Origin of the sequence: Streptomyces aurantiacus, assembly GCF_027107535.1 — a bacterium.
Taxonomy (GTDB): Bacteria; Actinomycetota; Actinomycetes; order Streptomycetales; family Streptomycetaceae; genus Streptomyces.
In genome coordinates this window covers 853,193-910,863 of sequence record NZ_CP114283.1, presented here as the reverse complement: position 1 = coordinate 910,863, position 57,671 = coordinate 853,193, and the positions used below count along the sequence as shown (strand labels likewise).

Below are 57,671 nucleotides of genomic sequence, written 5' to 3'. Positions count from 1 at the left end.
GATGAACGACACTCCGGGCTGGGCATCGCCCGGATCTGCCCCCTCCGACGGGCAGAACGGACAGGAACCGGCGACCCCGGGCCCTGCCGAGCCCTCGGATCGGCCCGCTCCTCCCCAGCCCACCGGCGAGCCCGGCCCCGCTCCGTCCGGCCCCGGCTCGAAGTGGTCCAAGGAGCAGCCTCCGCCGACCCAGTGGCCCGCGCCCAGCGGCCCGCAGGGCGCCCCGCCCCCGCCAGGCCCCGGCTGGGGCGGTCAACCGCCCTCCGGCCCCGGCGGATACGGAGGCCCTGGCGGCTACGGGGGTTACGGCGGTCCGGGCGGATACGGCTACGGCCAGGGCCCCGGCGGCCACCCCGGCTGGGGAGGCCCACCGCCCGCGGCCAAGCCCGGCGTGATCCCGCTCCGCCCGCTCGGCGTCGGCGAGATCCTCGACGGCGCGGTGTCGACCATGCGCACGCACTGGCGCACGGTCCTCGGCATCTCGCTGACGGTCGCCGTGTTCACGCAGATCGCCGTGATCCTGCTCCAGGGCTTCGTCCTGGACGACAGCGCCAGCGCGGACACCCTCAACGACCCCAGCGCCACCGCCGGGGAGCTGACCCGGGCCCTGGGCGACACCCTCCTGAACTCCGGTGTCGTCCTGCTGATCACCCTGCTCGGCACCATCGTCGCGACGGCCCTGCTCACGACCGTGACCAGCCGCGCCGTCCTCGGCAAGTCGGTGACCACCGCCGAGGCCTGGCAGGACGCCCGGCCCCAGCTGCTCAAGCTCATCGGCCTGACCTTCCTGCTCCCGCTCATCGCTGTCACGACCGCAGCCGTCGGCACCCTGCCCGGCGTCCTCGTCGGCCTCGCCGACGGAGGTGACGGCGCCGTGGCACTCGCCGTGTTCGGCGGCCTGGCAGCGTCCCTCGTCGCGCTCTGGCTGATGATCCGCTTCTCCCTGGCCTCGCCGGCCCTGATGCTGGAGAAGCAGAGCGTCCTGAAGTCGCTGAGCCGCTCCGCGAAGCTGGTCCGCGGCTCCTGGTGGCGGGTCTTCGGCATCCAGCTCCTCGCCACGATCATCGCGAACATCGTCGCGTCGATCATCGTGATCCCGTTCGCCCTCATCGCCTCCGCGCTCAGCGGCGACGGCGTCGGCGGCTTCCTCAACAGCGGCACCGGCGACCTCGGCTGGACGTTCCTCATCGTCAGCGGCGTCGGCTCGGTGATCGGAGCCATGCTCACCTTCCCGATCACCGCCGGTGTCACCGTGCTCCTCTACATCGACCAGCGCATCCGCCGCGAAGCCCTCGACCTCGACCTGGCCCGCGCGGCCGGTGTCCAGGACTACGGCTCCGGCGCGCACGGTTCCACTCCGGGGAGCTGACGGAGTGAGCCTGGCGGGGGGAGTTCTCACAGCGGTACTGGCGCTGCCACACGCCGACGGCGAACCACCGGTGACCGTCCCGCGCGACCCCGCGCGGGAGGCCGCCCGGCGCGAGCTGTCCAAGCGGATGTACCACGAGGACGACCCCAGCCTGCTCCAACGCGCCCTGAACGCCTTCTGGGAGTGGGTCGACAAACTGTTCGGCGCCGCCTCCACAGCGACCCCGGGAGGCGGACTCGGCCTGCTGGTCATCGCCCTGGCGGCCGTGGCACTCGTCGGCGCCCTCTGGTGGCGCCTCGGCTCCCCCCGCCGCGGCCCCACGTCAGCGGTCCCCCTCTTCGACGACCGGCCGCGCAGCGCGGCCGAGCACCGTGCGGCCGCCGAGGCACACGCGGCCCAGGGCCACTGGAACCAGGCCGTCCAGGAGCGCATGCGCGCCGTCGTCCGCGCCCTGGAGGAACGCGCACTCCTCGACCCCCGCCCCGGGCGCACCGCCGACGAGGCCGCAGCCGAGGCGGGCCGCACACTCCCCGCCCACACGGACCGACTGCGCGCCGCGGCACGGGACTTCGACGACGTGACGTACGGCGGACGAACGGCCACCTCGGAGACGTACCACCGCCTCGCGCAACTCGACAGCGACCTGGAACGCACCAAACCGGTCCTCGCGAGCAGCACCCACAGCACGGCCCACAGCGCCCGCCAGGGGGCCTCCAGGTGACCACCGAGGCACCCGGGGCCACCCTGCCGTCCACCTCGGCCTCGCCCACCGCCCGCCATGTGTGGACCCGCTCGCGCGGCATCCTGCTCGCACTCGTGATCCTCCTGGCGGCCGCAGTCGCCATCGCCGTCGTACGCTCCGACGCCCGGCACGGCAGCCTCGACCCGCGCTCCGCCGATCCCTCGGGCAGCCGCGCAGTCGCCGAACTGCTCGCCGATCAGGGCGTGTCCACCCGCGTGGTCACCACCCTGGGCGAGGCAAGCACCGCGACCGGCCCCGACACGACGCTCCTGGTCGCCCGCCCCGACCTGCTGACCGGCCGTCAGCAGGACCGTCTCCACTCGGCGTTCACGAACTCCGGCGGCCGCACGGTCCTCGTCGCTCCCGGCGCCCCGTCCGTCGGCACGCTCGTCCCCGGAGTCGACGCCGACCTCGCGCCGAGTTTCGACTCCACGCTCCCGCCCGGCTGCAGCCTGCCCGCTGCCCGACGAGCGGGAACCGCCGACATGGGCGGCATCCGCTACACGGCGGACGCGCCCGACGCCGACGCCTGCTACCCCAGCGACGGCCTGCCCACTCTGCTGCGCATCCCGGCGGCCGAGAGGGACGGCGACACCGTCGTGCTCGGTGCCCCCGACATCCTCCGCAACGACCGTCTCGACGAGCGCGGCAACGCCTCCCTCGCCCTCCAACTGCTCGGCTCCCGCCCCCATGTGGTCTGGTACCTCCCCTCGCTCTCCGACGACTCGGCCACCGACGCCGGTGACCGCAGCTTCATCGACCTGATCCCCTCCGGCTGGCTCTGGGGCACGCTGCAGCTCTTCGTCGCCGCAGTCCTGGCTGCCCTCTGGCGCGCCCGCCGCCTCGGCCCGCTCGTCCCGGAACGGCTCCCCGTCGCGATCCGCGCCTCCGAAACCGTCGAAGGCCGGGCCCGTCTCTACCGCAAGTCGAACGCACGCGACCGGGCCGCCTCGGCCCTGCGCTCCACCACCCGCACCCGCCTGGCCCCCCTCGTCGGTGTGTCCCCCGCCCAGGCGCATGCGCCCGAGGCACTCCTCCCCGCTCTGTCCGCCCAGCTCCGCCGGGAGGGACAGTCCTTGCACGTCCTCCTCTTCGGGCCGCCGCCCCGCGACGACACGGCCCTCATCACTCTCGCCAACGAACTCGACGCCCTCGAAAGTGAGGTACGCCGTCCATGATGGCCCCGACCACTGACAACGCCGGGTACGCCGGGGATCCGGGCGCTGCCCGCTCCTCCCTGGAAGCCCTGCGCGCCGAGATCGCCAAAGCCGTGGTCGGCCAGGACCCCGCCGTGACCGGTCTCGTCGTCGCCCTCCTCTGCCGCGGACACGTGCTACTAGAAGGAGTCCCTGGAGTAGCGAAAACGTTGCTCGTCCGGGCCCTCGCATCCGCGCTGGACCTCGACACCAAACGCGTCCAGTTCACTCCCGACCTGATGCCGAGCGACATCACGGGCTCTCTCGTCTACGACGCCCGCACCTCGGAGTTCTCCTTCCAGCCCGGCCCGGTCTTCACCAATCTCCTCCTCGCCGACGAGATCAACCGCACCCCGCCCAAGACGCAGTCCTCGCTCCTCGAAGCGATGGAGGAGCGCCAGGTCACGGTCGACGGCACCCCGCGCCCGCTCCCCGAGCCGTTCCTGGTCGCCGCGACCCAGAACCCGGTCGAGTACGAGGGCACGTACCCCCTCCCGGAAGCACAGCTGGACCGTTTCCTCCTCAAGCTGACCATCCCCCTGCCGTCCCGCCAGGACGAGATCGACGTCCTCACCCGTCACGCCGAGGGCTTCAATCCACGCGACCTGCGCGCCGCCGGCGTACGCCCCGTAGCCGGTCCGGCAGAGCTCGAAGCGGCCCGCGCGGCCGTCGCCAAAACAGCGGTCTCCCCCGAAATCACCGGCTACGTGGTGGACATCTGCCGCACGACCCGTGAATCGCCGTCCCTCACCCTCGGTGTCTCCCCCCGAGGCGCGACGGCCCTCCTGGCCACGGCCCGCGCCTGGGCCTGGCTGACCGGCCGCGACTACGTCATCCCCGACGACGTGAAGGCCCTGGCTCTCCCGACCCTGCGCCACCGCGTCCAGCTTCGCCCGGAGGCCGAGATGGAGGGCGTGACGGCCGACTCGGTCATCACCGCGATCCTCTCCCACGTCCCCGTCCCCCGCTGATGCCTCTCACCGGACGCGCCGCCCTCCTGGCGGCCCTCGGCACCCTCCCCGTAGGCATCCTGGAGCCCAGTTGGACGGGCATCCTCGCTGTCAACGCTCCCTTGGCACTCGCCTGCGCCTGCGACTTCGCTCTGGCCGCACCGGTACGCCGCCTGGGCCTGACCCGCTCGGGCGACACCTCCGTACGCCTCGGCGAGGCTGCCGACGTCACTCTCACCGTCACCAATCCGTCCGGCCGCCTCCTGCGCGCCCGCGCCCGTGACGCCTGGCCTCCGAGCAGCTGGCAGTCCGGCACGGAAGTCGCCGCGTCCCGCCACCGGCTGACGGTCCCCGCGGGCGAACGACGCCGCGTGACGACCCGCCTGCGCCCCACCCGTCGCGGCGACCGCCGGGCGGACCGCGTGACCATCCGCTCGTACGGTCCTCTAGGCCTGTTCGCCCGCCAGGGCAGCCACAAGACCCCCTGGGCGGTACGCGTCCTGCCCCCGTTCACCAGCCGCAAGCACCTCCCCTCGAAGCTGGCCCGTCTGCGCGAACTCGACGGCCGCACCAGTGTTCTGACCCGCGGCGAGGGAACCGAGTTCGACAGCCTCCGCGACTACGTCCCCGGCGACGACACACGCTCCATCGACTGGCGCGCCACCGCCCGCCAGGCAAGGGTCGCCGTACGCACCTGGCGCCCCGAGCGCGACCGGCACATCCTTCTGATCCTCGACACCGGCCGCACAGCCGCCGGCCGCGTCGGAGACGCCCCCCGACTCGACGCCTCGATGGACGCGGCTCTCCTCCTGGCAGCCCTCGCTTCTCGCGCCGGCGACCGAGTGGACCTCCTCGCGTACGACCGCCGGGTACGCGCCCTGGTACAGGGCCGAGCCGCGGGCGATGTCCTTCCTTCCCTGGTCAACGCCATGGCGCACCTCGAACCGGAGCTCGTCGAGACCGATGCCCGTGGCCTCGCCTCCACCGCACTCCGCACGGCCCCGCGCCGCTCACTGATCGTGCTCCTCACGACCCTCGACGCGGCCCCCATCGAGGAGGGCCTTCTTCCCGTACTCTCTCGCCTCACCCAGCGCCACACAGTTCTCGTCGCTTCGGTCTCCGACCCCCACATAGAGCGCATGGCCGCGGCACGGGGCAACACCGAGTCGGTGTACGAGGCCGCCGCCGCGGCGCAGGCCCAGGCGGATCGGCATCGCACCGCCGAGCAACTCACCCGGCACGGTGTGACTGTCGTCGACGCAACGCCCGACAACCTGCCGCCGGCCTTGGCCGATGCGTATCTGGCGCTGAAGGCCGCAGGCCGCCTTTGAACTTCGCTCAATTCCGGGGGCGTAGAAACGCCCCCGGAATTGAGCGAACTGAAACGCACCGTAAACGCAAAATAGCCCCCGCACCGGAGTGCGGGGGCTATCAGCAATATACGTTCGGCGGCGTCCTACTCTCCCACAGGGTCCCCCCTGCAGTACCATCGGCGCTGTAAGGCTTAGCTTCCGGGTTCGGAATGTAACCGGGCGTTTCCCTCACGCTATGACCACCGAAACACTATGAAACACTCAAACTGCGGCACCATACCCCGTGGCCAAACAAGGGTATGGGATTGTTCGTGGTTTCAGAACCAACACAGTGGACGCGAGCAACTGAGGACAAGCCCTCGGCCTATTAGTACCAGTCAGCTTCACCCCTTACAGGGCTTCCACATCTGGCCTATCAACCCAGTCGTCTACTGGGAGCCTTAACCAATCTAGTTGGTGGGAATACTCATCTCGAAGCAGGCTTCCCGCTTAGATGCTTTCAGCGGTTATCCCTCCCGAACGTAGCCAACCAGCCATGCCCTTGGCAGGACAACTGGCACACCAGAGGTTCGTCCGTCCCGGTCCTCTCGTACTAGGGACAGCCCTTCTCAATATTCCTACGCGCACAGCGGATAGGGACCGAACTGTCTCACGACGTTCTAAACCCAGCTCGCGTACCGCTTTAATGGGCGAACAGCCCAACCCTTGGGACCGACTCCAGCCCCAGGATGCGACGAGCCGACATCGAGGTGCCAAACCATCCCGTCGATATGGACTCTTGGGGAAGATCAGCCTGTTATCCCCGGGGTACCTTTTATCCGTTGAGCGACGGCGCTTCCACAAGCCACCGCCGGATCACTAGTCCCGACTTTCGTCCCTGCTCGACCCGTCGGTCTCACAGTCAAGCTCCCTTGTGCACTTACACTCAACACCTGATTGCCAACCAGGCTGAGGGAACCTTTGGGCGCCTCCGTTACTCTTTAGGAGGCAACCGCCCCAGTTAAACTACCCATCAGACACTGTCCCTGATCCGGATCACGGACCCAGGTTAGACATCCAGCACGACCAGACTGGTATTTCAACGACGACTCCACCATGGCTGGCGCCATGACTTCAAAGTCTCCCAGCTATCCTACACAAGCCGAACCGAACACCAATATCAAACTGTAGTAAAGGTCCCGGGGTCTTTCCGTCCTGCTGCGCGAAACGAGCATCTTTACTCGTAGTGCAATTTCACCGGGCCTATGGTTGAGACAGTCGAGAAGTCGTTACGCCATTCGTGCAGGTCGGAACTTACCCGACAAGGAATTTCGCTACCTTAGGATGGTTATAGTTACCACCGCCGTTTACTGGCGCTTAAGTTCTCAGCTTCGCCAAACCGAAGTTTGACTAACCGGTCCCCTTAACGTTCCAGCACCGGGCAGGCGTCAGTCCGTATACATCGCCTTACGGCTTCGCACGGACCTGTGTTTTTAGTAAACAGTCGCTTCTCGCTGGTCTCTGCGGCCACCCCCAGCTCAAGCAGCAAGTGCTATCACCAGTGATGGCCCCCCTTCTCCCGAAGTTACGGGGGCATTTTGCCGAGTTCCTTAACCATAGTTCACCCGAACGCCTCGGTATTCTCTACCTGACCACCTGAGTCGGTTTAGGGTACGGGCCGCCATGAAACTCGCTAGAGGCTTTTCTCGACAGCATAGGATCATCCACTTCACCACAATCGGCTCGGCATCAGGTCTCACCCTTGATGTGCGACGGATTTACCTATCACACGGGCTACACCCTTACCCCGGGACAACCACCGCCCGGGATGGACTACCTTCCTGCGTCACCCCATCACTCACCTACTGCAGGTCTGGTCCGTCGGCTCCACCACTTTCCTTTCCCCGAAGGGTCCGGAACGGCTTCACGGACTTAGCATCGCCTGGTTCAATGTTTGACGCTTCACAGCGGGTACCGGAATATCAACCGGTTATCCATCGACTACGCCTGTCGGCCTCGCCTTAGGTCCCGACTTACCCTGGGCAGATCAGCTTGACCCAGGAACCCTTAGTCAATCGGCGCACACGTTTCTCACGTGTGTATCGCTACTCATGCCTGCATTCTCACTCGTGAACCGTCCACCACTGCCTTCCGGCGCGGCTTCACCCGGCACACGACGCTCCCCTACCCATCCCAGCGGGCGTTGGCCCTATATGCTGAAATGACATGACTTCGGCGGTACGCTTGAGCCCCGCTACATTGTCGGCGCGGAATCACTAGACCAGTGAGCTATTACGCACTCTTTCAAGGGTGGCTGCTTCTAAGCCAACCTCCTGGTTGTCTGTGCGACTCCACATCCTTTCCCACTTAGCGTACGCTTAGGGGCCTTAGTCGATGCTCTGGGCTGTTTCCCTCTCGACCATGGAGCTTATCCCCCACAGTCTCACTGCCGCGCTCTCACTTACCGGCATTCGGAGTTTGGCTAAGGTCAGTAACCCGGTAGGGCCCATCGCCTATCCAGTGCTCTACCTCCGGCAAGAAACACACGACGCTGCACCTAAATGCATTTCGGGGAGAACCAGCTATCACGGAGTTTGATTGGCCTTTCACCCCTAACCACAGGTCATCCCCCAGGTTTTCAACCCTGGTGGGTTCGGTCCTCCACGACCTCTTACAGCCGCTTCAACCTGCCCATGGCTAGATCACTCCGCTTCGGGTCTTGAGCGCGCTACTGAATCGCCCTATTCGGACTCGCTTTCGCTACGGCTTCCCCACACGGGTTAACCTCGCAACACACCGCAAACTCGCAGGCTCATTCTTCAAAAGGCACGCAGTCACGACCCACAGAGTAAACTCTGTGAGCGACGCTCCCACGGCTTGTAGGCACACGGTTTCAGGTACTATTTCACTCCGCTCCCGCGGTACTTTTCACCATTCCCTCACGGTACTATCCGCTATCGGTCACCAGGGAATATTTAGGCTTAGCGGGTGGTCCCGCCAGATTCACACGGGATTTCTCGGGCCCCGTGCTACTTGGGTGTCTCTCAAACGAGCCGTTGATGTTTCGACTACGGGGGTCTTACCCTCTACGCCGGACCTTTCGCATGTCCTTCGCCTACACCAACGGTTTCTGACTCGTCTCACAGCCGGCAGACTGTGAAAGAGAGATCCCACAACCCCGCATGCGCAACCCCTGCCGGGTCTCACACACATACGGTTTGGCCTCATCCGGTTTCGCTCGCCACTACTCCCGGAATCACGGTTGTTTTCTCTTCCTGCGGGTACTGAGATGTTTCACTTCCCCGCGTTCCCTCCACACACCCTATGTGTTCAGATGTGGGTGACAGCCCATGACGACTGCCGGGTTTCCCCATTCGGAAACCCCCGGATCAAAGCCTGGTTGACGGCTCCCCGGGGACTATCGTGGCCTCCCACGTCCTTCATCGGTTCCTGGTACCAAGGCATCCACCGTGTGCCCTTAAAAACTTGGCCACAGATGCTCGCGTCCACTGTGCAGTTCTCAAACAACGACCAACCACCCATCACCCCGCCTTCACAGGCGAGTGCACTGGGGCCGGCACTGAAGGCAGCCATACGGCCATACCCTCAGACACCCAACAGCGTGCCCGGCACCCTCGCCGCTTCCCTCATTCTTTCCACGCCCCGAAGGACAGTACTGGAAGGAGAAGACGACCAAGAGTGCCGAATAATCAACGTTCCACCCATGAGCAACCAGCATCGAACGTGCGCCGATGTACTGGCCTCTGGACCGGCAGGCAGAGCCTGTCAGCCAAGAAGTGCTCCTTAGAAAGGAGGTGATCCAGCCGCACCTTCCGGTACGGCTACCTTGTTACGACTTCGTCCCAATCGCCAGTCCCACCTTCGACAGCTCCCTCCCCACAAGGGGGTTGGGCCACCGGCTTCGGGTGTTACCGACTTTCGTGACGTGACGGGCGGTGTGTACAAGGCCCGGGAACGTATTCACCGCAGCAATGCTGATCTGCGATTACTAGCAACTCCGACTTCATGGGGTCGAGTTGCAGACCCCAATCCGAACTGAGACAGGCTTTTTGAGATTCGCTCCACCTTGCGGTATCGCAGCTCATTGTACCTGCCATTGTAGCACGTGTGCAGCCCAAGACATAAGGGGCATGATGACTTGACGTCGTCCCCACCTTCCTCCGAGTTGACCCCGGCAGTCTCCTGTGAGTCCCCATCACCCCGAAGGGCATGCTGGCAACACAGAACAAGGGTTGCGCTCGTTGCGGGACTTAACCCAACATCTCACGACACGAGCTGACGACAGCCATGCACCACCTGTCACCCGACCACAAGGGGGGCACCATCTCTGATGCTTTCCGGGCGATGTCAAGCCTTGGTAAGGTTCTTCGCGTTGCGTCGAATTAAGCCACATGCTCCGCTGCTTGTGCGGGCCCCCGTCAATTCCTTTGAGTTTTAGCCTTGCGGCCGTACTCCCCAGGCGGGGAACTTAATGCGTTAGCTGCGGCACCGACGACGTGGAATGTCGCCAACACCTAGTTCCCACCGTTTACGGCGTGGACTACCAGGGTATCTAATCCTGTTCGCTCCCCACGCTTTCGCTCCTCAGCGTCAGTAATGGCCCAGAGATCCGCCTTCGCCACCGGTGTTCCTCCTGATATCTGCGCATTTCACCGCTACACCAGGAATTCCGATCTCCCCTACCACACTCTAGTCTGCCCGTATCGAATGCAGACCCGGGGTTAAGCCCCGGGCTTTCACATCCGACGCGACAGACCGCCTACGAGCTCTTTACGCCCAATAATTCCGGACAACGCTTGCGCCCTACGTATTACCGCGGCTGCTGGCACGTAGTTAGCCGGCGCTTCTTCTGCAGGTACCGTCACTTTCGCTTCTTCCCTGCTGAAAGAGGTTTACAACCCGAAGGCCGTCATCCCTCACGCGGCGTCGCTGCATCAGGCTTTCGCCCATTGTGCAATATTCCCCACTGCTGCCTCCCGTAGGAGTCTGGGCCGTGTCTCAGTCCCAGTGTGGCCGGTCGCCCTCTCAGGCCGGCTACCCGTCGTCGCCTTGGTGAGCCACTACCTCACCAACAAGCTGATAGGCCGCGGGCTCATCCTTCACCGCCGGAGCTTTCAACCCCCACCCATGCGAGTGGAAGTATCATCCGGTATTAGACCCCGTTTCCAGGGCTTGTCCCAGAGTGAAGGGCAGATTGCCCACGTGTTACTCACCCGTTCGCCACTAATCCCCACCGAAGTGGTTCATCGTTCGACTTGCATGTGTTAAGCACGCCGCCAGCGTTCGTCCTGAGCCAGGATCAAACTCTCCGTGAATGTATTCCCGTAATCGGGAGAACACCACGAGAGCGGAACAGTCAACCGGAATAAGGAAGACTGTTCACAGCGTCCTCGCTGATGCGCCTACCGAACTCACGTCCGGCAGGACTTTTTCAAAGGAACCTCCACCCACCACAAAGTGATGGACGGGGTATCAACATATCTGGCGTTGATTTTTGGCACGCTGTTGAGTTCTCAAGGAACGGACGCTTCCTTCGTACTCACCCTCTCGGGCTTTCCTCCGGGCGCTTCCCTTCGTGTTTCCAACCTTACCAGATCAGTTTTCCGTTCCGTTTCCGGTCGGGATTCATTTCCGGTGGCCAGTTGGGAGGCCTTTGCCTATTTGATTGCCTGGTGGCTCTCTTTCGGCGAGTCCGACTTTATCAGAAGTTTTTGAACGGCCTAACCGGCCACTCGTTCCTGAATTATCGGGAGGTGCTTCTCCGGAATTAAATTCCAGGAAGCTGACAGATGCTAACTGCCGCCGCCGAACTTGTCCAGCTCTAGGCAACTGTTCGAATCTACCTCCCCACACGTCCCGTGTCAACGGTTTTTGTGGGGCGACGAGGAGACTAGCAGCCTTGACGGGGCGTCTGCACATCAGGCCGCGGTCGGTACGGAGGCACTGCGCTCGGCCTCCTCCACGTCGCCCGTCTCGCCGGCCCGCGCCGCGCGCCCGCCCAGGACGTAGACGTACGCGAGGAAGAGCAGTTCGGCGGCTATCCCTATGCCTATACGGGCCCAGGTCGGCAGGCCGGACGGGGTGACGAAGCCTTCGATGGCGCCGGAGACGAAGAGGACCAGAGCGAGGCCTATCGCCATGCCCAGTGCCGAGCGGCCCTCCTCCGCGAGTGCCGCCCGGCGGGTCCGGGGGCCCGGGTCGATGACGGTCCAGCCGAGGCGCAGCCCTGTGCCCGCCGCCACGAAGACGGCGGTCAGCTCCAGGAGGCCGTGCGGGAGTATCAGGCCGAGGAAGGTGTCGAGACGGCCTGCCGAGGACATCAGGCCGATCCCCACGCCTACGTTGAGCATGTTCTGGAAGAGGATCCAGATGACCGGCAGGCAGAGGAAAGCGCCCAGTACCAGGCACATCGCGGCGGCCTGGGCGTTGTTCGTCCACACCTGGGCCGCGAACGACGCCGCGGGGTGGCTCGAGTAGTACGTCTCGTACTGGCCGCCGGGGCGGGTGAGCTCGCGCAGGTCGTCGGGGGCCGCGATCGAGGACTGGACCTCGGGGTGGGTGCCGATCCACCACCCCAGGAGGACGGCTACCGCCGTCGACAGGAGCGCCGTGGGAACCCACCAGTGGCGTGACCTGTAGAGCGCGGCGGGGAAGCCCTTCGTAAGGAAACGGGTGACATCCCTCCAGGATGCGCGGCGCGTACCTGTCACCGCACTGCGCGCGCGGGCCACCAGTTGGCTGAGGCGGCCGGTGAGCTGGGGGTCCGGGGCGCTGGACTGGATCAGGGAGAGATGGGTGGCCGTGCGTTGGTAGAGGGCGACGAGTTCGTCGGCCTCCGCGCCGGTGAGGCGGCGCCGGCGGTGGAGGAGTGCGTCGAGCCGGTCCCACTCGGCGCGGTGGGCGGACACGAAGACGTCGAGGTCCATCAGGTCGGCTGCTCCTCGGCTGCTCGTCGTGTGGTCAGCTTGTCGCACTGCGGCGCGATGCGCCCTCAGCTTGGCAGACTGGCTGTTCTCAGGGCAGTTCGGGAAGGACGGCGGGCGTGAGTGAGCTTGTGACGGGTGAGGCGGTGGCGCTGGAGTTGCGCCCCGCGAAGCTGCCGAGCCGAGTACTGGCCGTGCTGCTCGACCTGGTGGTGGCGGTGGCCGCCTATGTCGCGGTGACGATCGCCCTGGTGGCGTCCACGGCCGCTCTCGACGAGGCGGCACAGATGGCGGTGTCGATCGCCGCCTTCCTTCTTCTGCTGGTCGGCGGGCCGATCGCCGTGGAGACGCTCAGTCATGGGCGCTCACTCGGGAAGCTGGCGTGCGGGCTGCGGGTGGTGCGTGACGACGGCGGACCCATCCGCTTCCGGCACGCGCTGGTGCGCGGTGCTGTCGGTGTGGTGGAGATCCTGATGACGTTCGGGGTCGTGGCGTGCATCGCGTCGCTGGTGTCGGCGCGGGGGCGGCGGCTCGGTGACGTGTTCGCGGGGACCCTGGTCGTACGGGAGCGGATTCCGGCGGGGCGTACGTCCTTTGTTCCTCCGCCGCCGCCGTGGTTGTCGGGGCGGTTCTCCGGACTCGACCTGTCCGGGGTTCCGGACGGACTGTGGCTGGCCGTCCGGCAGTACCTGACGCGGATGCAGCAGTTGGATCCGCAGGTCGGCTGGGCGATGGCGGAGCGCCTCGCGGCCGAGGTCGCAGAGCGCACCGGGGCTCCGGCCCCGCACGGTGTTCCGCCGGCGGCTTTTCTGGCCGCGGTGGTTCAGGAGCGGCAGGCTCGGGAGGCACGGCGGGCGTTCGGTGGTGCGGCTACCGGTGGAGGCCCCGTCGGGGGCGCGGGCGTGCATCCGGCCGGTGTGCCGGGTGGGGGCGGGCCGGGCATGCCGTACGGATCGGTTCAGGCCCCGGGCCCGGTCCACCCGGTGGCTCCCCACCTCTCGGCACCTGCGGCGGCCCCGGTGAACGCCCCGGCCCCGCCGCCCCTGCGGGACGCCGATGCGGAGCGCCCCGCCACCGGGTTCGCCCCGCCCGCCTGATCCCGGCTCCGGCCCGGCCCCCGCCCTTCGGCACCGTCGTCAGGCGAAGACCGACGGCGGCGATTCGAGGTCCTCGAGCTCGATGCCGGGCGCGGACAGCACCACGTCGCCGGAGAGGTGCACGGTGTGCTGCTCACCGGTGTCCAGGGCTGTGACCTGGTACTCCTCCACGGTCAGAGGGCCGTTGTCAGTGGCGTGTGTTTCTCTCGTGATCAGGGCCCAGGACTGGTCGAGGGTGCGCGGAGCGAGGACCGGGTCCGTGAAGGCGACGAGGCGTACACGCGTGGCGGAGGCATCGAGGGTGAGGCGCAGCAGACGTGCGGTGGCGATGAGGAACGCGGGGGACGAGCCGGTGAAGGCGTGGGCGCGGACATTGCCTTCGGAGGCGTGATCTCCCGTGGGGTCGGTGCGGACCCAGGTGACGCCTTCGAGGGCGGCGCCGCGGACCTGCCAGCCCGACGCGTGGAGTTCGAGGCGGATGGGGCGGCCGCGGTCGTCGAGGGCGAGGTCGACGGAACCGGCGGGTGTGCCGGCGCGGGGGGCGCCCCCGGGCGCCGTGCCGGAAGGGGTGGTCAATTGGGAGACGTAGCGCCAGCCGGAGGGGCCGGGCGCGCAGTGGAACTGTTCTTCGGCGAGGGGGGTGTGATCGTGCGGGTCATGGAGCGAATATCGGCCGCGGGGCATGGTGGCTCGGGTCCTCGTAGGGGGCAGGCCCCCGCCGATGACGGCGAGGGCCTGCTGACAACCGGCTGGTGAGCGCTGGGCTCAGTAGCGGTAGTGGTCCGACTTGTACGGGCCATCGACCTCGACACCGATGTACGAGGCCTGCTCGGGGCGGAGCGTCGTGAGCTTCACGCCGAGCGCGTCGAGGTGGAGACGGGCGACCTTCTCGTCGAGGTGCTTGGGCAGCACGTAGACCTCGGTCGGGTACTCCTCGGGCTTGGTGAACAGCTCGATCTGGGCCAGCGTCTGGTCCGCGAACGAGTTGGACATCACGAACGACGGGTGGCCGGTCGCGTTGCCCAGGTTCAGCAGGCGGCCCTCGGAGAGGACGATGAGGACCTTGCCGTCGGAGAACTTCCAGGTGTGGACCTGCGGCTTGACCTCGTCCTTGACGATGCCGGGGATCTTCGCGAGGCCGGCCATGTCGATCTCGTTGTCGAAGTGGCCGATGTTGCCCACGATCGCCTGGTGCTTCATCTTGGCCATGTCCGAGGCCATGATGATGTCCTTGTTGCCGGTCGTGGTGATGAAGATGTCGGCCTTGTCGACGACCTCGTCGAGCGTGGTGACCTGGTAGCCGTCCATCGCCGCCTGCAGTGCGCAGATCGGGTCGATCTCGGTGACGATCACGCGGGCGCCCTGACCGCGCAGGGACTCCGCGCAGCCCTTGCCCACGTCGCCGTAGCCGAGGACGACCGCGGTCTTGCCGCCGATGAGGACGTCGGTGGCGCGGTTGATGCCGTCGATCAGGGAGTGGCGGCAGCCGTACTTGTTGTCGAACTTCGACTTGGTGACGGCGTCGTTCACGTTGATCGCCGGGAACAGGAGCGAGCCCTCGCGCTGCATCTCGTACAGGCGGTGGACGCCGGTCGTGGTCTCCTCGGTCACGCCGCGGATCTCCGAGGCGAGCTGGGTCCACTTCTGCGAGCCGTTCGAGATCGTCCGGCTCAGGAGCTCCAGGACGACGCGGTGCTCGTCGGACTCCGCGGTGTCGGCGGACGGGACCTTGCCGTCCTTCTCGTACTCGACGCCCTTGTGGACGAGCATGGTGGCGTCACCACCGTCGTCCAGGATCATGTTCGGGCCGCCGGTGGGGGTGTTCGGCCAGGTCAGGGCCTGCTCCGTGCACCACCAGTACTCCTCCAGGGTCTCGCCCTTCCAGGCGAAGACCGGGATGCCCTGGGGGTTGTCGGGCGTGCCGTTCGGGCCGACCGCGATGGCCGCGGCGGCGTGGTCCTGGGTCGAGAAGATGTTGCAGGAGGCCCAACGGACCTCGGCGCCCAGGGCGGCCAGGGTCTCGATGAGCACGGCGGTCTGCACGGTCATGTGCAGCGAGCCGGTGACGCGGGCGCCTGCGAGGGGCTGCGCCTCGGCGTACTCCTCGCGGATCGACATCAGGCCGGGCATCTCGTGCTCGGCGAGAGTGATCTCCTTGCGACCGAAGTCGGCAAGGGAAAGGTCGGCGACCTTGAAGTCCTGTCGGTTGTCGACAGTGGTCATACGAGCTGCTCCTCGGGTTGGGGCGAGGTCGGGTTCGGCTGGTCTGCGCGGCGGCGGGCACGGAGCGCCCCACGGGGCACACGAATGCCCGGTGCCTTGCGCAGCGCAGTCCGTCGGAGGCCCTCTCTCCCTCGGTCGGCCCGTTGGGACCGCCCGACCGCCATCAGCAGCGACGTCTGGCTCGGTTACGAATCTACACCGATCGGCGCAGTGGGCCCCAGTCCGCCTCCGGACAGATCCAGCGGATTTCGAGGGTCGGCGGATCAGGGACAAGGAGTAACAGACCTGGACAACAAGGGACTTTTGAACCTTTGATCCCGGGCAGGGGGCTGTTGCAGGATGCCGGGGATCGGGAACATGTGCGCGACCTCGCGGTCCGTGATCCCCCACACGCGACACCGCGACAGACCGCGACAGACCGCGACGGCAGGCCGTGATCCCCCACGACAAAGGCGTTAGGAGATCGACGTGACCAGTCCGGCCGGCCTTCCCCCCACGGGCGGCGGCAGCGAGGAGCGGCGGCGGCCCAGGCTGCTCGCGGTGACCGCGTGCCCCACCGGCATAGCCCACACCTACATGGCGGCGGAGAAGCTCTCGCAGGCGGCGGAGCGGCTCGGTGTCGACATGAAGGTGGAGACCCAGGGCTCGATCGGGGCCGAAAACGTCCTCACTGACAACGATGTCAGTACTGCGGACGGCGTGATCGTCGCGGCCGACAAGGACGTGGACCTGAGCCGGTTCGCCGGAAAGCGGGTCGTGACGGCCGGTGTCGCCGAGGGGATCCACCATCCCGAGCAGCTGATCGAGCGGGTCAGGACCGCGCCCGTCCACGGTGCGGGCGCGGCGGCCGGTTCCAGGGCCGGGGCGACCGTCTCCGCGGGCCGCGGGAGCGCGGGGCGCGGCGGCAGCGAGCGCGGGGTGGCGTACAAGGCGCTGATGAACGGCGTCAGTTACATGATCCCGTTCGTCGTGGTCGGCGGGCTGCTGATCGCGATCTCGCTGTCGCTCGGCGGACACACCGATCCGTCCGGCGGTCTGGTCATCCCGAAGGACTCCTTCTGGATGGACGTCAACAACATCGGCGTCATCGGCTTCCAGTTGATGGTGCCGATCCTGTCCGGCTACATCGCGTACGCGATCGGGGACCGGCCCGCGTTGGTGCCCGGCATGATCGGCGGGTGGATCGCCAACACCGGTTCGCTGTACGACTCCGAGGCGGGCGCCGGTTTCATCGGGGCGATCGTGACCGGGTTCCTGGCCGGATATCTGGTGCTGTGGATCAAGAAGGTCGAGGTTCCGAAGTTCGTCCGGCCGATCATGCCGATCATCGTGATCCCGATCGTGGCGACGACCGCGCTCGGACTGTTCTTCGTCTACGTGATCGGCCGGCCCATCTCCTGGGTCTTCGAGCATCTGACGGACTGGCTCAGCGGGATGACCGGGACCAGTGCGGTCCTGCTCGGCGCGATTCTGGGGCTGATGATCGCGTTCGACATGGGCGGGCCGGTCAACAAGACGGCGTTCCTCTTCGGTACGGGGCTCATCGCGACCGGCAACCAGGACGTCATGGGCATGTGCGCGGCCGCGATCCCCGTGATGCCGCTCGGGCAGGGGCTCGCCACACTGATCCGCAGGCGGCTCTACACGGAGCAGGAGCGCGAGACGGGTCTTGCCGCGCTGTTCATGGGGCTGTTCGGGATTTCCGAGGGTGCCATTCCGTTCGCCGCGGCACGGCCGGCGCAGGTCATTCCCGCCAACATGCTGGGCGGTGCGGTGGCCGGAGCGGTCGCCGGACTCGCCGGGGTCGAGGACGCGGTCCCGCACGGCGGGCCGATCGTGGCGGTGCTGGGGGCCGTCAGCGGCGTACCGATGTTCTTCGTGGCCGTGATGATCGGCACCGTGGTGACGGCGGTGACCACGGTCGCGCTCGTCGGCCTCGGTGAGCGGAAGCGGGGCGGCGGGCAACGGGCGATGGTCGACGGGTTCCCGTCGCAGGCGGCGCCCGCGTTCGCCGGAGCGGGCGCGGGTGTCGGGGCGAGCGCGGGTGTCGGCGCCGTGCCGCGAGGGGGTGGTGCGCGGAGCGACGGCAGCGTGCCGACGGCGGCGACCAAACCGGCCGACGACGTCCCGACGGCTACCGGAGAGCTCGCCGAAGAGCCCCAGGAAGGGGCTGGTGAGGGGTTCGACGAAGGGCTCGCGGCAAGTCCCGTCGAGGCGACCGGCGAATCACCTGCCCCCGCCCCTGCCCGAACACCCGACGTATCGTCCGGCACAACGCCCCAAGCGGCGCCCGAAGAACCCGCCGCCGATGACGTCCTCTCCGGCTATCTCACCGAGGAGACCGTCAAGGTCCGTCTCGATTCCGTGGACAAGGAGTCCGTGATCCGGGAGATGGCCGGGCTGCTGGCCGCCACCGGAAAGGTCGCGGACGTCGAGGAGTTGGTGCGGTCTGCCCTGCGGCGTGAGGAGCAGGGCACGACCGGGCTCGGCGAGGAGATCGCGGTCCCGCATGCCAAGACGGACGCCGTGACGGCCCCGGTGGTCGGGTTCGCGCGGTCGGCGGAGGGGGTCGAGTGGGGTTCGCTCGACGGTACGAAGGCGAAGCTGGTCTTCATGATCTCCGTGCCGGAGGCCGCCGCGGGGGACGAGCATCTGCGCATCCTGGCGTTGCTGTCGCGGAAGCTGGTGGACGCGGGCTTCCGTGAGCGGCTGACGGTCGCTCCCGATGTGGCGGCGGTTCTCGACGTGCTGCGCGAGATCCGGTAACCGCGCGGACCGCAGGGGGCCGCACCTCGTCGAGGCTGCGGGCCCCTGCCGTTCACCGGCGCCCCCTACCCTCCGCACGCGCGCACGCCTCGCAAGACGCGGAAGTGGCGCAAGAAGGGGAGGGGACAGAGATGCGTGAGGGACGCAGACTGGCGCTCACAGCCTGGGTGTTGGGGCCGTTGGGGCTCGTGTTGCTGATCGGCACCGTGCTGTATGTGCGGTCTGCCTATACGAGGGTCACCGTGGTGAGTTCGAGTATGTCGCCCACATACACCGTCGGGGAGCGGCTGGTCGTGGAGTTGATGGACGGGCACCAGGTGCGCAGGGGCGATGTCGTCCTCGTCGATCTGCCCAGCCCGGACGACGGGGGGCCTGTGCTCCAGCGGGTGGTGGGCGTCGGCGGTGACCGGGTGGCGTGCTGCGAGGGCAGTGGCACGGACGAGCGGGTGACGCTCGACGGGCGGCCGCTCCAGGAGTCGTACGTACAGGACGGTGTCGCCGACGGAATCGGGCGGCCGTACGACCTGACGGTTCCGCAAGGGCGGTTGTTCCTGCTCGGCGACCACCGGGTGGACTCACTGGACTCCCGGTTCTACGGGACCGGTGACTCGGCGGCCGCGGTGTCGGCCTGGGCGGTGCGGGGGCGGGTGGTGGACGGCCCGGGCGGCGCCGTGTTCGCGGTGTCGGCCGCGGTGCTCGGGGTGGTGCTCGCGCTCGTCGGGCTCGGCTGCGGGATCTCGGCCCGGGTCGTACGGCGGCGGCCGGTGCCCCCGCCCAGGCCCGTGCAGGTGTAGGCGAAGGCCAAGGGCGCGGACAGACGTAGCGGCAAGCACGCGGAAGGGCCCGCCGAATCGTTCGGCGGGCCCCGGTCGCGTTACGGGGAGAGGAGCGCCCTTCCCCCCGTACCGCGGGAGATCAGTGCTCGGCGGCCGGGGTGGGGCCGCCCGGGGCCGCCTCCGGGTCCACGCCCTTGGCGGCTTCGGTCTCGCTGTAGATGTCGGGCTCGAGGTAGATGACGCGGGCGATCGGGACGGCCTCGCGGATGCGGGACTCGGCGGCGTCGATCGCGGCGGCGACCTCGGTGGCCGTCTCGTCGTGCCGGACGGCGATCTTCGCCGCGACCAGCAGTTCCTCGGGACCGAGGTGGAGCGTGCGCATGTGGATGATGGCGGGGACCGTCTCGCCGTCGACGATCGCGGCCTCGATCTTCCTGACCTGGTCGATGCCCGCGGCCTCGCCCAGGAGCAGCGACTTGGTCTCCACGGCCAGGACGATCGCGATGAGGATGAGCAGGATGCCGATGCAGAGGGTGCCGATGCCGTCCCAGACGCCGTCGCCGGTCGCCAGGGCCAGGCTCACGCCGAACAGGGCGAGGATCAGACCGACGAGCGCGCCCAGGTCCTCGAGGAGGACGACCGGCAGCTCGGGCGCCTTGGAGTGGCGCACGAACTCCTTCCAGGACTGCTTGCCGCGCGTGAGGTTGGACTCCTTGATGGCCGTCCGGAAGGAGAAGGTCTCGGCGATGATCGCGAAGACGAGGACGCCCACCGGCCAGTACCAGTGGTCGATCTCGTGGGGGTGCTTGATCTTCTCGTAGCCCTCGTAGATCGCGAACATGCCGCCGACCGAGAAGAGGACGATCGAGACGAGGAAGGCGTAGATGTACCGCTCGCGGCCGTAGCCGAAGGGGTGTTCCGGGGTCGCCTCGCGCTTGGCCTTCTTGCCGCCGAGGAGCAGCAGGCCCTGGTTGCCGGAGTCGGCGAGCGAGTGCACGGACTCGGCGAGCATCGACGACGAACCACTGAAGACGAACGCCACGAACTTCGCTACCGCGATCGCTAGGTTGGCGACGAGTGCCGCCACGATCGCCTTGGTGCCGCCTGACGCGCTCATGTGTTCCCAATGTCCCTTCGTCTGCCGTCGGCTGGCCGCCCGGCCGCCGCCCGGCTGCCGTCCCGTGCTTTGCCTGGCCTTTGCGGTGGGCCATTGTTGCAGCCCGGACAGGTGGTGGAGTGCCACGCCGTCACAGTGACCGCTTCAGGTGATGACGGTGGCGCGGAAAACCGTTCCGTTCCCGGACACTTCCAGCTTTTCGTCCGCCGGTACGAAGACGGACTCGCCGGGGCCGAGTGGGTGGTCGCCCGTCCGTACGGAGCCCGCGGTGCACAGCAGGATCTGTGGGGTGCGGAGCGTGAGGTCGTGGGCCGGCCCGCCCTCCGGCAGGACGTACCGGGAAAGGCGGAACTCGTCGATGGGGGTCTCGTAGACCTCCTCGCCGTCCCGGGAGGCCTCGGGGCGCAGTACGCCCGGGTCGCCGGCCTCGAAGCGGACGATGCGCAGGAGTTCGGGGACGTCGACGTGTTTGGGGGTGAGGCCGCAGCGCAGCACGTTGTCGGAGTTGGCCATGATCTCGACGCCCAGGCCGTTCAGGTACGCGTGCGGGACTCCGGCGCCGAGGAACAGGGCCTCGCCGGGCTGCAGCCGCACGTGATTGAGCAGCATCGCGGCGATGACACCCCGGTCGCCCGGGTAGTGGTGGGCGATTCCGGCGTACGGGGCGTGGTCGCCGCCGAGCCGGGCGCAGGCCGCGGCGGCCTCGGTGACCGTGGTGGCCATCGCCTCGGGGTCCGCGGTCAGGACGGCCGTCAACACCTCGCGCAGCGCGGCCTCTTCGGGGCGGGCGTGCAGCAAATCGACGTACGGCTTGAGGGAGTCGACCTCGAGGGCCGAGAGCAGCCCGGCGGCCTCCAGCGGGGCGCGGAATCCGCACAGGCCGTCGAACTCCGTGAGCGCGCAGATCAGTTCGGGCTTGTGGTTGGCGTCCTTGTAGTTGCGGTGCGGTGCGTCGATCGGGACACCGCGGCGCTCCTCGTCCTCGTACCCCTCCCTGGCCTGGGCGAGGTCGGGGTGCACCTGGAGGGAGAGGGGGGCGCCCGCGGCGAGGATCTTCAGCAGGAACGGGAGGCGCGGGCCGAACCTGGCGACCGCCTCGGTGCCCAGTTCGCCCTCGGGGTCCGCGTCGATCACCTCGGTGAGGGGGCCGCGGGGCGTGAGCGAGGGCGCTCCCGGGTGGGCGCCCATCCACATCTCGGCCTGCGGCTCACCGGTCGGCTCGGCGCCGAGGAGCCGCGGGATGGCCGTGGTGGAGCCCCAGGCGTAGGGGCGGACGGTGTTGTCGAGGCGGTCCATGCTCTGTCTTCTTCTCCGTACGTGCGCTGGTACACCGCTGATCGGCGGGTCCGGTCAGGAGGCGTGGCTCAAGATCAGGCCGTCGAGGCGAGCGCCAGGTAAACGGCGGCGAAATCCGTGATGGCGATCAGTTCGGCGAGGGTTTCCAGGTCTCCGCCCTCCTCCGGTCCGATCTCACTGACCGCCGTGTCATGGCTGAGAGCGAGCTCGCGGGCGGCGGGGGCGGCGGTGTGGCCGCCGGCCGGGCGGTCCCTCAGCAGCACCACGCGCGCGTGGATGACCTGTGCCTCCTCGACCCGGTCGCGGAAGAAGTCGTCGGGGTCGGCGCCCGCCGCGAGGGCGCCCGCGAGGAGGACGCTGTGCGTGTCGAGTGCTTCGGGCAGCTCGGCGGTGAGCGCGGGTCGCCCCGCGAGCTCGGCCAGGGCGGCGGCGAAGCGACGGCCCGCGGGACCGGCGGAGTCGCCCTCGGTCCAGATCACCGGAAGCGTCTCGGAGAGCTCGGCGGCGAGTGTCTTGGCGGGGTTGCTGTAGGTCGCGATGGCCGGGCCGCAGCGCTCGGCCACCCGGTCGAGACGGTCGGCGACCTTCTGCAGGACCTCGGGAGGAGCGGCCAGGAGGCCGGTGCGGTCGAGCAGCGCGAGCAGCGGGGTGAGCAGCGCCCACAGGGAGCCGGGCGCCGAGGCGGCGGCCAGGGCCTGCGGCTCGTAGGGGGCGGTCGCCATGGGCACGGTGAGGCCGTGGACGCCGGCGACCGACTCGGTCAGCGGGGCACGGGGCGGACAGACGGCGACGACGGTGAGGCCGCGCCGGTAGGCCTGCTCGACGAGGAGCGAGAGACCGGGCTCGCTGCCGTCGGGCGTGGCGACCAGGAGCAGGTCGACGGGGCCCGCCCAGCCCGGCAGTTCCCAGAGCAGTGCGCCGGCCGCGGGGGCCACTCCGCGGGGGGTGAGCCGGGTGACGGGGCAGGCGGCGCCGGCGAGCGAGCCGAGCAGGTCGGCGACGCAGGTGGCGGCCAGGCCGGGGCCAGCGATCAGGATGGCGCGGGGCCGGCCGTCGGGTTTGAGCTCGGCGATGCCGGCCTCGGTGGCGTGCCGGACGGCGGTGCGTACGCGGGCGCCCGCCTCGGCGGCGCCGCGGAGCAACTCCCGCCGGTCCACACGGGCCAGCGCCTCCTGGTCGTCGAGAAGTGATTCGTCGAGCATGGTGGGAAGCCTCCGGGCACCTGGCGGGGGTCGCTTCTTCGTGGACGCGACGGGGTTTACGCGGGGCGGCGGGCCTCGTCGACCAGGAGGACCGGGATGCCGTCCCTGACGGGGTAGGCGAGGCCGCAGTCCTGGCCGGTGCAGATCAGCTCGGCCTCCTGCTCCTCGAGGGGGGCGTGGCAGGCCGGGCAGGCGAGGATCTCCAGGAGGCCGGCTTCGAGCGGCATGTCAGGTCCCTTCGGGGGCGGAGGAGGTGCGAGGTGGTGCGGTGATGTGGCCTGGTCAGGGTACCGCCGCGGGCGGCCGGGCGCGGGGGTGTTGCGCCCTCGCCGCCCTAGCCGTTCCCGTCTCTTTCGGGGGACTCAGCCTCTGATGATCGCGAGGACCTCGTCGCGGACCTTCGTCATGGTCGTCTCGTCGCGGGCCTCCGCGTTCAGGCGCAGGAGGGGCTCCGTGTTGGAGGGGCGGACGTTGAACCACCAGTCGGCGGTGGCGACCGTGAGGCCGTCGAGTTCGTCGAAGGTGACGTCCGTGCGGCCCTCGTAGGCCGCCCTGATCGCGGCGAGGCGGGCCGTCTGGTCGTCGACCGTGGAGTTGATCTCGCCGGAACCCGCGTAGCGGTCGTACTGGGCGACGAGGGCGGAGAGCGTGCCTTCCTGGCCGCCGAGGGCCGCCAGGACGTGGAGAGCCGCGAGCATGCCCGTGTCGGCGTTCCAGAAGTCCTTGAAGTAGTAGTGCGCGGAGTGCTCGCCGCCGAAGATCGCGCCGGAGGTGGCCATCTCGGCCTTGATGAAGGAGTGGCCCACGCGGGTGCGTACCGGCGTGCCGCCGTTCTCCCTGACGACCTCCGGTACCGACCAGGACGTGATCAGGTTGTGGATGACCGTGCCCTTGCCGCCGTGCTTGGCCAGCTCGCGGGAGGCGACCAGGGCCGTGATCGCGGACGGGGAGACCGGCTCGCCGCGCTCGTCGACGACGAAGCAGCGGTCGGCGTCGCCGTCGAAGGCGATGCCGAGGTCGGCGGACTCCTCGCGGACGCGCTTCTGGAGGTCGACGATGTTCGCCGGGTCCAGGGGGTTCGCCTCGTGGTTCGGGAACGTGCCGTCCAGTTCGAAGTACATCGGGACGAGGTCGAGGGGCAGGCCCGCGAAGACGGTCGGGACGGTGTGCCCGCCCATGCCGTTGCCCGCGTCGACGACGACCTTCAGGGGGCGGACCGAGGTCAGGTCGACGAGGCCGCGCAGATAGGCCGCGTAGTCCTCCAGCGTGTCCCGCCGGGTGATCGTGCCGGGTGTCGCGTCCGAGACCGGGGCCCCCGAGTCGACCCAGGACTCGACGAGTTCGCGGATCTCCGTGAGACCGGTGTCCTGGCCCACGGGGGCGGCGCCCGCCCGGCACATCTTGATGCCGTTGTACTGGGCCGGGTTGTGCGAGGCCGTGAACATCGCGCCCGCGAGGCCGAACGCGCCCGACGCGTAGTACAGCTGGTCCGTCGAGCACAGCCCGATCTCGGTCACGTCGACGCCGCGCGCCGCCGCCCCGCGCGCGAAGGCCCGCGACAGACCCGGTGACGAGGGGCGCATGTCGTGCCCGGTCACGATCGCGTCCGCTCCCGTCACCTGTGCGAAGGCCGCGCCGAACAGCTCGGCCAGCGTCTCGTCCCACTGGTCCGGGACCACCCCTCGCACGTCGTACGCCTTCACGAGCTGTGACAGATCAGCGGTCACGGCCAACCTTTCTGGAGTCCTCAACGGTGACCCCAAACTACCCGTAGGGACCGACACCCGGCCGTGCGGGATCTGAGCGGTCACATACGGACATCGCACACGGCCTTCCCACGGGCTCACGGAAGCATCCGTTCCGGGACGGGTGAGCTCTGCGCGACGACGATCAGGCACATGACCAGCAATGGTGGCCGCCTGTCCGGACAGGTTCATGACGTAGGCGAGCGCCAGGACGGACGTCACGGAGAAGATCACGACGATCAGCGCGTACGGGGCGTACGCCCGCAGCACCTCGGGGCGCGGGTCCTCCTCGTCCAGGTCCTCGCCGCGTACGCCGGTCAGGACCGCGGCCCGTACGGGCTCGGCGGCGGGCCTGCGCGCCTGCGGCACCGCCAATCAGGGCGCCCGCGCCGGCCAGGGCGGCCCCGATGTCCGCGAGTTGGGCGGAGACTTGAGCCGGCGTCACGACCGGGGTGCCCATGGCACCGAGGGCGACCGGCGCGGTGGTGGCGACCAGGGCGACGACGGCGGCGCGGACGGGCTCGAAGCCGAGCGCGACCAGCATCACCGAGCAGGTCGCGACGGGCGCGCCGAAGCCCGCGAGGGCCTCCAGGAGCGCGCCGAAGCAGAACGCGACGACGAGCGCCTGGATGCGCGGGTCGTCCGGGAACATGCTCGTGTCCACGCCAAGCGTGCATCAATGGCCGTGCGTCAATGGCCGTGCGCCATCGGGTGAAACGTGCACCGCATGCGCACGGAGTGAAGTCCCCGTCGGGGGAAGGGGGTTGCGAAGTCCGGCCCGGAAAGCTGTTCAGGAGTCCGGTGAACGCAGTACCCGCAGGTGGCCGCGTCGGCCGGCTTCCACCGGGTTCGCGGAGCGGGCGCCGGCGCCACCTGTCTGCGCGGCACGCTCCTGCGGGCGGGCCGCCTCACGGACCGCGTTGGCGAGCGCTTCCAGGTCGTCACCGCTGGGACGGGAGGAAGCGGAGCCGTCGGCGAGCCTGACGACCTCCCAGCCGCGCGGGGCGGTGAGGCGCGCGGAGTGCTCGGCGCACAGGTCGTAACAGTGGGGTTCGGCGTAGGTGGCGAGCGGGCCGAGGACCGCGGTCGAGTCGGCGTAGACGTACGTCAGCGTCGCGACGGCGGGACGGCCGCAGGCGGTGCGCGAACAGCGACGTACAGGGCTCACGATGTTGGACGGTACCGCACTCTTGAGCGGGCCGCGACGACTCTCCCCCGGGTCACCCCACCGTGTCGTGCTGTGATGCCTGACACAGGGGGTTCCCGGCGGGCCTTCTTGACCTGCGGGTACGGGTGTTGACGAGATCCCGGACAGGCCCGGACGCGATCAGGAGTCGGTACAAACACCGTCAATTGCCGTGATTCCTGCACCTTGAGGAGGTACGGAAACGAGCCCGAGCTTGGCCGGAATGGTCATCCTGCGACATGCCGACGCACGGGCGCGGGGACGGGGTGAGATCCGGGGTTCGTGCGGCCCGTCGCGGTCCGGGCGGCGCGCGCCCGGCGCCACCGCACCGCACGGCCACCGCGAACCCCTGGCGGGGCGCGTGCCGTGTGCGGACGGGGGCGGTGGGCGGGGACTACGCTTCGTCAGTGATGGACAACCCCGTACCGCCCCGTCCCGCCGAACCCAGGCCCCGTCGTCGTGATCGACACGGGCGCGGGATGCGTGGTCCGGTGGCGCCACCGCAGGTGCCCCTCTCGGCCAGTCGCGCCGAGGTGTTCGCGGATCTGGTGCAGGACTCCGTGGAGCGACTGGAGCGGCGGTGGCCGCAGCTGGCGGACATCGAGTTCATGGTGCTGGAGGTGCCCCGGTTCGATCCGGCCGACGACGACGGCTGGGGCGACCAGGCCGTGCCCCTGGGGGGCACGACTCCGGCCCACGAGGGCCGTCCCGCCCGGGTCGTCGTCTACCGGCGTCCCGTCGAGATCCGCACCAAGGGCCGCGACGAGCGGGCCGCGCTGGTGCACGAGGTCGTGGTGGAACAGGTCGCCGAGCTGCTGGGGCTGACTCCGGAGACCGTCGATCCCCGTTACGGGGAGGACTGACCTCCGGGGCTGCTCCTCCCGCGCCCGTTACCTCTGCAGCACGGACAGGTCCTGCTCCGCGTCCGGTACCTCCACCGTCCCCCGGTCGTCCGGGAGGGTCTGCACGGTGAACATCGGGATGCCGCCCTCGGCCGCTTCGAGCATGCGCGCCGCGTGGACGGGGCCGCCGGACAGCGGCTCGACCGTGAGCGCGTACGTGCCCTTGAGGCCGCTCGGCACGGGCAGCCGCACGTTCTGAGTGGTGCCGCCCTTGACCGTGTACGTCTTCGTGGCGGCCGTTCCGCCGCCGCTGCCCGCGGAGGCCGTGACCCTGACCTTCGCGCTGCGGCCGGGGGCGACGAGGGAGAGCGTCGAGCCCTTGGAGCGGTTGTCGGCGGCCGTCGCACGCGCGCTTACCGGACCCGTGGCCGGGATGAACGCCGTCTCCTGCTTGTCGCCCTTGCCGCGTACGACCCGGAGGGCCGCGACGACGGGGGCCGACTTCTCCGTGGGCGTCAGCACCAGGGAGCCCGCCTCCCCGCGCGTGACGTCACCGAGGTCGACGGCGGCCGTCATGCCGGCCTTCACGTGCACCGTCTCGTGCCCGGCGGGAGTGATCAGGCCGGTCGGCGAGGCGAGACGCACCCGTAGATCGGCGTCGGTCTCACCGGGCGCGAAGACGACCAGACGGACGGAGGTGGCGTCCTTCGGGATGCCCGGCAGGACGAGGCTGCCCGCCGGCGGGGCGGAGGCGGCGAGCCAGTCCCCGCCGAGCGCGTCGTCGACGGCCTGGACGGCGGCGGCCACCCGGCCGCTGCGGACCGTGACGTGCACGGTGAGGTTGGTCTGCGGCTCGTCGATGAGCGTCGACAGGAGCACGGCCTCGCTGGAGTGCGGCGGGATCTTGATGCCCTCCCCCACCGTCGACTTGAGGGCGCCGTCCTTGCCGTACAGCTCGATGTCCGCGACGGCGGCGGAGTCGTCGGGGTTGGTCAGGTGCGCGTAGTCCGTGCGCTCCTTGGCCGTGCTGGCGCCCGGGAACCAGAAGTCCGTGTCCGGTGCCGAGCAGGCGGTGCCGAGCAGGCCTCGGCCGCTGCCCGCCTCGACCTCCGTGGTCTGCTGGACGGCCCAGCCTGGCGCGAATTTGCCCTCGGCCGTGCCGACGAGGGCGGGCGACTCGGCGCCGGAGGCCTCGCCCGTGACCGGCTTCCCCGGCTCCTTCGGCGTCAGGACGGGCTTCGCCTTCTTGCCGCCCCCCTTGCCGTCGGCTTCGGACCCGTCGGACGTGCCCTCGGCCGACTCCTCGCCCGCGGCCGTCAGTTCGGCCTTGCCGCTCTTGCCGGTGCCCTTGGTGACGGGCGTGAAGGACGTGTACGCGGTCTCGGCGAGGTCCGAGGTGCTCGGAGCCGGGCAGAGCAGGCTGGTGCGCTCCACGGGCAGCTCCGCGGCGGTCTTCGCCGTGTCCGCGCCGGAGGCCTGTGGCTCGGACATCGAGGCGAACCCGGTGACGGCGGCGAGCGCGGCCACGCCGGCGATCAGGGACACGGTGGTGCGGTTCACTGCTGGCTCCCGTCGGGGCGCTCGCTGTCGGTGCCGTGCGGCGGCGGTTGCTGTTGCTGCTGCTCCGGGTCGTACTGCGCGTCGTAGCCCTGGGGGTACGTCTGCGTCGGGTCGTACGCCGCGTTCCCCGTGCCGTACGCCGCGTACGGGTCGTAGTGGCCCGCTTGGTAGGGGTCCGGCTGGTACGGGTCCGCCTGGTACGGCTGCTGCTCGTAGGTGCCCGCCGGGTACTGCGGGGCGCCCTGGTACTGATCGCCGCCGTAGGTGCCGTACTCGGCGTCCGCGTACGTCGTCGTGTCCCTCCCCCAGTCCTGAACGGCCTCACCCGGCGCGGCCCCCGTGCCGTACGCCTGCTGCTGCGGGACCGGGGCGGCCGCGGGAGCCCCCTCGGGCGCGGGCGGGGAGTCGGGCGGGAACGCGTCGGGCCGGTCCGCTTCCCCTGCCTCCGCCTGGGCGCGCAGACGGCGGGCCCTGCGGCCCTCGCCCGAGGCGGCCTGGACGGGTACGACGGGCTCCTCGGGAAGGTCGTCGTCCACGTCGCGGCGACGGCCGGGCAGGGCGAGCACCACGAGGACGACGGCGAGCGCGCCCTGCGCCCACAGCCAGCCGGTGTGGCTCATCGGTGCCTCGAACGTGACGTCCAGCCGGCCCGCGGTGGCGGGCAGTTCGAAGCCCTGCGCCCAGCCGTCGACCGTGGTCCTGGTGAGCGGCTTCCCGTCGAGAGTGGCCGTCCAGCCCTCGTCGGCGGTGTCCGCGAGACGCAGGACACGGCCGTCGGCACCGGCGGGGATCTCGGTGTGCAGTTCGACGGGGCCGGCGGCGATGGGCTGCGGATCTCCGGACTTCGGGACGACGGCCGCGCGCGCGACCTGCCGGTCGACGCGCCACAGGGCGATGCCGTCCCGCTGGCTCAGCCTGCTCAGGCCGGGAGTGGAGTCCAGGACACGGCCGACCTCCCGGGGCGCGCCGTCGCGCACGAGGACGTACCGCACGGCGAAGCCGCCGAGCTGGTCGGCCTGGTCGGCGCCGGAACCCGCCACCAGGTTGGCGACGACCTTGTCGAGCAGTCTGTTCTCGCCGTCCGCCGCGGCCAGTTCGGCGTCGCCGAGGCGGGCGCCGGAGCCACGGACGAGCGTGTAGCCGACCCTGGCCGCCGAGTCGCTGTCGAGGACGAGCGTGCGGGCCTGGTCGCGGGTACCGCTCTCCTCGGCGACGAACGCGGGCACCTGGACGGGATCGCGCCGCTCCAGCGGCCCGTCGGCACCGCGGATCATCCATCCGGCGGCGACGAGCAGGGGTCCGGCGGCCGCGGCGAAGGCGATGAGCACGGCGACCGGCTGGCGCCAGCCGAAGCTCTGCTCGGCCACGCGCGAGCGGGCCCCGTCGGCGCCGAGCGCGGCGGCGGCGAGGAAGGCGAGGCCGTAGACGAGGGTCGCAGGGCCGGCCCAGGTGGAGCTGTTGGAGAGCGCCGCGAAGACGAGTGCCACCAGTGCCGCGGCCCAGGCCGTCCAGATCCCCAGCTGTCGCTCCGCGCGCATCAGCGCGGCCACGGCGGCGCACACGATGCCGATGAGCATCAGCCCGCTGACCGTGCCGGGACCGCCCGGGCTCGCGCCCAGCAGGTCGAGCGCGGAGGCCGCCCCCGACGCGTACTCCATACCGGCCTCCTGGAAGAAGCCGAACGGGAGCAGGGAGAGCGACCAGGGGGCGAGGACCAGCAGCGGGGTGCCGAGCTGGGCCAGGAAACGCAGCCCGTAGGCGGCGATGTCCCTGCGGCGCACGGCCGGCACGGCGAGCCCGAGCACCAGCGCGATGGGCCACACGATCGGCGTGAACGCGGTGGCGAGGGTCAGCAGCAGCGCGTACGCCCAGGTGGCCCGCCAGCTGCCGCGGCCCGTCTCCGAGGCGAGGCCGCTCGCGGCGATGCCCGCGCGCGCGATGAGGGGCAGCAGGACGGCGAGTACGGCGGTGCCGATGCGGCCGGCCGCGAGCGCGCCGGCGGCGGCGGGCAGGAAGGCGTACGCGACGGACGCCCAGGCGCGCAGCAGGCGGGACTCGACGAGCGGCTTGGAGGCGAAGTAGGCGGCGAGGCCGGCCAGGGGCACCGAGCCGACCAGCAGGACGGTGACCGCGAGCCCGGTGGAACCGAACAGCACGCTCGCGAGCATCGCGACCAGCGCGAGATAGGGCGGCGCCGACTGCGTACCGCCGGCGCCGACCGGGTGCCAGCCGTCCAGGTAGCGCGCCCACAGTTCGGAGGAGTCCGCGGGGGCGGGCAGCAGCGCGCCGCCCGAGAGGGCGCCGCCGCCGAGGAGTTCACGGCAGGCGACGAGGGAGACGAGGAGAAGCACCACGAAGACCATCGGGCCCGGCTTGCGGGCGATGCGCTTGAGGCGGGCGAACTGCTCGACCTGGAGGAAGTCGGCGTCGTCGTCGCCCGGCCCGGACTCGACGGCGCCGCCGTGCCGGCCGGCCGCGGTCAGCTCGGCGTCGGTGCGGCCCATGAGGCTGCCCGCGGCCTGCTCGACGGTGGCCCGGACCGTGGCTCCGGGGGGCGGGAACAGCGGGCGCAGCTCGCCCTTGTCGACCTGGGGTCTGCCCCTGCCGCGCCGGCCCGCGACGATGCGCTCGGGGCGCAGCAGCGTGCCCAGGAGGCCGCGGATCTCGTCGACCGCCTGTCCGGGGACCTTCCCGACGAGGTACGCGACCGTCCGCAGCAGCGTGCCGAGGACGAGGCGCACGAGGACCCAGGGGAGCGCCGCGCTGCGGGTGTTGACGAGGAGGGTGTAGGTGGCGCCCGCCTTGTCGACCTTGTGCGGGGAGGCGGAGGTGCGGCCCACGCAGTCGACGGTGCGGCGCTCACGGGAGGACGCCTCGGCGTGCCGGACGACCGCCTCGGGGGCGACCAGGACACGGTGGCCCGCGGACTGGGCGCGCCAGCACAGGTCGATGTCGTCACGCATGAGGGGCAGCCGCCGGTCGAAGCCGCCGAGCTCCTCGTAGACGTCGCGGCGGATCAGCATGCCCGCGGTGGACACGGCCAGCACGGGCTGTACGTGGTCGTGCTGGCCCTGGTCCTGCTCGCGCCGGTCGAGGCCGGTCCAGCGGCGGCCGCTGTTGGCGATGGTGACGCCGACTTCGAGGAGCTGCCGGCGGTCGTACCAGCCGCGGAGCTTGGGGCCGACGACGGCGACGTCCTTGCCGAGCTCCCGCTCGTTCTCCACGACGCGCAGCAGCTGGGCGAGGGCGTCGGGCTCCGGGGCGCAGTCGTCGTGCAGGAGCCACAGCCACTGCTCGGGCTCGCCGTGCGGCAGCTCCGGCATGTCGTAGGCGTCGTCGCGCCAGGTGCGCGTGACCGGGTCCCAGCCGCTGGGGCGCTTCAGGTACGGAAGGTCGTCCGGGGTCAGCACGCCCGCGCTGCGGGTGGCCTCCTCGACGGCCTGGCCGAAGCCCGTGCGCCGGGCGAGGTGCAGCACCCGGTCGGCGCCGAGGGCCTCGGTGACCAGCCGGGCGGAGTCGTCGGCGCTGCCGGTGTCGGCCGCCACCGCGTTCTGTACGGGCCGGTCCTGACCGAGCAGCCCGGCGAGGGCCTCGGGCAGCCAGCGGGCGCCGTCGTGCGAGACGAGCACGGCGGTGACCACGTGCCTCGGGTACTCGGGCGGGCGCGTGGGGTCGAACACCGCCTGGCCGGCCGGGTCGAACGCTGCAGTGGCAGGGTCGTACCGACCTGCCGAATGGCTGTGCACGGACATCGAGGTACAGGCCCCGGTTCGCTGGACTGCGGTGGACGCCTGTGTCCTCGGGGGACAGCGTGGCGTCTCGGACGGAGGCCCACACTAACGGCTGGACACCAGCGCGGCCCGCCGCCTGTGGACAACCCACCTGCGACAGGCCGTTCGTTACGTATCAGTACGTAGGGGTGTGCACCGTCCGGTCGGAGTGCGACCGGAATGCGATCGGGTCGCGATCGGGCACCGGTCAGACGGCGGCCTTCTTCAGGCGGCGCCGCTCGCGCTCGGACAGGCCACCCCAGATGCCGAAGCGCTCGTCGTTGGCGAGCGCGTATTCGAGGCACTCGGAGCGGACCTCACAGGCGAGGCAGACCTTCTTCGCCTCGCGGGTGGAACCGCCCTTCTCGGGGAAGAAGGATTCGGGGTCGGTCTGCGCGCAGAGCGCCCGCTCCTGCCAGCCGAGCTCCTCTTCGGCCTCGTCGACCAGCAGTTCCTGAAACAGCTCGGTCATGTGCGCCCCTCGTCCGTCTCGCGTCCCCGTGATGCTGCCGCTACCGATTTCGGCTGAACGACACGAGTGAAATTACAAGTGTGCCGATCCGGGCCAGTCAAGCCGAGATCTGCTATTGGGCCCCTTATTCACTCTGCGGAACCAAGGCTTTGCGGAAAGTGTTCAAATCGGCATAAACCCTGACAGGCGAAAGGGACCCGGTGAGGCCCCCTCTCCGACAGGGCCTGTACGGAACAGGATCTGTACAGAAGAGGACGCCCAGGAGTTCGATCTCGTTCCGGCACGGCCACGAAGCGAACCGGATCACATATGGATCACTGGGATCGCACAGGGATCACGGGGTCGCTCCACGGTTCGTGCGCCCGGTTGTGCGCCATGTGTCCCGACAACCTCCTGCACAAACCTTTCACCTTCGAGGAGGCCCGGATGAGGTGAAACAACGCCCACATATCGGACGTGAAGTTGACAGTGCGGGTGTGAGCCGGTGTCCTAGTGGGCATGCTCGCGAACTTGGCACTCACCTCGACCCGCACCGCCGGGTCCCCCGGTGCTGCCCACGCTCGCTGTAGCTGTTGCTGTCGCAGCTGTTGAGCCGACCGCGCTCCCGCTGCCGCCGGGTCCACTGAGATCCGGCCGCTGGTCCCCCGCCCCTACCCGGGCACACCTCACGCCCGCGATCCGGGCGGCCGGTACGTGACACCCCAGACCTCCAGCACTCTCTTCGCCGAGGAAACCACCGCACCCCATGAACAGCGACAGCGACCTCCAGATCGCCGGCGACATCCTCGAAGTACCCCATCTCCTCCAGCCGCCGCGCGAGCATCCGTCCACCGTGGCCGAGTTCGTCGGCCTCGCACGCTCCATCGCCGCCGACCGCTCCCAGTGGGAGCACCTCGTCCGGTACGACGCGGCCTCCCGCTGGTACCACCGGCTGCGCACCGGACCCGGTTACGAGGTGTGGCTGCTGTCCTGGGTCCCCGGGCAGGGCAGCGGACTGCACGACCACGGCCGCTCCTCCGGCGTACTCACCGTCCTGGAGGGCGCCCTCACGGAGCGCACCGAGCGGGGCACACGCGCGCTCGGCGCGGGCGCTCAGCGGGTGTTCGCGCCCGGCTACGTGCACGAGGTCGTCAACGACTCCCTCGAACCGGCCATAAGCCTGCACGTGTACCACCCGGGACTGACGGAGATGCCGATGCTCCCCCGGGCCGGAACCCAGGCCGAGACCCGGATTCGGCTCCGGCCGGCCGAGGAGACCCCCCACGCGCGGTGCTCGGGGGCCGACGTCTCGTAACCGGCTGACGCGCGGCCGTGGCCGCCTGCAAGACTGCGTGCCATGCGCATTGTGGTTCTGGCAGGCGGCATCGGCGGTGCCCGGTTCCTGCGTGGTCTCCAGCAGGCCGCGCCGGACGCGGACATCACCGTCATCGGCAACACCGGGGACGACATCCACCTCTTCGGGCTGAAGGTCTGCCCGGATCTCGACACGGTGATGTACACGCTCGGTGGCGGTATCAACGAGGAGCAGGGCTGGGGGCGGGCCGACGAGACGTTCCACCTCAAGGAGGAGCTGACCGCGTACGGCGCGGGGCCCTCCTGGTTCGGTCTGGGCGACCGGGACTTCGCGACGCACATCGTGCGGACGCAGATGCTGAGCGCCGGATATCCGCTCAGCGCCGTCACGGAAGCCCTGTGCGACCGGTGGAATCCGGGTGTCCGGCTGATCCCCATGTCCGACGACCGGGTCGAGACGCATGTGGCCGTCGAGGTGGACGGCGAGCGCAAGGCCGTCCACTTCCAGGAGTACTGGGTGCGGCTGCGGGCCTCCGTGGACGCGCACGCCGTGGTGCCCGTAGGAGCCGAGCAGGCCAAGCCGGCGCCCGGGGTGCTGGAGGCCATCGCCTCGTCCGACGTGATCCTCTTCCCGCCGTCCAACCCCGTGGTGTCCATCGGCACGATCCTCGCCGTGCCGGGCATCCGGGAGGCGATCGCCGAGGCCGGGGTGCCGGTGGTCGGCCTCTCCCCCATCGTCGGGGACGCGCCCGTGCGCGGCATGGCCGACAAGGTCCTGGCAGCCGTGGGGGTCGAGTCCACCGCGGCGGCGGTCGCCGAGCACTACGGCTCGGGGCTCCTCGACGGATGGCTGGTCGACACGGTGGACGCCGGGGTGGTGGAGCGCGTCACGGACGCCGGCATCCGGTGCCGTGCCGTACCGCTGATGATGACCGACCTCGACGCGACGGCCGCGATGGCCTGTGAGGCGCTGACGCTGGCGGAGGAGGTGCGGGGCGCTTGAGCGACGAGACGTCCCGGAGTACGGACATGCCGGGCGGCGGGTTCGCGCCGGACACTCCCGGTTTCCGGGTCTGGGCACTGGCCGGGCTGCCCGAAGTGCGCCCGGGCGACGACCTCGCGAAGCTGATCGCCGGTGCCGGGCCCGGGCTGATGGACGGTGATGTGCTGCTGGTCACCTCGAAGATCGTCTCCAAGGCCGAGGGCCGCGTCGTCGAGGCGGAGGACCGCGAGGCCGCCATCGACGCCGAGACCGTACGGGTCGTGGCCCGGCGCGGGCCGCTGCGGATCGTGGAGAACCGGCAGGGGCTCGTGATGGCCGCCGCCGGGGTCGACGCCTCCAACACGCCCGCCGGGACGGTGCTGCTGCTCCCCGAGGACCCGGACGCCTCGGCGCGGGCGATCCGGGACGGCCTGCGGAACGCGCTCGGCGTGGAGGTCGGCGTCGTGGTCACGGACACGTTCGGGCGGCCCTGGCGGACCGGGCTCACCGATGTCGCCATCGGGGCCGCCGGTGTGCGCGTGCTCGACGACCTGCGGGGCGGCACGGACGCGCACGGCAATCCGCTCGGCGCGACCGTCGTCGCCACCGCCGACGAGCTCGCCGCCGCGGGTGACCTGGTCAAGGGCAAGGCCGCCGGGCTGCCCGTCGCCGTCGTCCGCGGACTGCCCCACCTGGTGGGCACGGACGACGCCGACGAAGGGACCCGCGGGATGGTCCGGGGCGCCCGCGACGACATGTTCCGGCTCGGGACCTCCGAGGCCGTACGGGAGGCCGTCACCCAGCGGCGTACCGTCCGGGCCTTCACCGACGAGCCGGTGGACCCGGGCGCCGTGCGGCGCGCGGTGGCCGCGGCCGTGACCGCGCCGGCCCCGCACCACACGACGCCGTGGAGATTCGTCCTCCTGGAGTCGGCCGGGTCGCGCACGCGGCTCCTGGACGCCATGCGGAACGCCTGGATCGCCGACCTGGAGCGGGACGGCAAGAGCGCGGAGTCCGTCGCCAAGCGGGTGCGGCGCGGGGACGTGCTGCGCAGGGCGCCGTACCTCGTCGTCCCGTGTCTCGTCATGGACGGGTCGCACACGTACGGGGACGCCCGGCGCGACGGGGCCGAGCGGGAGATGTTCGTGGTCGCCACGGGCGCCGGTGTGCAGAACTTCCTGGTCGCGCTCGCCGGGGAGCGGCTCGGGTCCGCGTGGGTGTCGTCGACGATGTTCTGCCGGGACGTCGTGCGGGACGTGCTCGGGCTGCCGGAGGGCTGGGATCCCATGGGAGCCGTCGCCGTCGGGCACGCGGCCGAGGAACCGAAGGCCCGGCCCCAGCGGGATGCCGGGGTTTTCATCGAGGTCCGCTGACGTCGGCCCTACTCTCGTAGGGCAACTTCCCGAGCCCTCTCCCCGGACCTCCCTTCCCGAACACTCCCAGGACCCTCTCCGTGGCCGGACGCTTCGAACAGCGGCCCACGCGTACGACCGTGCGCGGCGGGCATGTCGTCGTGCCCGGGCAGACGCAGTCGCGGGCCCGGACGCAGCTGCCGACGGAAGCCGCCGTCGGCGGACGGAGACGGAGCTGGGCGCCGCCCTGGCCGCTCGACCTGGGCCTCGTGCTCGGGCCGCTACGGCGTGGTCCCGCGGACCCCACCTTCCGCAGGACCCCGGACGGGGCCGTGTGGCGGGCCAGCCTCACGCCCGTCGGGCCCGGGACCCTGCGGGTGTGTGTACGCGGGGGTGTCGTCGAGGGGGAGGCGTGGGGGCCCGGGGCGCTGTGGCTGCTCGACCGGCTCCCCCTGATGCTCGGGGAGGCGGACGACCCCGGGGCCTTCGAACCCCGGCACCGGCTGGTCGCGACGGCCCGGCACCGGCGGCCCGGGCTGCGGCTGACGCGTACCGGCCTGGTGCTGGAGTCGTTGATTCCGTCGATCCTGGAGCAGAAGGTCACGACGGACGAGGCCTACCGGGCCTGGCGGGCGCTCGTGCGGAAGTACGGGGTGCCCGCGCCCGGGCCCGTCGACGGGCGCATGTTCGTCATGCCGGCGCCCCGGGTCTGGTCGCTGATTCCCTCGTGGGAGTGGCATCGGGCCGGGGTCGACAACAAGCGGGCGTCGACGATCCTGCGGGCCGTACGGGTGGCCCGGCGGATGGAGGAGGCCGTGGCGCTCGATGCGGAGGCGGCCCGTGAGCGGCTGGAGCTGGTGTCCGGGATCGGGCCGTGGACCTCGGCGGAGACCGTGCAGCGCAGCCATGGGGCGCCGGACGCGGTGACGGTCGGGGACCTGCACCTTCCCGGGATCGTCGGGTACGCCCTCGCCGGCGACCGGGACGCGGACGACGCCGTGATGCTCTCGTTGCTGGAGCCGTACGCGGGGCAGCGGCATCGGGCCGCCCGGCTCATTCTGCTGAGCGGGCGGACACCGCCCCGGCGCCATCCGAAGATGCCTCGTGGGGACATCGGGCGGCTGTGAGCGCGGGCTCTCCCGCGCCGGAGGTGTGAGCCCGCGCCGTGTGGCACGCAGGCTCGGCCCCCCCTCCTTGGTCCCCGGTGGTACCGGGGTCCCCCCTTGCTGCTGATTCCTTGCTGCTGATCGTTTGTTGCTGATCCCTACCAGTACTTACTGACGCTCACCGGCGCTACTGGTCCGACGAGAAGCGCAGTGCCCCCTGCGGGATGCGGGCGTCGCACCAGACGCGTACGCCCTCGCGGAGTTCGTTGTCCGGGCCCACCGACGCGCCGTCGCCGACGACCACGCCGGTGAGGATCGAGCGGGCGCCCACATGGGCGCCCACGCCGACCAGGGAGTCCGTGACGACCGCGCCCGGCTCGACGACGGCGTCCGCCAGGATCGTGCTGCCGGAGATGCGGGCCCCCTCGCCCACGGTCGCGCCGCTGCCGATGACCGTGCCGCCGGTCAGTTTGGCGTCCGAGGCGACCGTGGCCGTCGGCAGGACCAGGCGGTCGCCGCAGCGACCCGGGACGGCCGGGGACGGGGCCCTGCCCAGGACCAGGTCGGCGGAGCCGCGCACGAAGGCCTGCGGAGTGCCCAGGTCCAGCCAGTACGTGGAGTCGACCATGCCCTGGAGGTGGGCCCCGGAGGCCAGGAGGTCCGGGAACGTCTCCCGTTCGACCGACACCGGACGGCCGGCGGGGATCGCGTCGATGACCGAGCGGCGGAAGACGTACGCGCCCGCGTTGATCTGGTCGGTGACGATCTCCTCGGGGGTCTGGGGTTTCTCGAGGAACGCCTGTACGCGGCCCGAGGCGTCGGTCGGGACCAGGCCGTAGGCCCTCGGGTCCGCCACCCGCGTCAGGTGCAGCGACACGTCCGCGCCCGACGACCGGTGGGTGTCGACCAGGGCCGGGATGTCCAGGCCGGTCAGGATGTCCCCGTTGAAGATCAGGACCGGATCGTCGGGGGCGGATCTCAGGCGGGAGGCCACGTTCCGGATGGCGCCGCCGGTGCCGAGGGGTTCGTCCTCGGTGACGTACTCGATGTGGAGCCCCAGCGACGAACCGTCGCCGAAGTAGGGCTCGAAGACCTCGGCCAGGTAGGACGTGGCGAGCACTATGTGCTCGACCCCCGCCGCTCTCGCCCGTGCCAGCTGGTGCGTGAGGAACGGTACCCCGGCCGCCGGAACCATCGGCTTCGGCGTGTGCACCGTGAGCGGGCGCAGCCGTGTGCCCTTGCCGCCGACCAGGAGGATCGCTTCTGTCACCTGTCGTCTCTGCTTCCTGCTGGGGCCGGTCGAACTGTCTTTCGACCGGCCAGTGTGTGCAGACCGTTTAGATGGCTGTGGGGCGCCTCTGGGGGAGGATGGCCGTGGGGGGCCGCCGGGTTTGGGGACCCGGCATGCCGGGCTTCAGCGTTCCCGCCGACCGGACCTCATCGTCCCTGGTAGCGGGCCGAAGTGGCACGGGCACTGCCGAGCTTCGCGTACAGCCGGCCGCCCGGGCATTCGGTGGCGAATCCGTCCCGGTGACCGGAGATTACATTGAGTCGTACGTTCTTTCCTTTTCGGTAGAGATTTCCGCCGCCCGACTTGAGGTAGGTCTTGCCCTGCGGGTTCGCTCCGAAGAGGCCGAGCTTCCACGCGGTGAGCCGGGCGACGGCCTTCACCGCGGGGGCGGGCGGGTTCGTGCCGCCGAAGCTTCCGAGGACCGCGATCCCCATGCTCTTGGTGTTGAAACCGAGAGTGTGCGCGCCCATGACCGGCTTGGCCACGCCACCGGCCCGTCCCTCGTAGATGTTTCCGCACTTGTCGACGAGGAAGTTGTAGCCGATGTCACGCCAGCCGCTGCTCTTCACGTGGTAGCGGTAGATACTGCGGATGACTGAAGAGGCTTGCGCGCAACGGTAGTTGTTGCCCGACGCGGTGTGGTGGACGAAGGCGGCCTTCACTGTCTTCGTGTAGCTGAAGTTCCGCTCGCGGAGCGTCTCGTCGGCGCCCCAGCCCCGGCGGGTGACGATGCGCGGACGTGCGCCGATGTACGGCTTCGCCTGCTGGCCGGCCGCGGAGCCGGCCGTGTCCGTCGTGCCGGCCGTACCGGTCGTACCCGCCGTCTCCTCGCCCTCGCCGCGGGTCGCGAGCAGGTCGGCCCGCGTCTGCCGCTGACTCAGGGCCGGGATCTCGGTGGCGCCGAGGGGTGCGAGGTCGGCGTTGACGGCGGAGGAGGCCGCGGACTCGGCGGTCAGGGCGTTGGCGCGGGGGACCTCCACCTCGGAGCCCTGGGGCGGGGGCTCGGCGCCGGGGTCGACCAGTTCGACGTGCAGTCCTCTGGGGAGGGGCTCGCCCGCGACGGCCCTCCCGTCGGTGCCCGCCCGGCCGTCCGCCTCCGCCTGGACGCGGACCTCCACGCCGTCCGAGTCACCCACCCACAGGGGCGCCGTGGAGCCCCGTACCCGGCCGGAGGTGCGTTCCGCTGTGTCGGGGTCGGCCGCGTGCTCGTGGTTGTGCGTGTCCACGTCCTGCCAGGCCGACCACGTGCCGGTGCCGGTCGCGCGGGTACGGACCTGGACCCGGCCGTGGAGTTCGCTGTCGGGGTTGTCCCAGACGACGCCCACGAGGGAGAAGTGCCGCACGTCCCGCCGGGCGAGGCCCTGGACGGGGGCGGACACGGGGGCCAGCGCGCGGTCGCCGGAGGGGGTGGGCGTGGCCTGGGAGGCCCCGGCGGCGAGGGGGGTGAGCGGGAGGGACTGGGTGCTGCCGGGGACGGCCCGGTCGGCCGACGCCACGGGGGCTGCCGCCGCGCCCGTGCGGTGCCCCGCCGAGGCGGTGGACGGCCTGGCCGTTTCGGGTCGGGCGCGTGCCGTTCGTCCGGATGCCGGTCCGTCCGGGGCGGTCCACCCGGCAACCGGTCTGCCGTCGGCCGGTCTTCCGGAGGCGAGGGGCGTGGCCGCGGCGTCGGAGGCCAGCGCCAGGGGGAAGGCCAGGGCGGCCGCACACGTGACGGCGATCGAGGAAGCAAGATGTCCGCGCATGCCCCTGATCCTGGACATAGTCATACTTATCTGTCCATCCGGGATATGACGGACCGTCGGCCGCACTCGGCCGAACCGGTGGCCCTCGCTCCCCCGCCCGGGCAGCTGCCCGCGTACGCTTGCGTCCCGTGAACGCCACCGACCGCACCCCCGCCGACCTGCTGCGATCCGCGCTCGCCGCGGATCCCGCACGCCCCCTGGTGACCTTCTACGACGACGCCACGGGCGAACGTGTCGAACTGTCCGTGGCCACCTTCGCCAATTGGGTGGCCAAGACCGCGAATCTGCTCCAGGGCGAACTGGGCGCCGAACCCGGTGAACGCGTGGCGCTGCTGCTGCCCGCGCACTGGCAGACGGCGGTGTGGCTGCTCGCGTGCTCGTCCGCGGGCGTGGTGGCGGATGTCGGGGGCGACGCGGGTGCCGCCGATCACGTGGTCGCCGGACCGGGCCGGTTCGAGGCCGGCCTCGCCTGTTCCGGGGAGCGGGTGGCGTTGTCGCTCGCGCCGCTGGGTCGCCGCTTCGCGCAGCCGCCGGCCGGGTACGCCGACTACGCCGTCGAGGTGCCCGGTCAGGGTGACGCCTTCCGGCCGTACGGCCCGGTGGACCCGGAGAGTGCCGCGCTGGTCGTGGCCGGGGCGGAGCTGACGGGGGCGGAGGTCGTCGAGCGGGCTCGGGCCGACGCTCCCGGGCTCGACCTGACGGGGCCCGGGTCCCGGCTGTTGTCCGCGCTCTCGTACGACACGTGGGACGGGCTGAGCGCCGGCCTCTACGCGCCGCTGGCCGCCGGCGGGTCCGTGGTGCTGTGCCGGAACCTCGAAGAGCTCGGGGGCGACGCGCTGGCCAAGCGGATCGAGAGCGAGCGGGTCACCTCCACGGCTCGCTGAGCGGATTCGCCGCCCGGGCGGGGGCGGTTTCCCTCGCCCGCGCGGCGGGCCGGGAGACCTCGGCCCGCCCGCCCCGCCGCATCCCCCGCCCCGTCCCCCGTTCGGCCCCTCCCCCGAAGCCCCCCGCCCCCGGCCGGGTGATGGTCGTAGGGGCAGGTTCCGAACGGCAGGAGGGGTGGAGCGTGGCGTGAGCGGTAACGGAGGCACGCACGGCGAGGGGGTGGTCGGGCCCGGCGTGGGCGCGTCCGCCACCGGAGCCGGTGCCGCCCGGCGCCGCCGGCGGTGGCTGCGGTACGCGGGCATCGGCACCGCCGTGGTCCTCGTGGCCGCGGCGGGAGCCGGGTGGGCGGTGTACGAGAAGCTGAACGGCAACATCACGTCGGACGACGACACCGCCGCCGAGCTCGCCCGGTACGACAAGGAGCGGCCCACCTCGCTGGTGCGGGACGCGCAGAACATCCTGCTGATCGGCTCGGACTCGCGGTCGGGGGACGGGAACGGCAAGTACGGCCGGGACTCCGGCACCGAGCGCTCCGACACCACGATCCTGCTGCACCTGGCGGCGAACCGGCGCAGCGCGACCGCCGTCTCCCTCCCCCGCGACCTGATGGTGGACGTACCGAGCTGCCGCCGGCCCGACGGCACCCGCACCGAGCCCCTGTTCGCGATGTTCAACTACGCCTTCCAGAGGGGCGGTTCGGCCTGCACGATCCGGACGGTCGAGAAACTGACCCGCGTTCGGGTCGACCACCACATGGTGGTCGACTTCCACGGGTTCAAGGACATGGTCGACGCGGTGGACGGCGTCGAGGTGTGCCTCAAGGAGCCGATCGACGATCCCGCGGCCAAGCTGCGGCTGCCCGCGGGCAAGGTGCGGCTCAACGGCGAACAGGCCCTCGGCTATGTACGCGCCCGCAAGACCATCGGCGACGGCAGCGACACCGACCGGATGGACCGCCAGCAGCGTTTCCTGGGCGCGCTGGTCAACAAGGTGCGCAGCAACGACGTCCTGCTGAATCCGGTGAAGCTCTATCCCGTGCTGGACGCGGCGACGTCGTCGCTCACCACCGACCCCGGGCTGGCGAGCCTGCGGGGCCTTTACGACCTGGTGCGCGGCATGCGCAACATCCCCACCGAACGGGTGCAATTCCTCACCGTGCCGAGGGAGTCGTACGCCTACAACGCCAATCGCGACCAGCTCGTGGAACCCGAGGCGGAGAAACTCTTCGAACGGCTGCGCACGGACGCGCCGTTGGAGGTCACCAGGGAACTTCCGGAGGATTCCGGCGAAAAGTGGAGCCGTACGACACCGGGTGAGAGCGAGGGCACCGAGGACACATCCGGTGACTCACAGGGCGATTCGTACGACTACGCGCCTTTTCAGCAGGGTGACGAGGGCCAAGAAGGGCGCTACGAACGCGACTCGGGCCCGGCGGAACCGCAGGACGGCACATCAGGCGCAAAACGGCCCGCCGGTCCTTCGCCCGCCACGAGTCCCGCGCCGACTTTCCGGGGGAACACGGCCGCCGAGGACGCGTGCGGTTGACGCCCGAACAGCCCTCTGAGTAAAGGGCGCACCAAGAGAGGGAACGTACGTTCAAAGAATTGGGTGGATTGCCCGGTTGTAGGGACGTGGAATTTGTCACCGTCGTCGCTTGACGCCGAACGGGGCGGATAGTGTGAGCGATCCGGTGCACCCGGCCACGAGGTCTGTCCTGAGGTCGCGCACTGGTTGGACCGACTGACCGAGCGTCTTTTGAGGGGGAAAGACGCCGCGTGGCCCCGACGGAGGACTCAAGCAACCGTGGACGCGCAAGGCCGTGGGCGGGCGGACGATATCGACCCCGCAGACCAGTGGGTACTCAACCCGAGCACCGGCGACTACGAACTGCGACTGCAGGCTTCCGCACCGCAGTCAGCGGTCCCCGGTCCCCGCGCTCGCAGAACGGCGGGCGGTGCCACGCCCTCGCGGGGGCGCGCGGCGCCGGGCCGGGAGCGACAGCGGACACCGGAGGAGGCGCCGGAGCCGGGCGTGCCCGGACCGCGCAGACGACGCGCGCCGCAGGGCCCTCCGCCCGGCCGCCGCAAGGGCCGGCCCAACCAGTCCAGGGGCAAGAAAATCCTGGTCTGGACGGGCGGCACGATGGCCTTCCTGCTCGTCGGCGCCAGTACGGCCGGGTACCTCTACTGGAAGCACCTCAACGACAACATCACGTCCGTCTCCGACGACGGCGCGGGTACCGGCGGCTTCAGCAAGGACCGGGCGATCAACGTCCTGCTGGTGGGCACGGACAAGCGCACGGGTAGCGGGAACAGTGGCTACGGCGACTCCGGAAGCGCCGGGCACGCCGACACCACGGTTGTGCTGCACGTCTCGAAGGACCGCACGAACGCGACCGCGTTGAGCATTCCGCGCGACCTGATCACGGATATTCCGGACTGTCCGACGACACAGGAGGACGGTTCGACCAAGGTCATCCCTGGGCAACCGGGCATCCGCTTCAACAACAGCCTCGGTCAGGAAGGGCGGACGCCGAGTTGCACGATGCGGACCGTCACCGAGCTGACCGGTATCAAGCTGGACCACTTCATGATCGCCGACTTCAATGCGGTCAAAACGCTGACCACGGCGGTCGAGGGCGTCGACGTCTGCCTGGCCAAGGACATCGACGACCCGGATTCCAAGCTCAAGCTGTCCAAGGGCAAGCACAGCATCGAAGGCGAAGAAGCACTCGCCTTCGTCCGGACCCGTCACTCCGTGGGCTTCGGCGGCGACCTGAGCCGGATCGAGATCCAGCAGCAGTTCCTCAGCTCGCTCATGCGCAAGCTCAAGTCGAAGGGCACCCTCACCAGCCCGACGAAACTGGTGAAGCTGGCGGAGGCGGGCACCCAGGCGCTGACCGTCGACTCGAAGATCAGCAGCATCACCAGGCTCCGTGACCTGGGCCTGGAACTCGGGAAGTTCGATACCAAGAACCTGTCCTTCACCACGGTTCCGGTGATCGACAACCCGGCCGAGAAGGTCAAGGCGACAGTCGTCCTCAAAGAGCCGAACGCCAAAGAGCTGTTCAGCCTGATCAGGAACGACGTGTCGCTCACCGCGGTCAAACAGCAGAAGAAGAAGGAGAAGGCCGAGGTGGCCGCTCGGCTGAAGGGGGACAGGGCGGCTGCGGCCGACGTGCGGGTGCAGGTGTTCAACGGCGGCGCGGCTGCGGGCTCCGCGCAGGAGACCCTGAGCTGGCTGCAACTCGAGGAGGGCGTACTCAAGTCGGAGAACGGGGGAAACGCCGGCAAGAGCATCGCGAAGACCACACTCGAGTACGCTCCCGATCAAGCAGACCAGGCACGCAAACTCGCCGACGTCATGGGGTTGGCGGCCTCGGCCCTGAAGCCGGGCAAGAGCGTCAAGAACTCGCAGGGACTGCCAGCGATGACCTTGACGCTCGGTGAGGATTTCCAGGGGGCTGGGGTACCCCTCACCGTTCCGGCGACAGCACCGGAAGAGATCGACAAGTCAACAGCTGACAAAGCTGTCTGCGCCAAGTGACCTGACGGGCCTGCCGTGCGTCTAACAGGACGCACGGCAGGCCCGTCGTTGGCAGCAGGCGCAAGGGTGGGGAGGCAGGGAGATGACGCAGAGCAGTCTGCGTGGGGAGGGGGCGCGATCACGCGCCCGATATGACAGAGAGCCCGGCGCGGACGACAGCCCGCGCGACCCGGGCGGCAGAGACGATTCTGCAAGCGATCCGCGTGGCGGAAGACGGCATCGCGGGGGCGGGGGTGGTACAACGGCGCCCCACCGAAGACGCCGGGTGCTTCGCTGGTCGGCGACGGTGCTGGCCGTGCTGATACTTGGCACCGCCGGGGCGGGATACCTCTACTACGAACACCTCAACAGCAAGATCAAGAACGACGATCTGAACCTGGGCGACAAGGAGCTCGCCGAGCCGACGCCCAATGCGGCCGGTCAGACTCCACTGAACATCCTGCTCATCGGCTCCGACGCGCGGGATTCCAAGGCGAACCAGAAATTGGGCGGTGCCAAGGAGACATTTGGCGCGGCTCCACTCGCGGACGTCCAGATGTTGCTGCACGTGTCCGCGGACCGCAGCAACATGTCGGTGATCAGCATGCCCCGCGACACACTGGTCCAGATCCCCAAGTGCACGGATCCCGACAACGACAAGGAATACCCGGCAAGCAACGGCCGGACGATGACGAACCAGAGCCTGGGGCACGGCGGCCCCGGTTGCACGGTGGCCACCTGGCAAGAACTCACAGGCATCCGCATAGACCACTTCATGAAGATCGACTTCGCGGGTGTGGTGGCGATGGCCGATGCCATCGGCGGTGTGCCGGTGTGCGTGGACGCCAACATCTACTCCAAGAACAGCAAGGGCGAGGGCTCGGGCCTGAAACTGGAGGAGGGCACGCATCCGGTGAAGGGCAAGCAGGCCCTGCAGTGGCTGCGTACGCGCTACGGGTTCGAGGACGGCAGCGACCTCGCCCGCGCCAAGGCGCAACACCAGTACATGAACTCGATGATCCGGGTGCTGCGGAAGAACGCCACGCTGAGCAGCCCGAACAAACTGCGCAGGCTCGCCGAGAAGGCCACCGAGGCCATCACCGTCGACCCGGAGCTCGACACGGTCAAGAAGCTCTACGACCTCAGCAACGAGCTGCGGAAGGTGGAGCCGAAGCGCATCACCATGACCACGATGCCGAACCGGTACGTCGGCGTGCGGGTGGAGCCCACGGAGGATGCACAGAAGCTCTTCCGGCTGGTGCGTGAGGACATCGCACTGGACGGTCAGGACAAGAAGAAAAAGGAGACCGAGGGCTCGGACGATCCGTCGGCCGCCGAAGACGAGATCGCGGTCCTGGTGCAGAACGGCACGCGCACCGCTGTTCTGGGCCCGGCCAACGGGCGCGCGAACACCGTGGCGGGGCTGCTTGTGCAAGAGGGCTTCACCCAGGCCGCGGCCGACACGACCGCCGCGCTGAGCGAGGACAGGACGGTCGTCCGCTACCCGAAGGCCGACCTTGAGGGAGACGCCCAAGCACTCGCCAAGTCCCTCGGGATCCCTTTGAGTTCGGTGGAGAAGTCGACGAACGTCTCCGGCGTCACGCTGGTCGTGGGCGCGGACTGGCGTGAGGGCGACACCTACCGGGCCCCCAAGGAGGACGACAGGACCCCGGAGTCGGCCGAGGCACTCAACGGCGCGAACGACGAGGCCTGCATGCACGTGAACCCGGCCTTCACCTGGTCCTGACAACGGGCCCCTCCCCTGTCGGGGAGGGGCCCGCGCGGAGTCCCTCGGGTTCTGGCGGGTCCCCCGGGAGCCCGGGTCACCTCACCGCCAGCGGAACGAGGCGTTGTCGTTATAGGTGTTCACGAGCTGGCCCTTGGAGTTCGGGGCACCTACGTCGTACGCACCACCGTAGTTGGAGTTGAAGTACGAAAGCCCCGCCCGGTCGTGGGAGTTGGCCCAGGACGCCGCGTTGTTCTTGACGCTCTGGCCGACGCCGGCCGTGCCCAGGCCCCAGTCGGCGAAGTTCATCGGGAGCCCGGTGCCGTTGTAGTCGCCCCAGTTGGGGACGTTCCCTCTTGCCCCGGTGGCTCCGCCCTTCTGGCCGGAGTTGTAGTACAGGCAGTACATCCCTCCGATGACGCCACCGCAGATGTCGGACATCGCGGCCTGGGCCGGGGCCGCCATGGTCAGAGGGCCCAGCGTGCCTGCTGCGAGGACACCACCGGCCACGAACAGTGAACGAAGACGCATGGTTACTCCCGTGTCGGTTGTGTCTGAGGGTCAGCGCCAGCGGAAGGACGCGTTGTCGTTGTAGGTGTTGGAGAGGTTGCCCTTGTCGCGCGGCGGGGCGACGTCGGAGGCGCCGCCGTAGTTCTGGTTGAAGTACGAGACACCGGTCTTGCTGTCATGGCTGTTCGCATAGGACGCGGCGTTGTTCTTGACGGGCATGCCCACACCGTTGCTGCCCTGGCCACCATTGGTGAAGAAATGGTTGGCCCAGTTCGGCTCGTTGTCGTAAGTGGCGGTCCAGCCTCCCGCCTGGTTGGAGTTGTACCAGAGGCAGTAGTCGACATCGATGACACCGCCGCACAGTCCGTCAGGGATGCTGTCCGCCTGGGCGGGCGCCGCGGTGGCCAGCATGCCGAGAGCCCCGGCGGCCGCCAAAGCGGCGGTGAGAGCGGAAGTACGGAAACGCATGGGATGGGTGTCCCTTCTGTTCTGCGGATGGGGGGTGTTCTGGCTGCGACGGTTCACCGGGATTCGCCCATCTCAGCCGCGGCCTTCTTGAGCTGGTCCGTCTTGTGCTGCTTGATCCGGGCGAGTTCCTCGGCGTTCTTCTCGATCTCCGTCCGCTGCCATTCGGACTCGACGTCGAACCAGGTACGTACGAGTCGGGTCTTCTTCTTGCATTCGACGTCCGCTCGGGCCGTCGAAATCTCTGCGGGACTTGTCTTCTCGGACCCGAACTCGGGGTCGTCGATGGCGTCCATGGGTGAGGCGTAGCGATACCCCTTGGCCGCCAGGCATGTGGACCACGAGCGGAAGACAGCAAGGACGCGCGGGTCCTTCTGGCTCCGTACGTAGCTCTCCATGTTCAGTTCGCGGGCGATCTTGTCCGGGCCGAACTCGGCCTTCTGACCCGCCAGTCGCCGCTTGGCCTCACCGATGCACCCGCCGTCGGGGTCGAGTGAACCGTCCGCGAGCGGCTTGCCGGCGAGCGCGACCCGGCCCGCCTCACCCAGCGACTTGATGGCCGACTCACCGGCCTTCGGGGTCGGGAAGTGGTAGCCGTACTCCGCGGCCGTGTGCGAGTTGGCGATGCCGTAGCGGCGGTCCATGACGGCGATGTCGGGGGGCTGCACGTCGTCCGGGCGGTAGTCGAAGCCGGACCGCTTCATACAGCGCTGGGCCAGGCTGCTCATCGCGTCCGTCAGCAGGCCGAGTTCGGACTCCGAAAAGATGTAGCCCTCGATGGGCAGGGCCAGATCCGCCGTAAGACTGGCCGACTTGGGCGCGATGGAACTGTCCGGCTTCTCCGGTACGGCTGGTGCGTCACCATCACCGGAGCAGCCCGCGAGAAGCAGGGCCGTGGCCAGCAGTGCAGTCGGGGTCGTCTTTCGCACGTCTCTTCCTCGGGCGGCGTGGAGGGCTGGGGTTCGAACAAGTCAGGGTGCGGGGTATCTCAACGGCGCAACGCCTCCGCCGGTTGGATACGGCTGGCGCGCCACGCGGGGTAGAGACCCGCGAGAAGCCCGGTGACCAGGCCGATCGCCGGGGCGGCGACGACCGTTGCCGGGTGGATGACCGGTGTCCAGTCGCGGAGCACCGCCATGGCCACCACGGTGACCGTGCCGAGACTGGTGCCGATCAGTCCGCCGAGCGCGCCCAGCGCACCGGACTCGGCCAGGAACTGCACGGTGATGTGGCGGCCACGGGCGCCCAGCGCCCTGCGCAGGCCGATCTCGCCGGTGCGTTCCAGCACGGCCACCAGGGTGGTGTTGGCGATACCGACAGCGCCGATCACCAGGCAGATGCCGGCCAGCAGCATGAAGAGATCGTTGAGGTCGGACGTGACGTTGCCGCGCAGGCTCCTGGGATCGGGCGGTGGTACGACCTTGAAGTGCTCCGGGTGAGCCGGATCGAGTGCCAGCGCCGCTTCCGAGGCAATCTGCCGGGCCGCTCCGAGATCGGTCGCAATGAGCATCTTGGCCCGCTCGCCACTCTCGGGGCTGCCCCAGATCTGCTCGGCGGCGGTCCGCGGCACCACCACCGACAGCAGCAGATCCGCCTTGCGCTCGACATCCGCGACGATGCCGATGACGGTGAACGCCTGGTCTCCCACGAAGACCGCCGGAGCGGTCTCCAGAGTCACGATGCCAAGCCGCGCGGCCAGGCCCGAGCCGATCACGGCCACGTTCTCGCCCCGTCGGTCGTGGTACGCGTCGAACGTCCGGCCCTGGGCGAGCACCGGCCCCGCCGCGGCGAGGACGCCGGGGGATGCAGCGACCACCTGGGTCCGTTCCCCTTCACCACCGGCTCCGGGAGGCGCAGCCGAGACGACATCCTCCGGATTCAGGCGCACCGGCCAGTACACGCCCGCCTCGCGCACCCCGTTGAGTGCTTCGATACGGCGGTCCGCGTCGGCCGGGAAGGCGTTGTCCAGGAACTCGGGCTGGTCGCCACCTGTGTCCTCGACAGTGACCTCGGTGGCGGTCAACTCATTGAAGCGGGAATCGATCTGCGAGGACGTGGTGGCGGTGAGCCCGAGGACCGCGACGAAGGTTCCGACGCCGAGGACGGTGCCGAGCGCGGTGAGGGCGGACCTCGCGGGTCGCTGCAGGATGCCTGCAGCGGACTCGGAAAACAGATCGCGCGGGCTCAACCGGGACCTGTCGGCACTCAGAACGCGATGACGCTTCGTGCGGCTCGTACGACCCGGTATCGGCACCTTCACGCGGCGGTCACCTGCTCGCTGAGCACGCCGTCCCGGATGGCGACGGTGCGCTGGCCGCGAGCCGCGACCTCCGGGTCATGTGTGATCACCACGAGGGTCATGCCACCGGCGTGGAGTTCGTCGAGGAGCAGGAGGATCGACTCGGCCGTCGTGGTGTCGAGATTGCCCGTCGGCTCGTCGCACAGCAGCAGCGAGGGGCGGGCGACCAGCGCACGGGCGATGGCGACGCGCTGCCGCTCGCCTCCCGACAACCGGGTGGGCAACGCGTCGGCGCGATGGCCGAGGCCGACCTGCTCCAGTGCCTCGCGGGCCCGCTGCTCGCGATCGCGGCGCGCGCCGGCGTTGTAGACCATGGCCAGCATCACGTTCTCGACCGCGGAGCGGTGCGGCAGAAGATGGAAACTCTGGAAGACGAACCCGATTCGCCGGCCGCGCAGTCCGGTGCGGTCCGCGTCGGAGAGCGTTCCGGTGTCGATGCCATCAAGGAGGTAACTGCCCTCGGTGGGCCCGTCGAGCAGCCCCGCGATGTTGAGGAAGGTGGACTTGCCGGAGCCGGAGGGGCCGACGACCGTGACGTACTCACCGCGGCCGATGGCCAGTTCGCAGGCCTTCAACGCCCGGACCGGAGGCGGACCGGGATAGGTGAGGCCGACGCCCCGGAACTCGACAACCGGGGGCGGGATGGTGCCGGCGGTCACCGCGAGACACCGACGACGACCTTGTCGCCCTCCGCGAGTCGCGCCCCCTTGACGGGGGTGACCTCGGTGTAGCCGTCTCCGGCGGTGCCGGGCCTGACCTCGATGCGCCGTCGCTCACCGGAGCGGTCCAGGACGGTGACGGTGGTGCGGGAGTCGGCGCCGGCGGAGAGGGCGGACACCGGGACGACAAGCACCTTCTTGCCGGACGAAGCGGCCTCGATGGTGAGCCGCACGTCCTGGCCCGCCAGACGGGCGGGCAGTGCGGAGTCCGACTTGACCACCACCGCGTAGCCCTGTCCTCCCGCGGTGGTCGTCGTCTCTTTGTCGTCGCCCTCGGGTGCGGCAGGGGCGCTGGCAACGGAGGAGACCTTGCCGGTCACCTCGTCGCCGTACACCTCTGAAAGCACCTTGACCTGCTGGCCGGGTTGTACAAGATCCTTCTCCTGGGCGCCGAGCGAGCCTTTGATCACCAGTCGGCCCGCGGAGACCGTCGCCAGCTTCTCGCCGACCTCGCCGCCGATCCTGGCGGCCATGACGTCGACGCGGGCGGGGAATCCTGAGAGGAAGACCACCTCGGAGGCGGGCACCATTGGTCCCGACACCTCCTCGGCCTCGGTGAGCCGGGCCCGGGCCTCGGCCAGGTCCTCACGGGCGTAGCGGATCGCGTCCGCGCCCGTCTCCCCGGCCTTGCCCTCCTCGTCGGTCTTGCCCGACTCGCCGGATGCTGCCTTGAGCAGCCCGTCGAGCTGCCGCTGGGCCTGCTTCACCTGGTCCCGGGCGGCGCTCACCGGGTCGCCGTCCCCGCCCTCGCCGGTTCCTCCGGCGGCGACGGCTTCGTAGCCGATGGCGGCGTAGAGAGCGGCGACGGCCTGCTTGGTGCCGGGGCCGAAGGTGCCGGGTGTGTCGGTTCCGGTGGAGTGGCCCAGCGTCCGCAACGCCTCCTGGAGCTGGCGTACATCATTGCCGTGGGTGCCCGGCTTGAGGTCCCGGTAGACAGGGAGTTTCCCGGGCAGGGCGAACACGGGCCGGCCGGATATCTCCACGAGGACGCGGCCGGCCTTGAAGGTCTGGCCGGAACGCACCATCACCTTGGTGACAACGGGTGTGGCGGAGTCCGCCAGGGCGGCGCCGACAGGTGCGATGTCGACGGTCTGTGAGGCTGAGACGGCGCCACGGGTGACGACGGTGTCCGAAAGTACGCGCCGCTCGACGGGTGCGGTAAGGACGTCGCGGGCCGGCGGACCGGCGTCGGCAGCGGCCTGGGCGGGTGACTTCACGAAGGTCGAGGTCCACACGGCGGCGCCCGCGAGCACCACGGCACCCGCCGCCAGGGCGGCTACGGCTCGTTTGCGCCGTGACAGCCCAGAGCTCTCCTGCGAATCCCTCAAAGGTTCCCCCAACCCGGAAGCGGCATTTCCGACATTCAAGACCATGCCGCCATGCTCGCGTCAAATGTGATCACCGCAGCGCGAGCACTGTCAAGCGCGTTCCTGCGTTGTGAAGTTACTCGCCATTAACTTTCGGCCATCATGATCGACTTCTGGCCAAACAGGCTTTCGCAATTGCCCTGCGGGGGGCGAGTCGTGCCAAGATCCTCTGCGGTTCACACCCGAACATTTGTCCAGGGGGAAGTTTTCATGCGTATTGCGGCAAAGATCGCCGGTGTTCTGTTCGCGGCCGGCACGGTGGTGGCCACGGCCGTCCCGGCTCAGGCCTACTCGTTCGACAACTACAGGGACGGGAAGTGCGTGGCTGAAGAGCTGTGCATGTACTACCACTCCACGTCCTACTCGTCGTCGTCCTTCATGGACTACTACGACGAGGAGCCGTCCCACCACGACGACAGGTTCCTCGCCTCGGGCTCCGGTCAGGGCCAGGTCGTCGGCAACAACTCGTCGTCGGCGAAGTGCTGGGGCACCCGCTACAACTACGCGATCTTCTTCAACTCGGACTTCAAGGGCGAGCGGCACAACCACACCTGCGACGGCGTGCGCCGCAACACCCCGGGCTGGCTGCAGAACAACAACGCGTCCAGCTACGAGCCGTTCTAGAGCACGGGGCACGTCGTGCGCACCACCCGGATCGGCCTGGCGCTGCTGTGTGCCTCCGTCGCGCTGAGCGGCTGCTCCTCCTCGGACCCGGACGAGCGCGTCCGGTCCGAGGAGGCCCCGCCGGTCGACTTCAGTGATCCGCCCAATGTCTCGGCCACACCGACCATGGGCAGTTCCCGCAGTCTGGAACTCCCTTTGGAGGCGTACTCCTGGACGGACGAGGAGGAGCGAACCCGGCGTCGGGGTGAGGATCTCATCGCCGCCGAGTGCATGCGCGGTTTCGGTTTCGATCTGGAACCGCGCCCGGTGTACCGGGGCGACAAGGCGCTACGGGACGCGAACCGCTACGGCGTCACCGATCCGGACAAGGCCTCGCGGTTCGGCTACCGGATCGACCCAGCATCCCGTGGACCCAAGCCTCCCGAGGAGGACTACTCTCCCGCGGAGTCGCTGGCGCTCTTCGGCCCGCAGGACGGGAAGAGCGGCCGGAAGACGGCCGACGGCAAGTCCGTCCCCAAGGGCGGTTGCTGGGGCAAGGCGCTGCGCGAACTCGCCGCCAACGGGCCCAAAGTGCATCCGGACAAGGAGGAGTTCGCCAACCATCTGGCCGTCTTCACCTTCCAGGAGGCCCAGAAGGATTCCCGCGTCAAGCGGGTGTTCGCCCAGTGGTCCGACTGCATGAAGAAGAAGGGCTACGACTACAAGATGCCGATGGCCCCTGTGGAGGACAGGAGCCTCCAGGCCTCCGAGACCGCTTCGGCCCGGGAGATCCAGGTGGCCGAGGCCGACGTCGCATGCAAACGCGAACACAATGTCATAGGGGTCTGGTACGGGGTCGAGGTGGCCTACCAGGAACGGGCCATCGAAAAGAACCAGCAACAGCTCGACACCCTCAAGAAGCGCAAAGAAGCCATCCTCAGGGCCGCGGCAGCGGCAGGAACCCGCTGAAGGGGCCCGCCTGCGACGCGCTCGTGCCGACTTGACGGTGTTCGTGGCGCCCCGGCCGTGACGGTGATGTCACGGCCGGCACCTTCGAACGACCCCTAACGGAACCCGGAGAACACAGATGAACAGATGGACCACACTCACCGCCGCGGCCGCCGCCGCGGCGACCTCCGTACTGGCCTTCTCGGGCAACGCGAACGCGGCCGGAGCCAACGTGGCGTACAACGGGGCGTGCGGTTCCGGCTACTCGGTCGTCAACTCGGCGAACATGCAGTTCGGTGCGGGCACCGTCTACCTGACGTACAACGGCTCCACCGGGAAGAACTGCGTCGTCACGATTCAGACGGAACAGAAATACAGCGGCCCGATGACCGCGAAGATCCGTCGCACCGGCTCGTCCAGCTGGACCACCGACTCGGGCGACTACCGCTACTACGCCGGCCCCGTGTACGTGTCGGCCGCCGGCTCCTGCGTCGACTGGTACGGAAGCTACTTCTCCAACTACGGGTCCGGCTCCGCGACGAACTGCGGCTGACGCAGTGCCTCGACCGGGGTGGTGCACAGCCCGCAGTGGGCTCCGCGTCACCCTGGTCCGCATGGGCCCGAGTCTCAGGCCGTGTTCGCCCGCACCGCCGGCCGCCGCGACGCGATGACCGTCCTGGCCAGCGCCTTCGGGCTGGTCAGGAAGCCCCAGCCCCACGACATGTGCATGGTCGCCAGGGCCACCGGGATCCGCAGCCGCGCCCTGAGGGGCAGGCCCTTGCCCGCGGGCAGCGAACCCACGGCGATCGCGGCGAGGTAGCCGCCGGGGACCAAAAAGCCCCAGGAGGTCACCGCCGCGCCCACCACGAGGCCCGCGACGATCGCGCAGACCGCCGTCGGCGGAGCCAGGTAGCGCAGGTTGATCGAACCCGAGTGGTAGCGGGCGACGACATGACGCCAACGGCCGTAGTCCTTGTACTGCTTGGCCAGGGCCTGCATCGAGGGGCGCGGACGGTACGAGACCCGCAGCTCGGGCGAGAACCAGATGAGGCCCCCCGCCTCCCTGATCCGGAAGTTCAGCTCCCAGTCCTGGGCGCGGACGAACTCCTCGTTGTAGCCGCCCTGTTGCTCCAGCGCCTCCCGGCGGAAGACACCCAGGTAGACCGTCTCCGCGGGGCCCGCCACGCCACCCGTGTGGAAGGCCGCGTTGCCCACACCGATCTTCGAGGTCATGGCGGCGGCGACCGCGTGCTCCCAGTCGTTCTCGCCCTCGGCGTGCATGATGCCGCCGACGTTCTGCGCGCCGGTCTCCTCCAGGAGACGCACGGCGGTCGCGATGTAGTTCGGCGAGAGCATGCCGTGCCCGTCGACGCGCACGACGATCGGGTGGCGCGAAACCTTGATCGCGGCGTTCAGCGCGGCGGGGGTGCGGCCGGTCGGGTTCGGGACCGTGTGCACGCGGGAGTCCTCGCGCACGAGTTCGGCCGCGATCTCGTCGGTTCGGTCCGAGGAGGGACCGATGGCGATCACGACCTCCATCTCGCCCGCGTACTCCTGGGCGAGGATCGCTTGGACGGCTCCGCGCAGATGCCGTTCCTCGTTGAGGACGGGCATGATCACGGACACGGGGGGAAGCTGCGCGTCGGGCTTGGCGTTCATCGCGGATTACGTTACCGCGAATGGGGGACACGGACGCGCGCCGCCCGGTCGCTGCGCCGGGCAGCAGATCGTATGGGCCTACGGTGCTCACGGACCCCCACACCCGGCCGACGCGGAGGTGTCCGCCTTGCCCACCCCGCCCCGCTCCCCCGCCCCACCCCAGCGGCAGCGCCCAGCGCGGCCGCCCGTACGGCGCGGCCGCGCCCGCTGGGCCACCCGGGTGGCGACCTCGCTGTCCGTGGCGGTGCTCGCGGCGGCCGGCATCGGACACGCGGTCGTCACCGGTCTCGACTCCGACATCAACCGGATCGACCCCTTCAAGGACATGAAGAACCGGCCCGAGCGGGGCCACGGCATGAACGTGCTCCTGGTCGGCACCGACGGACGGGACCGGATCACCCCGGAGGAGAAGGAGAAGTACCGGCTCGGCGGCGCCCCCTGCCACTGCACGGACACGGTCATGATCGTGCACCTCTCCGAGGACCGGCGGCGGGCCAGCATCGTGAGCCTGCCGCGCGACTCGTACGCCGAGACGCCCGCGCACATCGACCAGACCACCGGCAAACGGCACGGACCGCACCCGGTCAAACTCAACGCCGCGTACGCGGAGGGCGGGCCGCGGCTGACCGTGCGCACCGTCGAGAACATGACCCACGTGAAGATCGACCACTATCTGGAGGTCGACTTCACGAGCTTCATGAAGACCGTGGACGTCATCGGCGGAGTGCGGATCTGCACGGCCCGGCCGCTGAAGGACACCTACACCGGGCTCGACCTGCCCGCCGGGACCCACGCTCTGAACGGCGGCCAGGCGCTGCAGTACGTGCGCTCGCGGCACATCGACGGGGCCGCGGACCTCGGCCGGATGCAGCGCCAGCAGCGGTTCCTGGCGGCGCTGATCGCCCAGGCCACGTCGTCCGGGGTGCTGCTCAACCCGGTCAGGTTCCGCGACGTGACGCAGGCCGTGCTCGGCTCCGTGCGCGCGGACAAGGGCTTCGGGACGGACGAGCTGATCGACCTGGGGCGGGCGATGCGGGCCTTCTCGCCGTCCTCGTCGGAGTTCACGACGGTCCCGATCGGGAAGATGGGGTACGCCGTGAAGGGCATCGGCTCGACGTTGAAGTGGGACGAGAAGAAGGCGGGGCGGCTCTTCAGGACCCTGCGCGACGACAAGCCGCTCGCACCGCACCGGGTCCGCTCCAGGGCCCTGCGCGTCGATGTCGCCCCGCAGCAGATCCGGGTCCAGGTCGAGAACGGGACGATGACCGCCGGGCTGGGCGGTCGCGTCGACAGCGGGCTGGCCGCCACCGGGTTCCGTACGACGCGGGCGCCCGTGAACGCCCAGGACCGGTCCGCGCGGCGGACCGTCGTCCTGTACGACCCGCGCTGGGACCGCTCCGCGAAGTCCCTCGCGGCGGCCCTGCCGGGCAGTGAGCTGCGCGCCGTGCCGGGCCGGGGGCCCCTGATGAAGGTGATCGCGGGCGCGGACTACACGGAGGTTCGGAAGGTGCGGGCGGAGGATCCGACGCAGGGGGAGTTCGACGCGGTGACGGGCGACCAGGTGGTCTGCCCGTAGGCGCCGGTCGGGCGGGGGCGCCCGACGCCCCCTTCACCCGCCGGGCCGGGTGGCTGTGCGCCGTTCCGCGCGCCCCACTGGGCAGGACTTCGTCCGCGGGACGGTGGGGGCTGGGCGCGCCGTTCCCCGCGCCCCTGACGGGGCGGGCGGGGGCGATCAGGGCCAGTCCGCTCGGGGGGACGCGTACCGGACTCGCTAGTCGAGGCCCTCGGCGGAGCGCCTTTCGCGGAGGTCCATGATGGCTCGGCGGCGGGCCAGCCGGTGTGTGCGCCGGATCTGTGCCTCCTGGTACCGCCGCTCGTCGCGTTCCGTCTCCGGGCATACCGGAGGCACCCGGCGCGGCTTGCCGTCGGCGTCGACCGCGGCGAAGACGAGGTAGGCCGAGCCGACCTGCTGGGGCGGCGTCGACTCGTTCCAGCGCTCGGCGAGGACGCGGACACCGACCTCCATGGACGTGCGGCCGGTCCAGTTCACCTGGGCCTTCACATGGACCAGGTCGCCCACCCGTACCGGCTCCAGGAACGCCATCTCGTCCATCGAGGCCGTGACGGCGGGTCCTCCGGAGTGCCGCCCGGCCACCGCCCCGGCCGCGTCATCGACCAGTTTCATGATCACTCCGCCGTGCACCGTCCCCAGAAGGTTGGTGTCGCCGTGGGTCATGATGTGGCTGAGGGTGGTTCGGGACGCCGAAGTCGGCTTGCCCGGAATATCGGACTCCGGGGCGTGGGCCTGGTCTGTCATGCCGCCCACCCTATGCCGGGGGCGCGAAGGGGTCGTTTTGCATCAGATCTGCAACAGCCCTGGTCCGATATTCCGAAGACTCTTGTATGCCACACAGTCGAGCACTGCACACTGGGGCGCATGAACGATTGGCCCCAGGGATGGTCCGGAAACAACGGCGGCGACCGCCAAGGCCGTGGCAGCGCGAGCGCCCAGCCCGAGGGCGCCCGTGTGATGCGGCAGGTGCAGCGCGGCCGGGGAGCCGGCTCGGCACCTCCCCACGGGGTCCCGCCGCAGCCCACGTACACCGACGGTCACGGCGAGGGCGGCTACGACAGCGGCTACAACTCGGGCCAGG

General features: G+C 69.8%; 45 protein-coding genes, 3 rRNA genes and 1 pseudogene (1 of these 49 cut by a window edge). 23 read left to right on the top strand and 26 right to left on the bottom strand.

Annotated features, from left to right (window positions below; translation table 11 throughout):
* Position 1 precedes the first annotated feature (1 nt).
* The 5 genes from O1Q96_RS05840 to O1Q96_RS05820 are packed head-to-tail and all read left to right on the top strand — an operon-like array spanning position 2 to position 5,588.
* Positions 2–1,369: a DUF7847 domain-containing protein gene (locus tag O1Q96_RS05840; protein ID WP_269247148.1), complete on the top strand. Its 1,368-nt coding sequence runs from the start codon at positions 2–4 to the stop codon at positions 1,367–1,369.
* A 4-nt stretch (positions 1,370–1,373) separates the two neighbouring features.
* Positions 1,374–2,090 (top strand): DUF4129 domain-containing protein, encoded by a 717-nt coding sequence (locus tag O1Q96_RS05835; protein ID WP_269247147.1) that lies wholly within the window; start codon positions 1,374–1,376, stop codon positions 2,088–2,090.
* Entirely contained in the window at positions 2,087–3,289 is a 1,203-nt protein-coding gene (locus tag O1Q96_RS05830; protein ID WP_269247146.1) for a DUF4350 domain-containing protein, read from the top strand. The genes O1Q96_RS05835 and O1Q96_RS05830 overlap by 4 nt, the downstream gene beginning before the upstream one ends.
* Positions 3,289–4,278 carry an AAA family ATPase gene (locus O1Q96_RS05825; RefSeq protein ID WP_269253492.1) on the top strand — a complete coding sequence of 330 codons (990 nt, stop codon included), beginning with the start codon at positions 3,289–3,291 and terminating at the stop codon, positions 4,276–4,278. Before O1Q96_RS05830 ends, O1Q96_RS05825 begins: the two co-directional genes overlap by 1 nt.
* Entirely contained in the window at positions 4,278–5,588 is a 1,311-nt protein-coding gene (locus tag O1Q96_RS05820; RefSeq protein WP_269247145.1) for a DUF58 domain-containing protein, read from the top strand. Before O1Q96_RS05825 ends, O1Q96_RS05820 begins: the two co-directional genes overlap by 1 nt.
* Before the next feature lie 112 nt (positions 5,589–5,700).
* Here the strand turns inward: O1Q96_RS05820 and rrf are convergent.
* The 3 genes from rrf to O1Q96_RS05805 form a co-directional block, all read right to left on the bottom strand.
* Positions 5,701–5,817: ribosomal RNA gene (gene rrf / locus O1Q96_RS05815) — 5S ribosomal RNA — on the bottom strand.
* A gap of 100 nt (positions 5,818–5,917) precedes the next feature.
* A 23S ribosomal RNA gene (locus O1Q96_RS05810) occupies positions 5,918–9,041 on the bottom strand.
* Positions 9,042–9,357: 316 nt separating this feature from the next.
* Positions 9,358–10,885, bottom strand: a 16S ribosomal RNA gene (locus tag O1Q96_RS05805).
* Together the 16S, 23S and 5S rRNA genes form the textbook arrangement of a ribosomal RNA operon.
* A gap of 145 nt (positions 10,886–11,030) precedes the next feature.
* Here O1Q96_RS05805 and O1Q96_RS05800 point away from each other — a divergent pair.
* Entirely contained in the window at positions 11,031–11,285 is a 255-nt protein-coding gene (locus O1Q96_RS05800; protein ID WP_269247144.1) for a hypothetical protein, read from the top strand.
* A 203-nt stretch (positions 11,286–11,488) separates the two neighbouring features.
* Here O1Q96_RS05800 and O1Q96_RS05795 read toward each other — a convergent pair whose 3' ends face one another.
* Positions 11,489–12,496 (bottom strand): stage II sporulation protein M, encoded by a 1,008-nt coding sequence (locus tag O1Q96_RS05795; protein ID WP_269247143.1) that lies wholly within the window; start codon positions 12,494–12,496, stop codon positions 11,489–11,491.
* Between the two features lie 116 nt (positions 12,497–12,612).
* On the opposite strand from O1Q96_RS05795, the gene O1Q96_RS05790 reads away from it, so the two are divergent.
* Positions 12,613–13,590, top strand: a complete 978-nt coding sequence (locus O1Q96_RS05790; RefSeq protein WP_269247142.1) for an RDD family protein — start codon at positions 12,613–12,615, stop codon at positions 13,588–13,590.
* A gap of 39 nt (positions 13,591–13,629) precedes the next feature.
* On the opposite strand, the gene O1Q96_RS05785 is transcribed toward O1Q96_RS05790, so the two are convergent.
* Both O1Q96_RS05785 and ahcY read right to left on the bottom strand, forming a co-directional pair.
* On the bottom strand, positions 13,630–14,274 hold the full coding sequence (locus O1Q96_RS05785; RefSeq protein WP_269247141.1) for a hypothetical protein: 645 nt from the start codon (positions 14,272–14,274) through the stop codon (positions 13,630–13,632).
* Positions 14,275–14,355: 81 nt separating this feature from the next.
* A complete protein-coding gene (gene ahcY, locus O1Q96_RS05780; RefSeq protein WP_217454813.1) occupies positions 14,356–15,813 on the bottom strand; it encodes an adenosylhomocysteinase in 1,458 nt (485 codons plus the stop codon).
* 468 nt (positions 15,814–16,281) lie between these two features.
* Here ahcY and O1Q96_RS05775 point away from each other — a divergent pair, with 468 nt between their 5' ends.
* Positions 16,282–18,579: a fructose-specific PTS transporter subunit EIIC gene (locus O1Q96_RS05775; RefSeq protein ID WP_269247140.1), complete on the top strand. Its 2,298-nt coding sequence runs from the start codon at positions 16,282–16,284 to the stop codon at positions 18,577–18,579.
* 131 nt (positions 18,580–18,710) lie between these two features.
* Positions 18,711–19,373: a signal peptidase I gene (gene lepB / locus O1Q96_RS05770; RefSeq protein ID WP_269247139.1), complete on the top strand. Its 663-nt coding sequence runs from the start codon at positions 18,711–18,713 to the stop codon at positions 19,371–19,373.
* Between the two features lie 121 nt (positions 19,374–19,494).
* On the opposite strand, the gene O1Q96_RS05765 is transcribed toward lepB, so the two are convergent.
* From O1Q96_RS05765 to O1Q96_RS05735, 7 genes and pseudogenes are all read right to left on the bottom strand, one after another.
* Positions 19,495–20,472: a cation diffusion facilitator family transporter gene (locus tag O1Q96_RS05765; protein ID WP_269247138.1), complete on the bottom strand. Its 978-nt coding sequence runs from the start codon at positions 20,470–20,472 to the stop codon at positions 19,495–19,497.
* 144 nt (positions 20,473–20,616) lie between these two features.
* A complete protein-coding gene (manA, locus tag O1Q96_RS05760) occupies positions 20,617–21,768 on the bottom strand; it encodes a mannose-6-phosphate isomerase, class I (protein WP_269247137.1) in 1,152 nt (383 codons plus the stop codon).
* A 74-nt stretch (positions 21,769–21,842) separates the two neighbouring features.
* Entirely contained in the window at positions 21,843–22,970 is a 1,128-nt protein-coding gene (locus O1Q96_RS05755; protein WP_269247136.1) for an SIS domain-containing protein, read from the bottom strand.
* Between the two features lie 56 nt (positions 22,971–23,026).
* On the bottom strand, positions 23,027–23,197 hold the full coding sequence (locus O1Q96_RS05750; protein ID WP_269247135.1) for a Trm112 family protein: 171 nt from the start codon (positions 23,195–23,197) through the stop codon (positions 23,027–23,029).
* Between the two features lie 135 nt (positions 23,198–23,332).
* Positions 23,333–24,697, bottom strand: a complete 1,365-nt coding sequence (locus O1Q96_RS05745) for a phosphomannomutase/phosphoglucomutase (RefSeq protein WP_269253491.1) — start codon at positions 24,695–24,697, stop codon at positions 23,333–23,335.
* A 219-nt stretch (positions 24,698–24,916) separates the two neighbouring features.
* Positions 24,917–25,358 (bottom strand): annotated as a pseudogene (locus tag O1Q96_RS05740) (L-lactate permease); the annotation flags it as partial.
* A gap of 147 nt (positions 25,359–25,505) precedes the next feature.
* Positions 25,506–25,886: a DUF3499 domain-containing protein gene (locus O1Q96_RS05735; RefSeq protein WP_269253490.1), complete on the bottom strand. Its 381-nt coding sequence runs from the start codon at positions 25,884–25,886 to the stop codon at positions 25,506–25,508.
* Between the two features lie 425 nt (positions 25,887–26,311).
* Between O1Q96_RS05735 and O1Q96_RS05730 the strand changes: the two genes are divergently transcribed.
* Complete coding sequence (locus O1Q96_RS05730) at positions 26,312–26,764, top strand: metallopeptidase family protein (RefSeq protein WP_269253489.1); 453 nt, start codon at positions 26,312–26,314, stop codon at positions 26,762–26,764.
* A gap of 27 nt (positions 26,765–26,791) precedes the next feature.
* Here the strand turns inward: O1Q96_RS05730 and O1Q96_RS05725 are convergent, their stop codons facing one another.
* The 3 genes from O1Q96_RS05725 to O1Q96_RS05715 all read right to left on the bottom strand — a co-directional run bounded on the left by O1Q96_RS05725 (position 26,792) and on the right by O1Q96_RS05715 (position 32,545).
* The gene (locus tag O1Q96_RS05725) at positions 26,792–28,303 is read right to left on the bottom strand and encodes a DUF5719 family protein (RefSeq protein ID WP_269247134.1); all 1,512 of its coding nucleotides are present in this window, start codon (positions 28,301–28,303) and stop codon (positions 26,792–26,794) included.
* Positions 28,300–32,055, bottom strand: a complete 3,756-nt coding sequence (locus O1Q96_RS05720) for a glycosyltransferase family 2 protein (RefSeq protein ID WP_269247133.1) — start codon at positions 32,053–32,055, stop codon at positions 28,300–28,302. Before O1Q96_RS05720 ends, O1Q96_RS05725 begins: the two co-directional genes overlap by 4 nt.
* 226 nt (positions 32,056–32,281) lie before the next feature.
* Positions 32,282–32,545: a WhiB family transcriptional regulator gene (locus tag O1Q96_RS05715; RefSeq protein WP_053723761.1), complete on the bottom strand. Its 264-nt coding sequence runs from the start codon at positions 32,543–32,545 to the stop codon at positions 32,282–32,284.
* Positions 32,546–33,290: 745 nt separating this feature from the next.
* On the opposite strand from O1Q96_RS05715, the gene O1Q96_RS05710 reads away from it, so the two are divergent.
* The 4 genes from O1Q96_RS05710 (at position 33,291) to O1Q96_RS05695 (ending at position 37,299) form a co-directional block, all read left to right on the top strand.
* Positions 33,291–33,839, top strand: a complete 549-nt coding sequence (locus O1Q96_RS05710) for a cysteine dioxygenase (protein ID WP_269247132.1) — start codon at positions 33,291–33,293, stop codon at positions 33,837–33,839.
* Between the two features lie 42 nt (positions 33,840–33,881).
* Positions 33,882–34,841 carry a 2-phospho-L-lactate transferase gene (gene cofD, locus O1Q96_RS05705; RefSeq protein ID WP_269247131.1) on the top strand — a complete coding sequence of 320 codons (960 nt, stop codon included), beginning with the start codon at positions 33,882–33,884 and terminating at the stop codon, positions 34,839–34,841.
* A gap of 26 nt (positions 34,842–34,867) precedes the next feature.
* Positions 34,868–36,193, top strand: coding sequence for a coenzyme F420-0:L-glutamate ligase (locus O1Q96_RS05700; protein WP_269253488.1), 1,326 nt, complete (start codon positions 34,868–34,870; stop codon positions 36,191–36,193).
* 80 nt (positions 36,194–36,273) lie between these two features.
* Positions 36,274–37,299 carry a DNA-3-methyladenine glycosylase family protein gene (locus tag O1Q96_RS05695; protein ID WP_269247130.1) on the top strand — a complete coding sequence of 342 codons (1,026 nt, stop codon included), beginning with the start codon at positions 36,274–36,276 and terminating at the stop codon, positions 37,297–37,299.
* A 166-nt stretch (positions 37,300–37,465) separates the two neighbouring features.
* Here O1Q96_RS05695 and manB read toward each other — a convergent pair whose 3' ends face one another.
* Entirely contained in the window at positions 37,466–38,548 is a 1,083-nt protein-coding gene (gene manB, locus O1Q96_RS05690; protein WP_269247129.1) for a mannose-1-phosphate guanylyltransferase, read from the bottom strand.
* 167 nt (positions 38,549–38,715) lie between these two features.
* Complete coding sequence (locus tag O1Q96_RS05685) at positions 38,716–40,329, bottom strand: N-acetylmuramoyl-L-alanine amidase (RefSeq protein ID WP_269253487.1); 1,614 nt, start codon at positions 40,327–40,329, stop codon at positions 38,716–38,718.
* 110 nt (positions 40,330–40,439) lie between these two features.
* Between O1Q96_RS05685 and O1Q96_RS05680 the strand changes: the two genes are divergently transcribed.
* From O1Q96_RS05680 to O1Q96_RS05665, 4 genes are all read left to right on the top strand, one after another.
* A complete protein-coding gene (locus O1Q96_RS05680; RefSeq protein ID WP_269247128.1) occupies positions 40,440–41,195 on the top strand; it encodes a TIGR03089 family protein in 756 nt (251 codons plus the stop codon).
* Between the two features lie 187 nt (positions 41,196–41,382).
* Positions 41,383–42,741, top strand: coding sequence for an LCP family protein (locus tag O1Q96_RS05675; protein WP_419586428.1), 1,359 nt, complete (start codon positions 41,383–41,385; stop codon positions 42,739–42,741).
* 258 nt (positions 42,742–42,999) lie between these two features.
* A complete protein-coding gene (locus O1Q96_RS05670) occupies positions 43,000–44,742 on the top strand; it encodes an LCP family protein (RefSeq protein WP_269247127.1) in 1,743 nt (580 codons plus the stop codon).
* An 82-nt stretch (positions 44,743–44,824) separates the two neighbouring features.
* A complete protein-coding gene (locus O1Q96_RS05665; RefSeq protein WP_269247126.1) occupies positions 44,825–46,468 on the top strand; it encodes an LCP family protein in 1,644 nt (547 codons plus the stop codon).
* 81 nt (positions 46,469–46,549) lie between these two features.
* On the opposite strand, the gene O1Q96_RS05660 is transcribed toward O1Q96_RS05665, so the two are convergent.
* From O1Q96_RS05660 to O1Q96_RS05635, 6 genes are read right to left on the bottom strand one after another with little or no spacing between them, the layout of a single operon-like run.
* Positions 46,550–46,978, bottom strand: coding sequence for a hypothetical protein (locus tag O1Q96_RS05660; protein ID WP_269247125.1), 429 nt, complete (start codon positions 46,976–46,978; stop codon positions 46,550–46,552).
* 30 nt (positions 46,979–47,008) lie between these two features.
* Entirely contained in the window at positions 47,009–47,425 is a 417-nt protein-coding gene (locus tag O1Q96_RS05655; RefSeq protein WP_269247124.1) for a peptidase M23, read from the bottom strand.
* 53 nt (positions 47,426–47,478) lie between these two features.
* The gene (locus tag O1Q96_RS05650; RefSeq protein WP_269247123.1) at positions 47,479–48,351 is read right to left on the bottom strand and encodes a hypothetical protein; all 873 of its coding nucleotides are present in this window, start codon (positions 48,349–48,351) and stop codon (positions 47,479–47,481) included.
* Between the two features lie 59 nt (positions 48,352–48,410).
* Positions 48,411–49,670 (bottom strand): ABC transporter permease, encoded by a 1,260-nt coding sequence (locus tag O1Q96_RS05645; RefSeq protein ID WP_419587037.1) that lies wholly within the window; start codon positions 49,668–49,670, stop codon positions 48,411–48,413.
* A gap of 8 nt (positions 49,671–49,678) precedes the next feature.
* Entirely contained in the window at positions 49,679–50,380 is a 702-nt protein-coding gene (locus tag O1Q96_RS05640) for an ABC transporter ATP-binding protein (protein ID WP_269247122.1), read from the bottom strand.
* Complete coding sequence (locus tag O1Q96_RS05635) at positions 50,377–51,768, bottom strand: peptidoglycan-binding protein (protein ID WP_269247121.1); 1,392 nt, start codon at positions 51,766–51,768, stop codon at positions 50,377–50,379. The genes O1Q96_RS05640 and O1Q96_RS05635 overlap by 4 nt, the downstream gene beginning before the upstream one ends.
* Before the next feature lie 249 nt (positions 51,769–52,017).
* Between O1Q96_RS05635 and O1Q96_RS05630 the strand changes: the two genes are divergently transcribed.
* The 3 genes from O1Q96_RS05630 (at position 52,018) to O1Q96_RS05620 (ending at position 53,911) form a co-directional block, all read left to right on the top strand.
* Positions 52,018–52,431, top strand: coding sequence for a hypothetical protein (locus O1Q96_RS05630; RefSeq protein ID WP_269247120.1), 414 nt, complete (start codon positions 52,018–52,020; stop codon positions 52,429–52,431).
* A 15-nt stretch (positions 52,432–52,446) separates the two neighbouring features.
* Positions 52,447–53,379, top strand: coding sequence for a hypothetical protein (locus O1Q96_RS05625; protein WP_269247119.1), 933 nt, complete (start codon positions 52,447–52,449; stop codon positions 53,377–53,379).
* 118 nt (positions 53,380–53,497) lie between these two features.
* On the top strand, positions 53,498–53,911 hold the full coding sequence (locus O1Q96_RS05620; protein WP_269247118.1) for a spore-associated protein A: 414 nt from the start codon (positions 53,498–53,500) through the stop codon (positions 53,909–53,911).
* Between the two features lie 74 nt (positions 53,912–53,985).
* Here the strand turns inward: O1Q96_RS05620 and O1Q96_RS05615 are convergent, their stop codons facing one another.
* Positions 53,986–55,017 (bottom strand): glycosyltransferase family 2 protein, encoded by a 1,032-nt coding sequence (locus O1Q96_RS05615; RefSeq protein WP_269247117.1) that lies wholly within the window; start codon positions 55,015–55,017, stop codon positions 53,986–53,988.
* Between the two features lie 127 nt (positions 55,018–55,144).
* Between O1Q96_RS05615 and O1Q96_RS05610 the strand changes: the two genes are divergently transcribed.
* Positions 55,145–56,593, top strand: coding sequence for an LCP family protein (locus O1Q96_RS05610; protein ID WP_269247116.1), 1,449 nt, complete (start codon positions 55,145–55,147; stop codon positions 56,591–56,593).
* 195 nt (positions 56,594–56,788) lie between these two features.
* Here O1Q96_RS05610 and O1Q96_RS05605 read toward each other — a convergent pair whose 3' ends face one another.
* Positions 56,789–57,334 (bottom strand): acyl-CoA thioesterase, encoded by a 546-nt coding sequence (locus O1Q96_RS05605; RefSeq protein ID WP_217454789.1) that lies wholly within the window; start codon positions 57,332–57,334, stop codon positions 56,789–56,791.
* A 120-nt stretch (positions 57,335–57,454) separates the two neighbouring features.
* Between O1Q96_RS05605 and O1Q96_RS05600 the strand changes: the two genes are divergently transcribed.
* Positions 57,455–57,671, top strand: partial view of an LCP family protein gene (locus O1Q96_RS05600; RefSeq protein WP_269247115.1) — the beginning only. Its footprint extends 1,049 nt past the window's final position; only the first 217 of its 1,266 coding nucleotides appear in the window; it begins with the start codon at positions 57,455–57,457; its stop codon lies off the right edge, out of view.

Coding starts and splice junctions, on each gene's coding strand:
- O1Q96_RS05820 (WP_269247145.1), top strand. CDS start 4,278: ATGCCTCTCACCGGACGCGCCGCCCTCCTGGCGGCCCTCGGCACCCTC.
- O1Q96_RS05620 (WP_269247118.1), top strand. CDS start 53,498: ATGAACAGATGGACCACACTCACCGCCGCGGCCGCCGCCGCGGCGACC.
- O1Q96_RS05755 (WP_269247136.1), bottom strand. CDS start 22,970: ATGCTCGACGAATCACTTCTCGACGACCAGGAGGCGCTGGCCCGTGTG.
- O1Q96_RS05765 (WP_269247138.1), bottom strand. CDS start 20,472: ATGAGCGCGTCAGGCGGCACCAAGGCGATCGTGGCGGCACTCGTCGCC.
- O1Q96_RS05795 (WP_269247143.1), bottom strand. CDS start 12,496: ATGGACCTCGACGTCTTCGTGTCCGCCCACCGCGCCGAGTGGGACCGG.
- cofD (WP_269247131.1), top strand. CDS start 33,882: ATGCGCATTGTGGTTCTGGCAGGCGGCATCGGCGGTGCCCGGTTCCTG.
- O1Q96_RS05715 (WP_053723761.1), bottom strand. CDS start 32,545: ATGACCGAGCTGTTTCAGGAACTGCTGGTCGACGAGGCCGAAGAGGAG.
- O1Q96_RS05730 (WP_269253489.1), top strand. CDS start 26,312: ATGGACAACCCCGTACCGCCCCGTCCCGCCGAACCCAGGCCCCGTCGT.
- O1Q96_RS05630 (WP_269247120.1), top strand. CDS start 52,018: ATGCGTATTGCGGCAAAGATCGCCGGTGTTCTGTTCGCGGCCGGCACG.
- O1Q96_RS05720 (WP_269247133.1), bottom strand. CDS start 32,055: ATGTCCGTGCACAGCCATTCGGCAGGTCGGTACGACCCTGCCACTGCA.
- O1Q96_RS05840 (WP_269247148.1), top strand. CDS start 2: ATGAACGACACTCCGGGCTGGGCATCGCCCGGATCTGCCCCCTCCGAC.
- O1Q96_RS05750 (WP_269247135.1), bottom strand. CDS start 23,197: ATGCCGCTCGAAGCCGGCCTCCTGGAGATCCTCGCCTGCCCGGCCTGC.
- O1Q96_RS05685 (WP_269253487.1), bottom strand. CDS start 40,329: ATGTCCAGGATCAGGGGCATGCGCGGACATCTTGCTTCCTCGATCGCC.
- O1Q96_RS05710 (WP_269247132.1), top strand. CDS start 33,291: ATGAACAGCGACAGCGACCTCCAGATCGCCGGCGACATCCTCGAAGTA.
- ahcY (WP_217454813.1), bottom strand. CDS start 15,813: ATGACCACTGTCGACAACCGACAGGACTTCAAGGTCGCCGACCTTTCC.
- O1Q96_RS05665 (WP_269247126.1), top strand. CDS start 44,825: ATGACGCAGAGCAGTCTGCGTGGGGAGGGGGCGCGATCACGCGCCCGA.
- O1Q96_RS05825 (WP_269253492.1), top strand. CDS start 3,289: ATGGCCCCGACCACTGACAACGCCGGGTACGCCGGGGATCCGGGCGCT.
- O1Q96_RS05800 (WP_269247144.1), top strand. CDS start 11,031: ATGGACGGGGTATCAACATATCTGGCGTTGATTTTTGGCACGCTGTTG.
- O1Q96_RS05615 (WP_269247117.1), bottom strand. CDS start 55,017: ATGAACGCCAAGCCCGACGCGCAGCTTCCCCCCGTGTCCGTGATCATG.
- O1Q96_RS05660 (WP_269247125.1), bottom strand. CDS start 46,978: ATGCGTCTTCGTTCACTGTTCGTGGCCGGTGGTGTCCTCGCAGCAGGC.
- manA (WP_269247137.1), bottom strand. CDS start 21,768: ATGGACCGCCTCGACAACACCGTCCGCCCCTACGCCTGGGGCTCCACC.
- O1Q96_RS05605 (WP_217454789.1), bottom strand. CDS start 57,334: ATGACAGACCAGGCCCACGCCCCGGAGTCCGATATTCCGGGCAAGCCG.
- O1Q96_RS05700 (WP_269253488.1), top strand. CDS start 34,868: ATGCCGGGCGGCGGGTTCGCGCCGGACACTCCCGGTTTCCGGGTCTGG.
- O1Q96_RS05655 (WP_269247124.1), bottom strand. CDS start 47,425: ATGCGTTTCCGTACTTCCGCTCTCACCGCCGCTTTGGCGGCCGCCGGG.
- lepB (WP_269247139.1), top strand. CDS start 18,711: ATGCGTGAGGGACGCAGACTGGCGCTCACAGCCTGGGTGTTGGGGCCG.
- O1Q96_RS05785 (WP_269247141.1), bottom strand. CDS start 14,274: ATGCCCCGCGGCCGATATTCGCTCCATGACCCGCACGATCACACCCCC.